Genomic DNA, 57,671 nt, shown 5'->3' with positions numbered 1-57,671 from the left:
GCCAGCCCTGCGCGGAGCTGCTCCGCTCGCTGGCCGGCCGGGGTTTTTCCGGGTCGGTCGCGGTGGAGGTGACCACCCGGGGCGCGAAGAGCCGAGCGGTCCGCGAGGCCGACCTCCGCGAGGCGCTGGAGTTCGCCCGCGCCAACCTGACCGCCCCGTCCCCGGTCGACGCCTGACCCGTCAAGGGGCTCGCGGCGGATCCGGGCCGGATGCCAACGCGAACCTCTTGATCAACCGCGGTTTCAGCTGACCGGGGTGAGGGGTTCGGGCTGGGCGGGGACCGGGAGCTGGTCGACCGCCGCGCGCTTGCGGGCCCGGTGCGCGGCCACGTGCGAGCGGGTGGCGCAGCGCTCCGAGCAGAACCGGCGGCAGCAGTTCGAGGAGGTGTCCAGGTATACGTTGCCGCAGCGCTCGTCCGCGCAGACACCGAACCGGGCGCTGCCGTACTCGCAGAGCCAGACCGACAGGCCCCACACCGCGCCGGCCAGGTATTCGGAGCTGACCGAGGCGCCCCGGCTGGTCACGTGCATGTGCCAGTCGCTGGAGTCGTGGCCGGAGATGCGCGGCTGCACCGGGAACGTCTCGAGCAGCGCGTTCAGCTCCGCCACCGCCTCGGCGTCCCGGCCCGACGTGCCGTACTCGAAGACGTCGCGCAGGCGCTTCTGGGCCCGCCGGAAGATCGTCAGGTCTCGTTCCGCGACCTCGTCGTGCATCCACGCGTTGTCGTCGGGGAAGATGGCCCGGAGGTCGTCGAGGTCGTCCAGGCGGGCGTTGACGAGATCAACACCGGTCCGGGCGTACGCGTCGAAGTTCACGACACCAACCGTAGACGACTCAGCGTGCCCGTGGCGCGTCGATGTAGTGGGGCAGAAACCGCGCGTAGCCGTCCGTGATGAGGCTTTCGCTCTCCCGTACGCCGACACCCGCTGACTCACCGTCGACGGTCCAGCTCCCCAGAACCATGCGGTTCCCGGCGAAGTCGGGCAACGCCCGGAACTCCTGGTAACAGAATCCCTCGTCGCCGTAGATTCCCGGATTGGTGATCTCGGTCCCTTCGGTAATGATGCGTACCGATGCGCCCTCCCGGCCCAGCAGCGGCTTCGCGACGTATCCGGTCATCCCGCGCGGCGAGTCCAGGTACGCCGGCAGCAGGTATTCGTGCCCCGGGTACAGCTCCCAGAGCACCGCCAGCAGGGCCTTGTTCGACAGCAGCAGCTTCCACGCCGGCTCGATCCAGGTGGTCGGGGTGCCCGGTTCCAGTGCCGGCGGCCCGTACGGCTCGGCCAGCATCCACTCCCAGGGATAGAGCTTGAAACAGGTGGTGATCGGCCGGTCGTCCGCGTCGACGAAGCGCCGCCCGTCCCAGCCGATCCGCCGGATCGGCATGAGCGTGACGTCCAGCCCGGCCTGGCGGGCCGTCTCGGCCAGGTAGCCGGCGGTGATGAGGTCCTCGCCCGACTCCTCCTCGTCGGACCAGACCACGTGCACCCGCGCGTCGTGCAACCCCGCGCCGATCTTCGCCCACGCCCCGACCAGCCGCTCGTGCAGGCTGTTCCACTGGTCCGCGGCGGGACGGGTCTCCTCCAGCCAGTACCACTGCACGATGCTCGCCTCGACCAGCGCGGTCGGGGTGTCGGCGTTGTATTCCAGCAGCTTGGGCGGCCAGGTGCCGTCGTACCAGAGGTCGAAGCGGCCGTAGAGGGTCGGCGGGGACTCCCGCAGCGACCGGGCGACCGCCTCCGCCGCCCAGGCCGGGATGCCGAACTCCGCGTACCGGTTCCGGGCGACGATGTGCTCGGCGGCGGCCACCGACATCCGGTGCAGCTCCTCGGTCGCCTCCTCCAGTCGGAGCACCTCGTCCAGTTCGAAGGCGTACGCGGCGGTCTCGTCCCAGTACGACATGATTTCGCCGTCGGGCAGCTCGGTGTCGACGTATACCAGGCCCTGGGCGCGGATGGTGGCGTCCCAGTCGGGGCGCGGGGTGCTCGCCACGCGCCGCACGTCAGCCGCCGCAGGAGGCGAGGTGGGTGCCGAAGCCGCCCCGGTCGGGCAGCGCGGTGGCGGCTGGGGCGGGGGTGTCCCGGGCGACGGCCGGGCCGGGGACCCGTAGGGCCAGGGCCACCGTGTCGCCGCCACCCCCGGCCGGAGGGCCGAGGGCGCAGTCGTCATCGTCGTTGTTGCAACCGGAGAGGGTGAGCGCCAGCGCGGTCAGTGCGCCGAGATGCACGGTGGCCGACCGGAGCCGGCGTCGGGGGCGTCGTTCCACGGGTTTGTTTGTAGCCGACCCGGGCCACCGGCGCAGGCCCCCGGCCGGGCGTTACGCTCGGCTCATGCTCCGATCCGTCATCCTTGCCGCGGCCAGGTCATCCCAGGTCGAGCGGCTCGTCGCGACGGCCCCGTTCACCCGGGACGTCGTCCGCCGGTTCGTCGCCGGCGCCGGCACCGACGACGCGCTGCGCGTGACCCGCGCGCTCGTCGCCGACGGCCTCGCGGTCACCCTCGACAACCTTGGTGAGGACACCGTCACCCCGGAGCAGGCGAACGCCACCCGGGACGAATACCTCAAGCTGCTGCGGCTGCTCGCCGCCGCCGAGCTGACCCCGGCCGCCGAGGTCAGCGTGAAGCTCTCCGCGCTCGGGCAGATGTTCGACGAACAGCTCGCGTACGACAACGCGCGGGCGATCTGCGCGGCGGCCGATGCGGCGGGCACCACGGTCACCCTGGACATGGAGGACCACACCACCACCGACTCGACGCTGGACATCCTGGCCAAGCTGCGCAAGGACTACCCGTCGACCGGTGCGGTGCTCCAGGCGTACCTGCGGCGTACCGAGTCGGACTGCCGGGAGCTCTCCGGCGCCGGGTCCCGGGTGCGGCTCTGCAAGGGCGCGTACAAGGAGCCGGAGTCGGTGGCCTACCAGTCGGCCCGTGAGGTGGACAAGTCGTACGTGCGCTGCATGAATGTGCTGATGGCCGGCGACGGTCACCCGATGCTCGCCACCCACGATCCGCGCCTGATCGCCATCGGTGAGGACCGGGCCCGCTGGTTCGACCGCGGTCCGGACCGCTTCGAGTTCCAGATGCTGTTCGGCATCCGTCCCGAGGAGCAGAAGCGGTTGATCGGCGAGGGCTACACGGTGCGCACCTACGTCCCCTACGGCGACCAGTGGTACGGCTATTTGATGCGTCGCCTGGCCGAGCGCCCGGCCAACCTGATGTTCTTCGGTCGCGCGCTGGTCAGCAAGAAGTGATTCAACCGTTCGACCAGGCCCGGGTGTTCAGCACCAGGCGGTAGCTGTCCGGGTCGGCGAACGTCACCCCCCATCGGTCCCAGTACGGGCCGGCGAGACCCCTGGTCCCGCCGGCCCGTTCGAGTCTCCTGGCCGGATCGCGTCTTCTGGCCGGATCGCGGCCGCCGGCCGTACCCGCGTACCTGTCCGGGCGTCCCGCCGACGCGCGGTGGGCCTTGGCCCGATCGCCCGACTGGTCGTACCCTTCGCCGGTGACCCACGGTGACGAGCAGCCGGGCGACCACGTCGAAAGCGTCGGTGCCCGGCCGGCCGCCCCGACCGCTGCGGCCGAGTCGCCCACCCGCCTGGTGCCGGCCGGCGGCGCGCCGCCCGGCGCACCGGCCTTGGCGAGCGGCGGCCGGCCCGATACGCCGTCCGTAACGAGCGGCCCGGCCCGACGGTCCCGCCGGCGGTGGCCGCTGTGGACGGCGCTCGCGCTGGTGCTCGTGCTGCTGGCGTGCGGCGTGCCCGGCGCACTCCTGCTCGGCCTGGTGCCGGGCGTGGCGGGGCGACCGGCGGCGGGATCGAGCGACGACCCGGTGGCGCGTCGCCTCGCGGAGCGGATGACCACACAGCTCGACCGACAGGCCGCCGCACTGCTCGCCGGCGACCAGGCCGGCTTCCTCGCCGCCGCCGAGCCGGCCGCCCGCCCCGCCCTCACCCGCCGGTACGCCGCCCTGCGCGCGCTGCGCGTCACGGTCTGGCGGCCGGAGGTGGACGGCGTGCCGGCGAAGGTCGACGGGCGGCCGGGGGAGTGGCAGCTGACGGTGACGGTCGGTTACTGCTTCGTGGCGCCGGACTGCACCCCGAGCAGGGTGGCGATCGGCACCCGGTGGCGGATCGTCGGGGAGGAGCCCCGGCTGCTCACCGTCGAGGAGTCCCGGGCGGAGCCGGCCGGCGCCCGGCCCTGGGAGGTCAGCGACCTGGCCGTGGCGGTGGGGAAACGGACCCTGGTGGCCACCACGCCCGCGCTGCGGGCCAAGCTTCCCGGGCTGCTCGCCCAGGCCGAGGCCGCCGCCGAGGTCGCCGACCGGTACGCGGTCGCCGGTACCCCGCCGGACCGCTACCTGGTCTTCTACGCCGGCCGCACCGAGTGGCAGCGCTGGTACGGCGGTGGCCGACCGAAGTGGACGGCGGGGTACGCGGTCGGCGTCGGCGGCGGACACCACGATGTGGTGCTGAACGCGCCGATCATCACGCCGAACGGGATCGACGACCTGCTCCGCCACGAACTGACGCACGCCGCGTCGCTGCCCGACCGGGGCTACTCCGACCGGTCCACCTGGTGGCTGGTGGAAGGGCTGGCCGAGTACGCGGGCGCGGACGGCCGGCCGGTGGCCCGCTACGACGGCCTCGCCGAGGTGCGGAAGCTGGTCCGGGGCGGATGGAACGGCCGGCTCGACTCGCTGGCACCCGCCGACGACGCGGCCGACGAGCGGGTCGGTGGCGCCTACGGTGTCGGCTACCTGGCCGTACGCCACCTGGTCGACCGGTACGGCGAGCAGCGGATGCTCGACTTCTTCCGGGCGGTGGTGCACGAGCGCCGGTCCCTGGACGAGGCCGCGGAGCAGGTGTTCGGCGACCCCTGGTCCGCCCTGCACGACGACTGCGTCGCCTACCTCCGCAGCGTCGCCGGAGGCTGACCCGCTGTCGTGGTGACCTTTTCCCGCCCTCGTACGATCGACGGGTGCGCCGCACCCATTCGCCGCGGTTGCCCGCGGCCACCCGCCCCCGCCTGCTCACCGCCCTCCTCGCCGTCGTCGCCCTGACCGGCACCACCGCCGCCTCCTGCGGCGACGACAAGTCCGGCGTCACCGTGGCCCAGGTGGGCCACTCCGAGGTCACCGAGGTGATCGACGCGCCGGCCACGGTGACCGCCCGGGCCGCCGCCACCCTCACCGCGCCCGCCGACGGCACCATGGCCAGCCTGCGGGTCCAGCCAGGGCAGCGGGTCGCCCGCGGCCAGGTGCTCGCCGTGATCGACTCGCCGTCCGCGCAGGAGCGGCTGAAGCAGTCCCGCGAGGCGCTGCGCGCGGCCCGGCGGGCCGGCCGGGGCGTCGGCGTCGGCGACCTGGGCGGGCGCCGGCGCGGCACCGACAAGGCCGCCGCCGAGGCGTTCGACGCCGCGCGCCAGGCCGCCGGGAAGATCGGCGACCCGCAGTTGCGCTCCGCGCTGCTGCTCCAGGTCGATTCCGCGCAGCAGCAGTACGAGTCGGCCGCCCGCGCCGCCGACCAGGCGGTCGCCGCCGTGCAGCGCGGGGTGGCCGGGCTGAACAACGCCGTCGGCGCGCTGTCCGCCGCGCAGCGCCTCCAGGCCCAGCAGGCGTACGACCTGGCGAAGGCGACCGTCGACGCGCTGACCCTGCGCGCCCCCATCGCCGGGGTGGTGCAGCCGGGCGGCACCCGGGCCGCCACCCCGACCGACCTCACCAGCCTCTTCGGTGCCGGCGGCGGTACGGCGGGACTCGACCCGTCGGCCCTGGGAGCCGGCGCGCAGGGCGGCCCCCCGCCCGGGGTGGACGACGCGGTGCCACCGGGCGGCCGGGTCACCGCCGGCACCCCCGTGCTCACCATCGTGGACACCGGCGACCTCGGCCTGCTCGCCGAGGTGGACGAGACCGACGTGCTGCTGGTCCGGGCCGGCCTGTCCGCCTCGGTGGAGTTGGATGCGGTGACCGGCGCGTCGTACGACGCCACGGTCCGCTCGGTTGACGTGCTGCCCACCAGCTCCGCTCGCGGCGGCGTCACCTACCGGGTCCGCCTCGGCCTCGGCGCTGGGCGGCTCGGGGAGGGGGAGCCCGCTCCGACCCCCCGCCCCGGCATGAACGCCGTGGTCCACCTCCGGGTACGTGAGGCGGCCGACGCGGTGGCCGTACCCGCCTCGGCGGTCTTCTCCGCCGACGGGCGGGACACGGTCTGGGTGCTGCGGGACGGCAAGGCCGACCGGGTGCCGGTGACCGTCGGCGTGCAGGGGCAGGACCTGGTGCAGATCGTCAGCGGGGTGCAGGCCGGCGACCGGATCGTGGTGCGCGGCACCGACCGGGTCCAGGACGGCCAGGAACTGAAGTGAGCGCCGGGGTCCCGACCCGGGTGCGCGGCCTGCCCGCCGGGGTGCCGGCGATCGAGGCGGTCGACGTGTCCCGGACGTACCAGCTGGATGGGGTGTCCGTGCCTGCGCTGCGCGGGGTGTCGCTCACCATCGCCCCCGGCGAGTACGTGGCGGTGATCGGGCCGTCCGGCTCCGGCAAGTCCACCCTGATGCACCTGCTCGGCGGGCTGGACCGGCCGACCGGCGGCCGGCTGGTGATCGGGGGCCGGGACGTGGCCAGCCTCGGCGCGCCCGAGCTGGCGGCGTTGCGCAACGAGACCATCGGCTTCGTCTTCCAGGCGTTCCATCTGCTGCCCCGGACGTCGGCGGTGGACAACGTCGCGCTGCCGCTGGTCTATCGCGGGGTCGGGGCGCGGCAGCGGCGGGAACGCGCGGCGGCGGTGCTCGGCCGGGTCGGGCTCGGGCACCGGCTGGAGCACCGGCCCAACCAGCTCTCCGGCGGCGAGCAGCAGCGGGTGGCCATCGCCCGGGCCCTGGTCACCGACCCGGCGGTGCTGCTCGCCGACGAGCCCACCGGCAACCTGGACACCGCCACCGGCGAGGCGGTGCTGGAGCTGCTGGAACGGCTGAACACCGAGTCCGGCGTGGCCCTGGTGATGGTGACGCACGACCAGGAGGTGGCCGCCCGGGCCCGCCGGCGGATCGCCGTACGTGATGGTCGGATCCGGTCCGACACGGTTCATGATCGACCGCTGTCCGGCGGTCCCGGTGGACCTGCGACACTGGACGGCGCTCCCAGCGCGGAGCCCCGGTCCGCGTCCGGAAGCGGCCCGGGGCATCCGTCCGGTGGCTCCAGTGGTACCGCCACCGGAGCCACCGGACGTCTTCCGCGCCGGACGGTGCCCGGGGGTGCCGCGTGAGGATCACCGAGGCCTGGCGGGTGGCGCTGGACGCGCTGCGGGCGAACCGGCTGCGCAGCGCGCTGACCATGCTCGGGGTGATCATCGGGGTCGCCTCGGTGGTGCTGCTGGTGGCCATCGGCACCGGCACCAAGCAGAAGGTCGAGCAGCAGGTGGAGGGGCTCGGTTCCAACCTGCTGCTGGTGGTTCCCGGCCGGATCGAGGTCGGCAACGCCCCGGTGGTCTCGCCGCTGGATCTCAAGGACGTGGACGCGGTCTCCCGGGTGGTGGGCGACCCGGGACGGGTGGCCGTCACCATCGCCTCCGGTGCGACCGTCCGGGCCGGCACCCGCTCCGACTTCGCCACCGTGCAGGGCGTCCTGGAAACCACCCCGGCGGTCTTCACCCGCTCGCTGGCCCGGGGCCGCTACCTCACCGGCGCCGACGTGGACACCAGCCGGCGGGTCGCGGTGCTCGGGGCGTCGGTGGCCCGGGCGCTCTTCCCCGACCGGGACCCGCTCGGCCAGCAGCTCGCGCTGGCCGGGGTCCGGTTCCGGGTGATCGGCGTCTTCGCCCCGCTCGGCCAGAGCCTCGGGGTGGACCGGGACGACGAGGTGCACATCCCGGTGACCGCCGCGCAGCGGCTCTGGGGCACCCAGCGGATCGACGGCATCGCGGTCAAGGCCCCGGACCGGGAGCAGATCGGCGAACTCGGCGACCGGATCGTCGCGGAGTTGTCCCGCCGGCACCCGGACACCGAGTTCAGCGCCGTCACGCAGCAGCAGATCCTCGGTGTGCTCGGCGACATCCTCGGGGTGCTCACCGGCGTACTGGCCGCGATCGCCGGCATCTCGCTGCTGGTCGGCGGAGTGGGGGTCTCCAACATCATGCTCGTCTCGGTACGCGAGCGGACCCGCGAGATCGGCCTGCGCAAGGCGGTCGGCGCCCGGCCCCGGGACATCGGGGTGCAGTTCCTGCTGGAGGCGGTGCTGCTCACCTCGATCGGCGGGTTGACCGGGATGGCGCTGGGCGTGGGCACCGCGCTGCTGGTCGACGCGGTCTCGCCGATCCCGGCGGCGATCACCTGGTGGTCGCTGGCGCTCGCCTTCGGCGTCTCGGCCGCGGTCGGCATCGTCTTCGGCGTGGTTCCGGCCCAGCGGGCCGGTCGGCTCGACCCGGTGGTGGCGCTGCGAGCCGAGTGACGGCCCACCGGGAGCGGGGAGCCGACCCGACCGCACGGCGCGGACCCGCTCACCGGACCGGACGTGGTGCACTTCCGGGTGGAAAACGGCAGGTCAGAAGCGAGGAAGCGGCGAGCGTTCCATGATCAATCGCAGGAAGGGATCGCGCCGGTCACAGCCGTCCCGCTACCGTACTGGTAACACGCGCGTCGCTCGTCGTGGCGGAAGCAACCCGCCCCGGCGGCACGCGCCGGGCATGGGAATGGGTCGGTGAGCCATGGCCGGGTCGCAGTCCGACGCTCGACTGTCGGATGTCAGGTTCCTGACCGTCGCCGAGGTGGCGACGGTCATGCGGGTGTCCAAGATGACGGTCTATCGTCTCGTGCACAGCGGTGAGCTGACCGCGGTCCGGGTCGGTCGATCGTTCCGGGTGCCCGAGCACGCCGTGCACGAGTACCTTCGGGGTGCGTTTCAGGAGACCGCCTGACGCGCCGCCGGCCAGGCCGTCGAGTGCGACGTAACGGGCATCGACGGGGGCGCGTTGGTCCTGCTGACACGCTCCGGCTACCCTGGACCCCGATCGTGACCGCATGCCGGTGCACCCTGCCCACCACGCTGGTCCGGTCCGTTGTCCGCAAGCGGTCACCGACGCCACCCGTGGTGGTGTCGCCCGGTCCGCCCCGCATGTTGCATCGAAAGGCTGTCGTATGGGCTCGGTGGTCAAGAAGCGCCGCAAGCGCATGGCTAAGAAGAAGCACCGCAAGCTGCTGCGCAAGACCCGCGTCCAGCGTCGCCGTCTCGGCAAGTGACCGGGGCCGGGCTGCGGCCCGGCACCCGGCAACACTTGCCAACAGTCGACCGTCGGAGGCTCAGGTGATCAGGCCGTGGATGTCCCGGCTCGATCCCGCCTGCCGGGCAAGGCGCGCGACATGACCCCCGGTGGCACCCCCGGTGCTCCGGGGGTCGTCGTCGTGACCGGGGTCGGACGCTACCTCGGCGCGCACGTCGCCGCTCGGCTCGCCGCCGACCCGCGCATCGAACGCGTCATCGGGGTCGACCCCGCGGCCCCCGTCGCCGAACTCACCGACCTGCTGGACGGGGTCGAGCGGATCCGCCTCGACCTCGACTCGCTCAGCGCCCTGCTCATCGACCTCGACGTCGACGCGGTGGTGCACCTGGCGCTGGTCAGCGCGCCCGATCCGCAGCACGGCGGCCGGTCGGCGATGAAGGAACAGAACGTCATCGGCACCATGCAGCTGCTCGCCGCCTGCCAACGGGCGCCACGGCTGCGCAAGCTGGTGGTCCGGTCCTCGACCGCCGCGTACGGGGTCTCGTTCCGCGACCCCGCCGTATTCACCGAGGAGACCGAGCCGCGCGAGGTGCCGCGCGGCGGATTCGGCCGCGACATCCTCGACATCGAGGGGTACGTCCGCGGGTTCCGGCGCCGCCGTCCCGACGTCACCGCGACTGTGCTGCGCTTCGCGCCGTTCATCGGCTCGACCGCGGACACCACGCTCACCCGCTACTTCTCCCAGCCGGTGGTGCCCACCGTCTTCGGCCGGGATCCCCGCCTCCAGTTCGTCCACTTCGACGACGCCCTGGAGGTGCTGCACCGTTCGGTCGCCGAGGACCACCCGGGGACGTACAACGTCGCCGGGCCGGGCGTGCTCTCCCTGTCGCAGGCGATCCGCCGGGCGGGCCGGGTGGCCGTACCGGTGCTGGAGCCGGGGATGTCCGGGGCCGCCGCGATCGCCCGCACCCTGGGCTTCGGCCGGTACGGGCTGGACCAGGTCGACCTCTTCGTGCACGGCCGGGTGGTGGACACCACGAGGCTGGAACGCGAGTTCGGCTTCACGCCCCGCTCGACCGCCGCCGCCTTCGAGGACTTCATCCGGGCGCACCACGGCGGCGTGGTGGTGACCCGGGACCAGCTCGCCGCGGCCGAGGCGCTGGTGCTGGAGGGCATCCGGCAGGCCCGGGCCGCCGTCCGGGAGCGGCCGTGAGCGGGGCGGAGGAGCGGGGCGAGGCCCGCTACGACGTACCGCTGACCGTGCGCGGACCGGACGCGGAGCCGGCGCGGCGCAACGGTCACCGGCGCACGACGGCGCCCGTCGCCGACCCGGCGCCGGCCGGCAGCCCGTCGCCGACCGGCGAGCCGGACACCTCGCTTGACGAGCCGGACACGTCCGCCGACGGGCCGGCGGTGGTGGTGGAAGGCGAGTCGTCGGCCGGCGTCCCGGTCGCGCCGCCCGGGCCGGCGGTGGCGGATCGGCCCGGCGACCACTGGGACCGCAAGGTCGCCAACGGTCTCACCTTTCTGCGGCGGCGGCTCTCCGGCGACTACGAGGTGGACGAGTTCGGCTTCGACCCGGAGCTGACCGACGCGGTCTTCCACCCGCTGGTCCGGCTGCTCTACCGGGACTGGTTCCGCACCGAGGTCAGCGGCGTGGAGCACGTGCCGGAGTCCGGGCCCGGCCTGGTGGTCGGCAACCACGCCGGCACGGTGGCACTGGACGCGCTGGTGCTCGGCACCGCACTGCACGACCAGCACCCGACGCACCGCTACCTGCGGCTGCTCGGTGCCGACCTGGTCTTCCGGATGCCGGTGGTCTCCGAGATCGCCCGCAAGACCGGCGGGACGGTGGCCTGCAACCCGGACGCGGAACGGCTGCTCGGCAACGGTGAGCTGGTCGGCGTCTTCCCGGAGGGGTTCAAGGGGGTCGGCAAGCTCTACGCCGATCGTTACAAGCTCCAGCGGTTCGGCCGGGGTGGCTTCGTCTCGGCGGCGCTGCGTACCGGCACGCCGATCGTGCCGGTGGCGATCGTCGGCGGCGAGGAGACCTATCCGATGCTCGCCGACATCAAGCCGCTCGCCCGGCTGCTCAAGCTGCCCTACTTCCCGATCACGCCGACGTTCCCCTGGCTGGGGCCGCTGGGCATGTTGCCGCTCCCGAGCAAGTGGCTGATCGAGTTCTGTCCACCGATCCCCACCGCGCACCTGCGCGACTCGGCGGACGACCCGCTGGTCGTGTTCAACCTCGCCGACCAGGTGCGGGAGACAATCCAGCAGACGCTGCACAAGCTGCTCGAACGCCGCCCCGACCCGTTCGGCCCCTGACCACCCCGACCCGGACGGGCCGGCCCTGCCCGGGCGTGTCAAGATCCGCGCGGCTTCGCCGAAGTTGCTGCCTGCCCAGCGGCGGGAGGTGGCGGTTCCCCCGAAGTCGCCGGCCTGTGGTCAGGTGCGGGGGCAGGATCAGTCAGCGCGGTGGCGGCGGCGGTGCAACGCCAGGCCGGCGGTGACCGCGCCGGCGAGCAGCCCGGCGGCGGCCGTCGACGGCACCGCGATCTTGACCGCCCGGCGTCCGGTGCGGAAGTCCCGCACGTCCCAGCCGCGCCGGCGGGCCTGCAGCAACAGCGCCGGATCGGGGTTGATCGCCACCGGGTGACCCACGACCGAGAGCATCGGCAGGTCGTTGACGGAGTCGCTGTAGGCCGCGCAGTGCTCCAGGTCCAGCCCCTCGAGCGCGGCGAGCCGGGTCACCGCCTCGGCCTTGGCCGGCCCGTGCATGAGATCGCCGACCAGCCGGCCGGTGTACGTCCCGTCGACCACCTCGGCGACGGTGCCGATCGCCCCGGTCAGCCCGAGCCGGACCGCGATGACCCGGCCGATCTCGACCGGGGCGGCGCTGACCAGCCACACCCGCTGCCCCGCGTCCAGGTGCCGCTGCGCCAGCCGGCGGGTGCCGGCCCAGATTCGCGGCGCCATCAGCTCGTCGAAGATCTCCTCCGCGAGCCGTTCCACGTCGTCGACCCGCCAGCCGTGGATGAAGGCGAGCGCGGCCTCCTTGGCCTGCGACACGTCCCCGGCGCGCTCGGTGGCGAACAGCCGGAACCTCGCCTGCTGCCAGGCGAACCTGGCCAGGTCGCCAGTGGTGAAGTATTTCCGGGCGGCCAGCCCGCGGGCGAACCAGTAGATCGACGCACCCTGCATCATCGTGTTGTCCACGTCGAAGAAGGCCGCGGCGGTGGTGGGGTCGGTCGGCGGGGCCGCCAAGGGCGCCTCCGGAGCCTCCGGCGAGGCACCGGTGTGGCCCTGGGCGGCGGTGCCGGCCGTTGCCTTCCGGGTCCGGGCCATCGCGACCTCCTCCCCTCGACGTCCCCGCTGTCGAGCCTATCCGGGGGGTGCGACGGGCGGATGGCCACGGCCGACGGTGTGGCGTGGACGGCAGGACTCCCGTGCGGACCGGGGCCCGGCGGGCGGTCAGCGGTCGGCGGGACAGATGTCCGGAGCCGGGCCGAGCGCGTCGCTGGCCACCGGTGCCGGCAGCCCGCAGGCGAGCGCGGCGCGGATCCCGTCGGCGCGGCGGCCGACGTCGTCGAGCAGGTCCAGCGACCGGTGCGTACGGTCCCGCTCGACGTGGTCCACCCGGTCCAGCAACCCGGTGACCGCGCGCCGCTGGCCGGTGACGAACGCGTCGATCGCGTTCAGCCCCGTCACGTCGGCCCGCTGCACGGCCACTGTGGTCAGCAGGCGTACGCCCTGCCGGGTGTCGGCGTCCATGTCGTCCAGGACGGTGCTGAACCCGACCCGGTCGGCACGGACCGTGGCCGCCTCGTCGAGCCGGGTCCGGGCGAAGTCGAGGAAGAGCTGGCCGCGACTCACGTCCGAGCTGGCCAGGGCGAGCTGGGCCCGTTCGGTGGAGCGCTTCATGCCGTAGAGGGCATCGCCGGGCAGCGCGTTCTCGCTGGCGGCGGAGATGCCGGAGAGGGCGATCGCGCCGGCGGCCACCCCGACCAGGATCGCACCCCGGGCGCGGACCCGTCGGCCGGTCGCGGCCGGCAGCAACGACCCGCGTGTGCCGGTGCCCGCCTGGGCGGTCGCCGGTTGCGCCGGGGCTCCGGCCCCCTCCCGCTCGGCGGTGGCGACCAACATCGCGCGCAGGCCGGTGCGGAATTCCGTGTCGACCTCGACGGCCGGTGGGTCGGCCGAGAGCCGCCGGCTCACCGCGACGAGCGCGGCGAGTTCGTCGTCGGACCGGGAACGGACATGGTGCCGTCGGCCGCCGTTAGCCTCGTCGAGGAGCTGTGCGAAGCGCTCGGCACGCCGACGGGAGAAGAGGTCTCTGTCCACCGCAGGCACCCCCTCTCGCTGGTCACGGCCTCCTCGGCCGTCGTCGTCACCAGCGACCGGTGGCAGCATGACGCCGACGGCCGACCGGAACGATCGACCGTGCCCGCCGGACCGGGTGGCCCGGGGGACGCCGGGACAACCACTGGTCGCACCCGGAGAAACGGGCCGCGCCGGTCGGCGGTTACGGGGGCGGCGACCGCTAATCACAAAGAGTGATCGCCGTCACTACTGTGGAGGGGCGCGCACGGTCCACACCCGACGGACCGCCGGGCGGGTGCCGATGAGTTGGGGATCAGGGCTGGAAACCGTCGGGCAGCAACCGGGCCAGGGCCCGGACCGCCCGGTACTGCAACGCCTTGATGGCGCCCTCGTTCTTGCCCATCGCGCGGGCCGTCTCGGCGACCGAGAAGCCCTGCAGGAAGCGGAGCACGATGCACTCGTGCTGCTCCGGGTTGAGCTGCTTGACCGCGGTGAGCAGCGCGACGTTGGTGATGTGCTCGACCACCGCCGCCTCCGGGCTGCCCTCGGGCCCCCGGTCCTCCCGATCGGCGTCGAGCACGTCGCCGGTGGTGACCTCCAGCCGGTACCGCCCCGACTTGAAGTGGTCGGCGACCAGGTTGCGGGCGATGGTCACCAGCCAGGCGCCCAGGTCCCGCCCCTGCCAGGTGAAGCTGCCGATCCGCTTGAGCGCCCGGAGGAAGGTGTCGGAGGTGAGGTCCTCGGCGAGCTGCCGGTTGCCGACCCGGAAGTAGACGAAGCGGAAGACCGTGTCGACGTACCGGTCGTAGATCAGGCCGAACGCCTCGGCCTCGCCGGCCTGCGCCCGCTCGACCAGCGCCCACACCTCGGTCGCCGGGTCGGACGGATCGGGGCGGCTCGGGTAGCCGGTGGCCGGGGCCGCGGCGGCGGGCACCACCGGCAGGATCGCGGTGTCGGCGGCCGGCGAGACGGCTGGCAGTACGGCGGTCTCGGCGGCCGACGGGTCGGCGGTCATCGTGCCGTCGGCCACCCGCCTGCCCTGCGCCGGCATGACCGGCCGGGCCGGGGCGTTGAGCCGGTTGGTGGCGGGCTTCGCGTTGCCGCCGGGCACCGCGGGACGCGGCTGCGCCTCGTTGTGGTGCGAGCGGTTGCGGCCCCGTCGCGTCCCCTCGCCACCCCGGCCCGCGAGACCCCGCAGCTCCTCGGCGGAGGCGCGCGACTCCAGCCGCTCGTTCACCGGTGTCCGCTGGGTCGGGCTGGTCACCCCGGCCGGCCGTTCCGCGTAACCGAACGTGGTCACAGCGCCTCCCCGATCCACGCGGGGCACGGCCGTCCCGGTGTCGCGGCGGGACGGCGTAAGCCCCGGCCGGGCAGAGCCGTTCCGGGACGTGCCGACGGGCGGCAGATCCCCTTGAGGTGCTGGTCCAATGCGCTCACGGGCACGGGGGCCTCCTCGGGCTGAGGGGTGTCGACTCACGGCAAATGGGGTGAGCCGACCCGAGTGATGATAGGGCCAACGTCACCCACGCGTGGCAAGTCCGTTACACAGAGCGGAAGTATTTCTCGTCGTTTCGTGTCCATGGCGGACCGGTTGTCCGTCGTGTGCGGTTGACTTTCACGTCGGAGTTGGGTCTTGAGTGGAAACTCCTGGTCGGAGCGATTTGCGTAGCGCCTTCGGCGTGTCGCGATGCCTGCCCCGCGCGCCGGTGACGGTGGAGAGGTCGCTCGGGTGCTGTGCGCGTAACCTGGCCCGGGTCAGGCCGCCGACCCGGATCCGCACGGAGGTACCCGATGTCCAGTGACCCCCGACTCATCCTGATCACCCGGCCCGGCTGCCACCTGTGCGAGGACGCGAAGGCGGCGCTCGACCGGGTGGTGGCCGTCACCGGTGACCGCTGGATCGAGAAGGACGTCACCGACGACATCGAGCTGGAGCGCGAGTACGGCGACCGGTTGCCGGTGGTGCTGCTCGACGGCAAGGAGCACGGCTACTGGCGGGTGGAGGAGCAGCGGCTGCTGCGGGACCTGACCACGCCGCAGCTCTGACCGGCCCCTTACAGTGCAGCGATGACCACTGCGCGACGCCACCTGGTGTGGGACTGGAACGGCACCCTGCTCGACGACCTCGACCTGGTGGTCCAGGCCACCAACGTGGCCTTCGCCAGCGCCGGCGGTCCGGTGGTCAGCGCCGGCGAGCACCGGGTACGGTTCCGCCGGCCGATCGCCGACTACTACGCCGAGATGCTCGGCCGGGCGATCGACGAGGAGTCGTTCGGCCAGCTCGACCGGATCTTTCACGACGCGTACCGGGCCGGGCTGACCAGCTGTGCCCTGGCCGCCGACGCGACCGCCGCGATCGGCTCCTGGCCGGGCAGCCAGTCGCTGCTGTCCATGTGGTTCCACGACGAGCTGGTCCCGACCGTCCGCACGTACGGGCTGACCCCGCACTTCAGCCGGGTGGACGGGCTGCGGGCCGCGGTGGGCGGCGGGCACAAGGCCGAATGGCTGGCCAAGCACCTGGCCGAGCTGGGGCTCGGCGGCCACGAGGTGGTGCTGATCGGCGACTCGTTGGACGACGCCGACGCCGCCGGATCGGTCGGCGCCCCCTGCGTCCTCTACACCGGCGGGCTGTCCGACCCCACCCGCCTCCGCAACTCCGGCCACCCCGTCGCCGACACCCTCACCGCCGCCGTAACCCTCGCCCGCACCCTCCCCTGACACCGACGCGGTTGCCGCCCAGCTGTTGACCAAGAGATTTGCGTCGAGGATTCGCGTGAACCAGACGCAAACCTCTTGATCAACGCACTAGGACGGGGCGCGGAGGTGGGTCAGGACGGCCAGGACTCGGCGGTGGTGGGTCGTGGCGTCCTGGGGGAGGTCCAGCTTGGTGAAGATGTTGCGGACGTGTTTCTCGACGGCGCCGTCGCTGACCACCAGGGCTTTGGCGATGGCGGTGTTCGAGCGGCCCTCGGCCATCAGGGCCAGCACCTCGCGTTCGCGCGGGGTCAGGGCGACGAGCGGGTCGTCTCGGCGGCGGCGGACCAGCAGCTGGCTGATCACCTCCGGGTCGAGCACCGTGCCGCCGGCGGCCACCCGGTCCAGCGCGTCCAGGAACTCGTCGATCGCGGCCACCCGGTCCTTCAGCAGGTAGCCGATCCCGCCCCCGCCGGCCCCGCCGGTGGTGGCCAGCAGGTCGTCCGCGTACGACACCTCGACGTACTGGGAGAGCACCAGGACCGGCGTACGCGGCACCCGCCGGCGGGCCTCCACCGCGGCCCGCAGCCCCTCGTCGGTGTGCGAGGGCGGCATCCGGACGTCCACCACCGACACGTCCGGCCGGTGCGCCACCACCGCCTCGACCAGGGCGTCTCCGTCCCCGACGGCCGCCAGCACCTCGTGTCCCGACTCGGTCAGCAGCCGGACCAGCCCCTCCCGGAGCAGTACGGCGTCGTCCGCGATCACTACCCGCATGGCTCCGGTGTCTACCATGTCCCCGCCCTTTTCGGCCGGTCCGGCCCGACCGGCCAGGGGGAACCGGCCGTACGGAGGGCGTGCGCCGGTCGGCTCACCGGGGCAGCTCGGCGTGTACCACGGTGGGTCCGCCGGCCGGGCTGGTCACGTCCAGGGTGCCGCCGATGGCGTGTACCCGGTCGGCGATGCCGTTCAGGCCGTGCCCCTTGGCGAGGTGGGCCCCGCCGACCCCGTCGTCCCACACGGTGATGTCCAGCCGGCCGACCCGGGGGGCGACCAGCACCTGGCACGTCCCGGCCGCGCTGTGCTTGGCGACGTTCGTCAGCGCCTCGGCCACCACGAAGTACGCGGTGCTCTCCACCGCCGGGTCCAGCCGTCCGGTGGCCGTACCCAGGTCGTCGTCGACCTGCAGCTCGGTGGGGACCAGGGCGCGGGCGGCGAGGGCGGCCAGCGCGCTGGGCAGCCCCCGGTCGACCAGGATCGGCGGCGCGATGCCCCGGGACAGGGCGCGCAGTTCGTCGAGGGTCTCCCGGGTCTGGGTGACCGCCTCGTCCAGGGTCTGCCGGGCGGCCTCCGGGTCGGCGGCGAGCTGCTGGCGGGCCCGGCCGAGGTCCATGGCGAGGCGGACCAGACGCTGCTGCGGTCCGTCGTGGATGTCGCGCTCGAGCCGGCGCAGCGCGGACGCCTCGGCGGAGGCGGCGGCCCGCTTCTGCTCCTCCAGCGTGGTGATCCGCTGGCGCATCTCCGCCACCCCGGTCAGCAGCAGGCGGGCCAGGCCGGCCTGGAGCCGGGCACAGCCCCGGGCCACCAGCGGCAGGCTGAGCAGGCAGAACAGGCCGATCGCGGTGTTCAGGGCGATCCGTGCTCCGGCGCCGTCGCCCATCCCGAGGAGCTCGCTCAGGTCCTGGTCGCCCGGGCCACGCGGGATCGCCCAGTCGTAGGTGAAGTAGAGGGTGCCGGTGATCGCCAACGCCCACCAGACCAGCAGCACCACGAAGGTGGGCAGCGTCACCAACAGCTTGAGGAACGCGTGCAGCAGGTCGAGCCAGGACTGCGGGTCGCGCAGCGGCACCAGGAGGCGGCGCCAGTAGCCCGACCTCGGCCGGGGCGTCAGGTAGGTGGGTCGGACCCGGGGCTGGCGGAGCACGGCGGGCAGCCGGAACCGTTCGAGATCGGCGAGCAGGCGGGCCGCGTACAGGGTGCCGGCGAGGACGGGCAGGCCGAGCGTGGTGACCAGCAGCCCGGCGGTGAGTGAGATGCCGGTCACGGCCAGCACGAAGCCGACTATCGCCAGCGGCAGGCTGGCCAGCACGTAGCCGGAGTCGCGCATCAGCTGTCCGGCGAGGCCGGGGACCCGGGTGGTGGGAGGGGGCGAGGTGGCCAGCGGTGTGGCTGTCATGCCCCGAGGCTATGGCTCCGCGGCCTGCTCAACCCATCCCGCGGCCCGGCCTCTCCTGGGTGGGGTTCTCCCTACCCCGGGGCCGGACCTGCGCGCCGGCTTTCGTGACACGCCGCGTCCGGGCGCGCGCGATTGGTCAGAGAAGTCGGGATTGAGCAATAATGCCGATCGGCGCGGTTGGCGCGCGGTTTATCGATCTTGCGGGATGGAGGGGCAGGTGGCGGCGCGTCGCGGGCCAGCAAGATCGCGATTTGTGCACCTCTTCACAAGCGCCTACTCTGTAGTTCCGACGCGCCCTGCTAGCACAACCGCCAACCTCGGTTGCCAGCGGGAGTCCCGAAACGGCCGGCCTACGACGCTGGTCGAGGATCGCACCGCACGGAGTCTCATGAGTCAGCACCGTCACCCTGGCGCGCCCGGTCGCGCCGGTGCCGTACCGGCGCTACCGGACCTGCCCGAGGCGACCGTCGCGCGGCTCCCCGAATATCTCCGCGCCCTGCACGCCCTCGCCGACGGCGGTGATGAGACGGTCTCCAGCGAGGGGCTGGCCAACGCCGCCGGCGTCAACTCGGCGAAGCTCCGCAAGGACCTCTCCCACCTCGGCTCGTACGGGACCCGTGGTGTCGGCTACGACGTCGCCCTGCTGATCAACCAGATCGAGTCGGTGCTCGGGCTCACCCAGCGCCGGTCGGTCGCCCTGGTCGGCGTGGGTAACCTCGGTCACGCCCTGGCCGGCTACGACGGCTTCGCCAGCCGCGGCTTCCGGATCGCCGCGCTCTTCGACGCGGACCCGTCCCGGATCACCGAGGAGATCAACGGGCTGGTCGTCCGGCACATCGACGAGCTGCCCCGGGTGGCGGCCGACGAGTCGATCTCGATCGGCGTGATCGCCACCCCGGCCTCGGCCGCCCAGGCGGTGGCCGACCAGCTCGTCGCTGTCGGCGTGACGAGCATCCTCAACTTCGCTCCGTGCGTACTCTCGGTTCCGGAGGGGGTCGACGTGCGCAAGGTCGACCTCGCGATCGAGCTGCAGATCCTGTCCTTCCACGAGCACCGTAAGGCGTCGCTGACCGCGATCCCCGCCGCCGGCGGGTCCGCCCTCACCGCTCTGCCGGGCGGACTCGCGGCCACCGACACCCAGGAGGCGATCGGCACGTGAAACTGCTCGTCGTCGGCGCGTCCTACCGCACCGCCCCGGTTGCCACGCTGGAGCGCCTGGTCGTCCCGCCCGCAGACATCACCCGCACCCTGGACCGGCTGGTCGCCCAGCCCTACGTCGCCGAGGCCGTGCTCGTCTCCACCTGCAACCGGGTGGAGGTCTACGCCGCCGTGTCCGGTTTCCACGGCGGCCTCGGCGACATCTGCGCGGTCCTGGCCGAGCAGGCCGGCGCCCCGCCGACGGCGCTCGCCAACCACCTCTACGTGCACTACGACGCCGCCGCCGTCGACCACGCCTTCCGGGTCGCCACCGGGCTGGACTCGATGGTGGTCGGCGAGGCGCAGATCCTCGGTCAGCTCCGCGACGCCTACCACTCCGCCAGCGGCGCCGACTCCGCCGGCCGGCTGCTGCACGAGCTGATGCAGCAGGCGCTGCGGGTGGGCAAGCGCGCGCACGCCGAGACCAACATCGACCGGGCCGGTCAGAGCGTGGTCACCGCCGCCCTGGACCTGGCCGCCGATCTGCTCGACGGTGACCTGGCCGGTCGGCCCGCCATGGTGGTGGGCGCCGGCGCGATGGGCTCGCTCGGCGTGGCCACCCTCTCCCGGCTGGGCGCCGGGCCGCTCACCGTCACCAACCGCGGCGCGGACCGGGCCGTCCGGCTGGCCGAATCGTACGGCGCGAACGCCGTGCCGATGGCCGAGCTGGTCGACGCTCTCTCCACAGTGGACATCGTAGTGGCCGCCACCGCCGCCACGGAACCGGTCCTCACCCACGACGTGGTGGCCCGGGCGCTGGCCCGGCGGGACGCCGACCGGGGCCCGCTGGTCCTGCTCGACCTGGCCGTCCCGCGCGACGTCGAGACGGGGGTCGCCGAGCTGCCCGGCGTCGAGGTGATCGACATCGACCGGATGGCCGCGATCCTCGCCGACGGCTCCGCCGCCGCCGACGCCGCCGAGGTGACCCGGATCGTCGCCGGCGAGGTCGAGGCGTTCCTCAGCTGGCTGCGCGGCGCCGACGTGGCCCCCACCGTGGCCGCCCTGCGCGGGCGGGCCGACGACCTGGTCACCGCCGAGCTGCGCCGGCTCGCCCAGCGCCGCCCCGACTTCACCGACGACCAGCGCGCCGAGGTGGCCCGCACCGTGCACCGGGTGGTGCAGCGGCTGCTGCACCAGCCGACCGTACGGGTCCGCCAGCTCGCCGCCGAGCCCGGCGGCGACCAGTACGCGGCCCTGCTGCGGGAGCTGTTCGACCTGGAGGTGCCACAGACCTCCCCGGTCGGCACCGTGCCCGACGTGATGGAAGCGGAGATCATCGTGCCGGCTGACACCACCCCGCCCACCGGAGGTGTGCGATGACCGCCCCCCTGCGCCTCGGTACCCGAGGCAGCGCTCTGGCGATGGCCCAGTCCGGCCACGTCGCCGCGGCCCTCACCGCGGCCACCGGCCGCGAGGTCGAGCTGGTCGAGGTGCTGACCGCCGGGGACCGTTCGGCGGCCCCGGTGCACCGGCTCGGCGTCGGCGTCTTCGTCTCCGCGCTGCGGGACGAGCTGACCGCCGGCACCATCGACTTCGCCGTGCACTCGTACAAGGACCTGCCCACGGGAGACGCCCACGGCCTGCACGTGGCAGCGGTGCCGACCCGGCAGGACCCGCGCGACGCGCTGGTCACCCGGGACGGCCGTACGCTCGCCGAGCTGCCGCCCGGCGCCCGGGTCGGCACCGGCGCGCTGCGCCGCATCGCCCAGCTGCACGCGCTCGGGATGCAGCTGGAGGTCACCCCGATCCGGGGCAACGTGGACACCCGCCTCGGCCGGGTGCTCGGCCCGGACGCCGACCTCGACGCCGTCGTCCTGGCCCGGGCCGGTCTCGCCCGGCTCGACCGGACCGAGGTGATCACCGAGACGCTCGATCCGATGCTCATGCTGCCCGCGCCCGCCCAGGGTGCGCTGGCGGTGGAGTGCCGGATCGACGATCAGGACCTGGTCGAGCTGCTCGCGGTGCTCGACCACGCACCGTCCCGCGCCGCGATCACCGCGGAGCGGGCACTGCTGGCCACCCTGGAGGCCGGCTGCAGCGCGCCCGTCGCCGCCTACGGCGTCATCGCCGAAGGCGAGCCGACCGGCGAGGGCGATGTTGTCCAGGAGATCTACCTGCGCGGGGCGGTGATCAGCCCGGACGGTACCCGCGACCTCCGGCTGTCCCGCACCGGAACGCCCGCCGACGCGGCGGAGATCGGTAAGGCACTCGCCGCCGAACTCCTCGAACTCGGCGCCGACTCGATCCTCGGCCAAGAAGGACACGCCGGCCCGGGGACCCAGCAATTTGGGAGCACAGAATGACCCGCACCCGTAAGCCCGTAGGCCGTATCGCGTTCGTCGGGGCCGGTCCCGGCGACCCGGGCCTGCTGACCCGCCGGGCGCATGACGCCCTGGTCGACGCCGACCAGGTGGTGTACGACCGGGGAATCCCCGAGTCGCTGCTCGACCACGTGCGCGCGCAGGCCAAGTCCGACACCCAGTTCAGCCCGGCCGAGGGCGTGCCGGGGGACGTGGCGAAGGTGCTGATCTCCGCGGCCCGCTCCGGGCTGAACGCGGTGCACCTGGTCGCCGGTGACCCGTTCGGCCACGACTCGGTGGTCAAGGAGGTGCAGGCGGTGGCGCGTACCGCCGCGCACTTCGAGGTGGTCCCGGGCGTCGGCCAGGCCGAGGGGGTGGCCACCTACGCGGGTGTGCCGCTGCCGGGGGTGCGGACCGCCGCCGACGTCGAGGACGTCACCACGCTGGACTTCGAAGCGCTGGCCGCGGCCATCAACCGGGGCTCCCTGGCCCTGGCCGTGGACGCCGGCGACCTGGCCGCGATCCGGGACGGCCTGCTGTCCGCCGGGATGGACGGCACCACCGCTGTCGGGGTGACCGGCGACGGCACCGGCGAGACGCAGTACACCACCACGTCGACCGTGGACTCCTTCGTCGCGGCGGCGCTCGGCTTCACCGGCCGGGTCGTGCTCACCATCGGTGCGGGCGTCTCCGAACGCGACAAGCTGAGCTGGTGGGAGAACCGGCCGCTGTACGGCTGGAAGGTGCTCGTGCCCCGCACCAAGGAGCAGGCCGGCGTGATGAGTGCCCGGCTCCGGGCGTACGGGGCGATCCCGTGCGAGGTGCCGACCATCGCGGTCGAGCCGCCGCGTACCCCAGCCCAGATGGAGCGGGCGATCAAGGGCCTGGTCGACGGCCGGTACGCCTGGGTGGTCTTCACCTCGGTGAACGCGGTGCGGGCCGTCTGGGAGAAGTTCGCCGAGCACGGCCTCGACGCCCGCCACTTCGGCGGCGTGAAGATCGCCTGCATCGGCGAGGCCACCGCGGACGCGGTCCGGGCGTTCGGCATCCAGCCGGAGCTGGTGCCCTCCGGCGAGCAGACGTCGGAGGGCCTGCTGGCCGAGTTCTCGCCGCACGACGAGATCCTCGACCCGGTCGGCCGGGTGCTGCTGCCGCGTGCCGACATCGCCACCGAGACCCTGGCCGCCGGGCTCACCGAGCGGGGCTGGGAGGTCGACGACGTGACCGCGTACCGGACCGTGCGGGCCGCCCCGCCACCGGCCGAGATCCGCGACGCCATCAAGTCGGGCGGGTTCGACGCGGTGCTCTTCACCTCGTCCTCCACGGTCCGGAACCTGGTCGGTATCGCCGGGAAGCCGCACGCGCGTACCGTTGTTGCCGTCATCGGGCCCAAGACGGCGGAGACGGCGACGGAGTTCGGCCTGCGGGTCGACGTGCAGCCGCCGCACGCCTCGGTGCCCGACCTGGTGGAGGCGCTCGCCGCCTACGCCGTCGAGCTGCGCGAGAAGCTGGCCGCCATGCCGGCCAAGCAGCGCCGCGGCTCGAAGGTGCAGGGGCCGACCGCGTTGAGGTTCCGGTAGTCGTAGGGAGATTCCCATGCCGTACCCCGAGATCCGGCCCCGTCGCCTGCGCCGCAACGCGGCCATGCGGCGGCTGGTCTCCGAGACCCGCGTCGACCCGGCCGAGCTGGTCCTGCCGATGTTCGTCAAGGAGGGGCTGACCGAGCCGCGGGCCGTCGCGTCGCTGCCGGGGGTGCTCCAGCACTCCCGGGACTCGCTGCGCAAGGCCGCCGTCGAAGCGGTCCAGGCCGGGGTCGGCGGGATCATGCTGTTCGGGGTACCGGCGTCGCGCGACGAGTCCGGGTCGGGTGGCCTCGACCCGGACGGCATCCTCAACGTCGCGATCCGGGACGTCGTCGCCGAAGTGGGCGACGCCTCCGTGGTGATGAGCGACCTCTGCCTGGACGAATTCACCTCGCACGGGCACTGCGGGCTGCTCACCCCGGACGGCACGGTGGACAACGACGCCACGCTGGAGGCGTACGGCCGGATGGCGGTCGCCCAGGCCGACGCCGGGGTTCACGTGGTCGGGCCGTCCGGGATGATGGACGGCCAGGTCGGCGTGACCCGCCGGGCTCTGGACGCGGCCGGCCACCAGGACGTGGCGGTGCTCGCGTACGCGGTCAAGTACGCCTCCGCCTTCTTCGGCCCGTTCCGGGACGCCGTCGAGTCGGCGCTGGAGGGTGACCGGCGCACCTACCAGCAGGACCCGGCGAACCTGCGAGAGTCGCTGCGCGAGGTCGAGCTGGACGTGGCCGAGGGCGCCGACATGGTGATGGTCAAGCCGGCCCTGCCGTACCTCGACGTGGTGTCGGCGGTCCGGGCCGCGGTGAACGTCCCGGTCGCCGCCTACCAGGTCTCCGGGGAGTACGCGATGGTCGAGGCGGCCGCCGCGAACGGCTGGATCGACCGGGAACGGGTGATCCTGGAGGCGCTCACCTCGATCCGCCGGGCCGGCGCGCAGATCATCCTCACCTACTGGGCGGTCGAGGCCGCCCAGTTGCTTCGCCAGCGTTACTGACCGGCGGCCCAACGGATCCCCGGGCGCCTGGCCGGTGTCCTGACAGTGGACACCCACGATCCCGTGGGCGGACCCTGGTCAGGGAGGCGCGAGATGGGTGCATGGCGGAGGCTGGCGCTCGGGTCGGCGGTGGTCCTGGCGGCGGGGTGCACGACGACGCCCTCCGCGACGCCGGACACCCCCACCGGCGCGAGCGCGGCGACCGGGTGCGGGTCGCGGATCGAGACGGAGGCCCTGCCCGACTGGGCGGACGCCGGGTTCAGCGGGGACACCCGGGTCCCGCACGTCTTCGGCGCGAAGGGCGAGATCGTCGCGGTGCTGTTCGGCCATCCGCTGACGGCGGACCGGCAGGACGGCGCCAACAACAAGATCCTCTGGGTTGCCCGGCGCGCCTCGACGCCGGCCGATCCGGCGGCGTCGGCCGATCTGGTGATCACCGCGTTCCTGGACGGCACCGACACCCGGGTGAGCCGGGAGGTCACCGGCGGACCGGGCCCGTCGATCATCGACCTGCCGCGGTCCGGCTGCTGGCATCTCGACCTGCGCTGGTCCGGGCGCACCGACACGATGGATCTCGTCTATGCCGACGGCCGGGCCACGGCGAGCGGCACCTGAACCGGGGGCATCGGCGGTGGAGCCGGCCGCGCCCGTGCGGACCGGGCGTCAGGCCAGGCCCAGCCAGCCGAGGCTGACCAGACCGGCGACCAGGCAGTAGACGCTGAACGGCGTGAGGGTGCGGGTCTCGAAGTAGCGGGTCAGGAACTTGACCGCGGCGTACGCGGAGAGGCCGGCCGCGACGCTGCCGGCCAGCACCTGCCCGCGGATGCCGGCGCCAAGGTCCCCGAACAGGTCGGGCAGCTTGAGCACCCCGGCGGCCAGGATCACCGGGGTGGCCAGCAGGAAGGAGAACCGGGCCGCGTCCTCGTGGGTCAGCCCACGCAGCAGGCCGGCGGCCATCGTCACGCCGGAGCGGCTGATCCCGGGCAGCAGGGCGAGGATCTGGGCGCTGCCGACCAGCACCGCCCCGCGGATGCTGCCGGCCGCCAGCCGGTGGTCCGACGCCAGGTCGACGGCGGCCTGCGACCCGGCGGGTCCGCCGACCGCCGCCGAGGCGTACGTGGTGGCGTCACCGTCGGGGCCCACCAGCACCGGCACCGGGTCCCCGGCCCGGGCACCCGCCGGCTCCGCCCGGGCGGCCCGCCGGCGCAGCTGTTCGGCGCCGAACAGCAACAGCCCGTTGATGGTCAGGAACGCCGCGGCGGGCATCGGCCGGCCGAGCACCGTACGGAAGGTGTGCTCCAGCGCCAGTCCGGCCAACCCGACCGGGATCGTCGCCAAGATGATCATCCAGGCCAACCGTTCGTCCGGACCGGCGACCCTGCGGTGGCGCACGGAGGTGACGAAACCGCGGATGATCCGTACCCAGTCGCGCCAGAAGAAGACCAGCAGGGCCAGGGCCGTCGCCACGTGCAGCCCGACGACGAACGCCAGGTACGGCGACTCGGGGGTGGACACGTCCAGGTCGCGTGCCCAGCGGCCACCGATCAGCGCCGGCAGGATGACGCTGTGCCCGAGGCTGGACACCGGGAACAGCTCGGTCACCCCCTGCAGGGCGCCGATGACGAGCGCCTCCGGATAGGTCAGGCCGTGCGACATGGTCTCTCCTCGGGCGCGTACGGGCCGTGATCGTCGGGCCGGTCCGGGACGCGGTGCCCCGGGCCGGCACAGGGAACAACGAGTTCGGCCGCGGGAGGCCACCGTCGCGCGCTTCAGCCTGCTCTCAGCAAGTGGGTGGAAGTTTGCCGCGTATGACGCTGAACACACAAAGCGACCCACCGCGACTGCGGCAGATGATGAACAAGGTTCCGGAGGTAACCGTCTATTTCTGGATCATCAAGGTCCTCTCGACCACCGTAGGTGAGACCGCGGCGGACTTCCTCAATGTCAACCTCCACCTCGGCCTGACCGGCACCACCCTGATCATGGCGGTCGCGCTGGCCGCCGTACTCGTCTGGCAGTTCCGGACGGACCGGTACGTGGCGGGGATCTACTGGCTGGCGGTCGTGTTGATCAGCATCGTCGGCACGCTGATCACGGACAACCTGACCGACAGCCTCGGTGTGCCGCTTCCGGTGAGCACCGTGGTGTTCGCCGTGCTGCTCGTCGCGACCTTCGTCGTCTGGTACCGCAGCGAGGGCACGCTCTCGATCCACTCGATCGTCACCTCGCGGCGGGAGGGTTACTACTGGGCGGCGATCCTGTTCACCTTCGCCCTCGGCACCGCCGCCGGCGACCTGCTGGCGGAGGGTCTCGATCTGGGGTATTGGCGCTCGGGGCTGATCTTCGCCGCGCTGATCGGCGTGGTGGCGTCCGCGTACGCCCGGTCGTGGATGAATCCGATCCTGGCCTTCTGGATCGCGTACGTGCTGACCCGCCCGCTCGGCGCGTCGCTCGGCGACTATCTGTCCCAGGCCCGTGACGACGGCGGTCTCGGCCTCGGCACGGTGATCACGAGCGGAGCGTTCCTGGCGGCGATCGTGGTCCTGATCGTCTACCTCGGTGTGACGAAGCGGGACGCCCCGGTGCCGGTAGCCACGCCGCACCGGAACGCCGTCGCGCGACGGCGGTGAACGCCCGCCGACCACGACGCCCGGACCGGTGTCACCAGGTCAGGTCCGGAGGGATGATCGGAGGCGACGTCGCGGCCCGCCGCGAATGGTGCGGAACCCGGGCGATACGGCGCGAGAGGAGCGGAACCGGTGCGGGTGCTCGTTGTCGAGGATGAAACGGCGCTGGCGGAGGTGATCCGCGCCGGCCTGGTCGAGGAGGGCTTCGCCGTCGACGTGCAGCACACCGGCCCGGACGGGCTGTGGGCGGCCAGCGAGCACGCCTACGACGTCGTCGTGCTCGACATCATGCTGCCCGGCCTCAGCGGCTACGAGGTGTGCCGGCGGCTGCGGTCGCGGGGGATCTGGACGCCGGTGCTGATGCTCACCGCCAAGGAGGGCGAGTACGACCAGGCCGACGCCCTCGACCTCGGCGCCGACGACTACCTGACCAAGCCGTTCTCGTTCGTGGTGCTGGTGGCCCGGCTGCGGGCGCTGGTCCGCCGGGGCGCTCCCGCCCGACCGGTGGTGATGACCGCGGGCGACCTGGCGGTGGATCCCGCGCGGCGGCTGGTCACCCGGGCCGGGCAGCCGGTCCGGGTGACCGCTCGCGAGTTCGCGCTGCTGGAGTTCCTCATCCGGCACCGCGGCGACGTGTTGTCCAAGACGCAGATCATCGAGAACGTCTGGGACGTCCACTTCGACGGCGATCCGAACATCGTCGAGGTGTACATCGGCTACCTGCGCCGCAAGATCGACCAGCCGTTCGGCCGGTCCGCGATCCAGACCGAGCGCGGCATGGGATACCGGCTGGCCGCCGACGGTGGCTGACCGCCCGACCGGGGAGGGCCCGCCGCCGGTCGTCTCAGAACTCTCTCAGCGGCGGCGCGCCTACGCTGCCGTCATGGCGGACACGCGCGGGTTCCTCCGGGGACTGGTCCGACGGGCGCGCCGGCGGCTGGGGGTACGGCTACGTTCGGCGCTGGCCGCCGCGCTGGCGGTGGCGTTCGCCTTCGCCGTCGGGGCGGCGGCGTTCGTCTACCTGGCCCGCGCGGACCTGACCGGAAACGTGGACGCGACGGCGAGGCAGCGGGCCGCCGAGGTGGCCTCGGCGGTCGCTGCCGGCGACCAGGGCGCGCTCGCCCGGACGTTGAAGCCCAGCCCGGCCGAGCAGACCCTGGTGCAGGTGCTCGACCCGTCCGGACGGGTGGAGGCCGCCTCGGCCGTGCTCGCCGGCAGCGCGCCGCTGTCCCCGCTGCGCCCCGAGCCCGGCCAGGTGCTGCTGGAGCAGCGGTTGCTGCCGTTCGCCGACGAGGACCCGTACCGGGTGGTCGCCGAGGGGGTCGCCACCGGCACCGGCACCCGGACGGTGCTGGTGGCGCAGTCGCTGCGACCGATCAACGAGAGCACGGAGGCCGTCGCCGCGGTGCTGGCCGTCGGACTGCCGCCGATGCTGCTGGTGGTCGGCGCGGCGGTGTTCCTGTTCGTCGGCCGGTCGCTGCACGCGGTCGAGGCGATCCGCCGCCGGGTCGCCGGCATCACCGCCCGTGACCGGCACGCCCGGGTGCCGGTGCCCGAGGCGTACGACGAGGTGCGGGCGCTGGCCGAGACGATGAACGGCATGCTCGACCGCCTGGAGACGGCGGCGGCGAGCCAGCGGCGGTTCGTCGCCGACGCCAGCCACGAACTGCGCAGCCCGCTCGCCACCGTGCAGGCGGGCCTGGACCGCCTGGCGGCTGCGCCGCTGCCCGGCGCCACCACCGAACTCGTCGGGCTGCTGCGTCAGGAGTCCGAGCGGCTCGGCCGCCTCGTCGCGGATCTCCTCCTGCTGGCGCGGATCGACGAGCGCGGCCCCGCCCATCGCCACGACGACGTCGACCTGGACGACCTCGCCTACACGGAGCGGGAGCGTATCGCCGCCCGTCGGCCGGACCTGACCGTCCGCGCCCAACTCGCCCCCGTACGGGTCAGCGGTGACGCGCACGACCTCGGCCGGGCGCTGCGCAACCTGGTCGACAACGCCGCCCGGCACGCCCGCTCCGAGGTGGTCCTGCGGGTGGCCGTCCGCGACGGGTGGGGTTGCGTCGACGTCACCGACGATGGTCCGGGGGTTCCGGAGGAGCAGCGTCAGCGAATCTTCGACCGTTTTGTTCGGCTCGATGACAGTCGGGCCCGCGCCGACGGGGGCAGCGGCCTGGGCCTGCCGATCACCAAGGAGATCGTCGCCGCGCACGGTGGCAGCGTGCGGGTGCTGCCCGGTCCGGGCATGACCGTCCGGATCATCCTGCCGCTCGGTGGTGCCCGGCCCGACTGACCGGCCCGGGGTCCGCCGGGCGTTTCAGGCTCCTCTCAGGCCCCGCGCGGCAGGCTGAAAACAGCCGGCCGGGTGGGGGAGCCGGGTACCGCCGTGGAGCCGAAGACGCGATGAACTATCACCTGTTCGAGCTCATCAACGCCGCAGCGGGGCAGAACGACCAGGTCGACGACGTCTTCGAATGGGCGGCCGTCTGGCTGATCTACGTGCTCGGCCTCGCCGCGGCGGTGCCCCTGCTGGCCGGCCTGCGGCGAACGCCCGCGGCGGTGGTCCGGGTCGCGGCGGTGCTCGGCGTGGCTTTCGTGGCCGGGCAGTTGGTGGCGGCCGTCAGCCGCGAGGTGCGACCGTTCCAGACCCATTCCGTGCACCAGTTGATCCCGCACGACCCGGGGCCCTCGCTGCCCAGCGATCACGCCACGGCGGCGTTCGCGGTGGCCTTCGCGGTCGGGGCGTTCCTGTCCTGGCGTTGGGGGGTGGCGCTGTCGATGCTCGCCGTCGTCATCGGATTCGCCCGCGTCTGGGCGGGGGTGCACTACCCGGCGGACGTGCTGGTCGGCGCGCTCGTCGCCGCCGGCGCGGTCAGCGTCGTGGACGCCGGCGGGCGGGCGTACGACCGGTGGGCGCGGCGCCGCCCCCCGAGCGCCGCCGCCGGCCACTGAACCACACCACTCACCCCGGGTGGCAGGGCGCACCGGGAAACCGAGCCGTCAGTCGTCGTTGCGGATGGTGCCCACGGCGACCGGGTCGTCGATCCGGAGCCCCGGGCTGCCCGACACGTACAGCTTGAGCTGCGCGTCCGCCTCGGCCTGCCGGTCACCGCGCACGGTCACCGGGAAGGCGAGCGACGTCCGGCCGGCGGCCAGCGTCCGGCAGCCCACGTACGGGTCGTAGTCCCGGCCCGCCCGGGCGGTGGTGCCGTAGGTGCTGGCGCAGATCAGGGCCGACTCGGAGAGCGGCCGGGACACGCTGGCCGTGAACGTCAGGGTGCCGCCGCCCCGGTCGCCCTCGACCGCCGAGGTGTCCGGCACGCTCACCGACGCGCGGGAGCGGAACCGGGCCACCTGCGGGTCGTGGTCGCCGGCCCCCCGGTCGCCGAGCCCCCGGGTGCCGGACGGGTAGTCGGCGTTGATGTGCACCGCCCGGGCCTGCACCAGATCGCCGCGCAGCCTGTCGTTGACGAAGAGGTGGTCCAGGGTCTCCGCCTGCCCACCGGAGGTGTACGAGTAGGCCGCGGCCGGCGCCTCCCGTACCAGGTCGTCCCAGAGGTTGCGCATCCCGGCCCGGTACAGCGGCCCGAGCTGGTCGGACGGGGTCCGGTCCGCCGCGGCAGCGATCGGGTCGTCCGGGCGCGGGAAGACGTTCAGGTCACCGCCGTAGACGAGCCGGGCATCGGGGGCGGCGGCCTGGATCGCCCGCACCAGGGCGGCCCCGTACGCCGCCTGCTCCCGCCGCTGCCCGATCCGGGTTTCCGGGCCGGAGGAGTAGTGGTTGCCGACCGCCCAGAGGGTGAAGTGCTCGGACGAGCCCGGCGTCGCCGCCACGGTGAAGCGGGCCACCTGCGCGGCCCGGGAATAGACCCTGCCGCCGTCCACCCCGGTGGAACGGTCCAGGTCGGCCGGCAGCGCCGCGTTGAACGCCTTCGGGTTCCGCACCCTGGCGTTGGACGGCAGCCCGGCCGAGCGGTACGCCACGGTCGGAGCGGTGCCCAGCAACGGGTCGGTGGCGGTCGCCGCGGCCAGCGTCAGCCGGTCGACGCGGTAGAGAAACGCCGAGGTGATGCCCCGGGCGTCCGAGCCGGCCCGGTCGTACGCCGCCGCGTAGGCCGGGCCGCCGTTGGCCGCGATGGCCAGCGCCAACTCCTGGACGGTGTCCGGCGCGCCGTCGGCGTCGTCGGTGTCCCCGCAGATCAGCCGGCCGCCGGCCACCGAGCAGATGTCCTGGTCCTCGACCGCCTGCAGCAGTACCAGGTCCGGGCTGTGCAGGCTGTCGACGATCTGCCGGGCCGCGACGCCGAGCCGGTCGGTGTACGCCGACTCGCTGTCCGGCAGGTGGTCGGACGGCGGGCTGCCCCCGGGGCAGCCCGGGTCGCCGACGAAGTCGCAGCCGTCGAACGGGTCGTCCCGGTAGTCGTAGAGGTTCTCGAGGTTGTAGGTGGCGACCGCGACCTCGTTGGCGCGGTCGGCCGGCTGGGGCGGGTGGTTCGCGGCCGGGTCGGCGCCGGCGGTGAGGGTGAGCTGCTCCGGTTGCACGCTGTACCTGCCGTTCGCGTACGAGACGGCACCGTAGGCGTCCTCGGTGAGCGTGTCGTAGGTGCGCGCCTCGGGCAGCAGCGCGGTGGAGTCTCCGGCGGTCGCCTTCACACCGTCCGCGCCGAGCAGGATCCGCTGGCCGTTGCCGTTGTCGAAGCGGGTGCGCGGGATGTCGTCCAGCGGATGCGCGTCCCGGTACACCCGGCGGGCGTACGGGTCGGCCCGCTTCATGATCGGGTCCTCGCGGTCCACCAGGTAGATCTCGGAGTCGGCGGTGGCGGCGTGGACGTGCCGTGGGGCGGAGACCCCGCTGCCCGAGCGGAGCCGCATCCGGGCGCCCTCGTGCCGCTCCCAGAACAGGTCGGCGGCGCTCGCGTCGGCCGGTGGCACGGCGTCGTCGACGGCTACGGCGGTGTCGACGTCCAGCCCGGAGTCGAGCTTGCGCAGCAGCGACGCGTCGGAGAGCTGGGTCTGGCCGAAGCGTTCCTGGACCCGGGCGCGCAGCACCACCTCGTCGCCGACCGTGGGGGTGTAGCCGCCGGCCAGCGTGGTGGACGAGCCCGCGGAGACGAAGACGCCGTCCGAGGTGAGCGGGTCGCCGTCCTCGGTGCCCTTGCGGCTCTGCAGATAGAAGCCGTGCTGCTGGGCGCCGGCGGAGTTGCGGGTGAGCGACAGTTGGGTGATCACGCCACGCACGTCGTACAGGGCGGAGCTGGCGCTGTTGCCGTCGGGCGGGGCGAGCGGCGACCGGCTGCTGCGGGCGTCCTCGTCGTCGCCGGTGCGGCCCTGCACCTCGCCCACTGAGAGCAGGCCGACGGCTCGTACGGTGAGGCTGCAGGTCTCGGTGTCGCCGTCGGCGTCCGTCGCGGTCACGGTGACCTCGTACGAGCCGGCCGGAAGGCCCGTCGCGGTCAGCGTCGCGGTGGCCGCGCCGCCCTCCCCGGCGTCCGGGTCGACCTCGGTACGGCTGATCGAGCCGCTTGCCGGTGCCGGGCTGACCCCGGTCACCGCGAGGTCGGTGACGTCGGCGTCGGTGACGGTGACCCGGTGGGTCGCGGAGCCGCCCGCCTCGACGGTCAGCGTGTCGCCGCAGTTCAGCGCGGCGGGCTGCGCGGAGGTGAGCCGGTTGGCGGGTGCGGCGCCGGCCGCGGGCGGCACGATGCCGACGGCCGCCACCGAGACGGCGGTGGTGGCCGCGAACGCGGCGAACGTGCGACGGCTGATCGAGCGCGACCGCGAGACGGCGCGTGGACGCATCAGGCCTCCACGATCGGTGGACAGGAACCAGGGCGTGTCTCCGGGAGGCACGCCCTAGCGCACGTTAAGGGTCGGGCCGGTCCGCCGTCCACCCCCCGCGCCGTCGGTAGGCGGTGCTCTGTCATCGGTGGGCGTCGAGGCGGTGCACCAGCTCGGCGACGTCGACGCTGTATTCGCACCACTCCCGGTCGGGGCGGTAACCCAGCTCCGCGTTGACCTTCAGCATCGCCTCGTTGGCCTGCGCGTTCCAGGTCTGCACCTCGGCCAGCTCCGGCTCGGCCGAGCGCAGCTCCAGCAGCATCCGCGACTTGATTGCCCGGTCGATGCCGTAGCCGCGGTGGTCGCGTACGACGATGGTGTCGTACTGGTCGGCGCGGGTCGGGTGCTGTGCCGGCACCACCACCTCGGTCAGCCCGGCCACCTCACCGGTCTGCTCGTGCAGGGCCAGCACGATGTACGGCTTCATCCCCCGCCGGTGCAGCGTGTCCAGGCTGGCCCGCAGCCGTTCGGGATCGTAGGAACTGGGTCGCAGCTCGCCGTCGTCGACGTCGCGTACCTCGGCCTTGGCCCGCGCGTACGCCTCGATCAGGTCGTCCGGCGGGCCGCCGGGGCAGAACTCCAGGTGGTAGCCGGCGCTGACGCCGGTGGCCATCTCGGCCAGCGCCGACCAGCCCACCGCGTTGAGGTCGAGCACGCTGCGTGTCTCGACGTACTCGCGGGCGAAGCCGAGCGACTCGTAGAAGCCGACGGCCGGGGTGTCGCCGACCACCTCCACGCCGATCGACTGGAAGCCCTCGTCCCAGACCCGGCGGGCGGCCACCCGGACCAGCTCGCGGCCGAGGCCGGTACGCCGGGCCGCCGGGTGCACCAGCACCTCCAGCACCCCGATCCCGCCGAGGAGGAGCACGTTGACGTGCCCCATGATCGGCCCCGAGGCGTCGTCCGTGGCCGGCTCGGCCTCCGCGATCCAGGAGATCCGCCGCTCACCGGGCATAACCTCGGAGAGGTACTCCCGCAGCGAGATCTCCCGCCAGGGCGGATCCTGCGGCAGGTCGGCTGCCAGCACGGCGTTCAGCGCGTCCAGCATCGACGTGATCTCGTCGGACGACGCGTTACGAGGGTTCCACTCGCGCACCATCACCCGTCTAGCTTGCCGGGAACGGCTGCCGGGGGGAAGGGTTCAGCGCTTGAATGTGCGCGTCCGGTCACGTCACGTACCACTCAGCCGCCCGTACTCGTCCGCCTTGTTGAAGACATCCTGGGCGTACCGGCGCACGTCGTTGTACGAGAGGATGGCACCCCACCAGTCGCCCGGAATAGTCATGTTCCGGCCGTTCTTGCAGAGGTACTGCCCGGCGGCCAGGGCCGCGTCGTTGATGTTGTGGGGATTCTTGGCCCCGTCGTTGTCGGCGTCCGCGCCGATCTCCTGCCAGGTGCTCGGGATGAACTGCATCGGTCCGATCGCCCGGTCGTAGACGGTGTCGCCGTCGAGCTGCCCCTTGTCGGTGTCGAGGATCTTGGAACGGCCGCCCTGCCCGTCCAGCGGGTCGCCGCGGATCTCCGGCGAGGCGACACCGTCCGGCCGCAGGGTGGCGCCGTTGGCCGACCCGTGCCGGGACTCGACGTAACCGATCGCGGCCAGCGTGGTCCAGCTGAGCTGGCAGCTCCGGTGTGTATCGCGGAGCACCAGCTCGGCGTAGCCGTACGCCTGCACGGCGACGATCGGAATGCCGGTCTTGAGGCTGACCCCCGTCGCCCATCCGGCCAGCGCATCGGCCGGGCGGCCGATCGGCCCCACCACCGGCCCGGTCGTCTGCCCGGCATCCGGCGGCGGCGTCGTGGGCCACAGGTCGGTCGCCCCCGGCACTCCGGTGGGGGTCGTCCCGGGCATCGCGCCGTCCGCGGGCACGCCGCCGGAGGGCCCGGTCGCGGTGGCGTCGCCGGCCGACTGCCGGGGCTTGCCGACGGTCGCCGGCACCACCAGCGCGCCGGCCACCACGGTGGCCGCGACCAGGGCGAGCAGGAAGAGCCCGCCGAGGGTGGTCCGCCCGCTGGGACGGCGGGACCACGCCCGGGTGGCCCGCGCCGAGGCGACGGCGAGCTGCCGGGGCGACGGCATCCGGAACGCGTGCGCGAACGGCACCCGTCGCCGCCGACCGGCTGTCGACTCGCCCTCCTTCGGCTCGGCCACAGCGGCGGCCTGCGCCGGCTCCCCGCCAGCGCCAGCGTCCTTCGATTCCGGGGTGGCGGTGGCATCCTTCGGCGCCGTGCCGGGGGTGGTCGCCTCCGGGTCTGCCCCGGTGGCGACTTCCCTCGGCCCCGAGGGCGCCGCGGCCTTCACCGGCCTCTCGGCACTTGCGGCCGTGGCTGATTCCGAAGTGGTCGCGACCGGCTCGGAAGCGGTCGCGGCACCGCCGGCCGCGGTGCGCTCGCGGGCCGACCGGGGCCGGGGCACCGGGACGGCAACGCCGTCGGGTGGCACAGCCCGTCGCAGGGGCCGAATCATGGATCGCTCCTCGCCGTCCGCCACCCGTCGAGTATCACCCATGCCTGTCGTGGCGTCCGGCCCGGCCGTACGCTTGTGGCATGCCCCGGTACGAGTTCCGCTGCCGCGCCTGCGGCGACACCTTCGAGGTCAACCGGCCGATGGCCGAGGCCGGCCAGCCGGCGTCCTGCCCACAGGGGCACGCCGACACCGTGAAGCTGCTCTCCACCGTCGCGGTCACCGGCCGGAGTGGCGCCGGTCCGACCGGCTCGGCGTCCGCTCCGGCCGGCGGCTGCTGCGGCGGCGCCTGCGGCTGCTGACCTCCGACGGTCTCATTTCCCCGGTCGTCCGGGCTTGCCGCAGGTGTGGTCCTTTGCCGCCTTGAGTCGGAATCTGCCCGGCCGTTCTCACGATGCGTGACGGCGCGACCATAGGGCAGTATGTAGCCGACGTCAGGGCGGAGGTTCCACGCATGTCGCCACGGATCCACCTCCCTAGCGGGTGGGTGACCTTCGTCTTCACCGACATCGAGGGCTCCACGCGGCTGGCCCAGCTGCTCGGTCCGGGATACCGCCCGGTGTTGCGGGAGCACCGCCGCCTGCTTCGCGACACGCTGGCCGACACGGACGGCGCGGAGCTGCTGACCGAGGGCGACTCGTTCTTCCTGGCGTTCCCCGATGCCGCCGCGGCGGTCGCCGCCTGTCTGACCGCTCAACGCGCGCTGTCCAACCACGACTGGCCCACGCTGGAGGCCACCCCCCGGGTCCGGATGGGCCTGCACACCGGCTACGCCGAACCCCGCGACGGCGAGTACGCCAGCCCCGAGGTGCACAGGGCGGCCCGGGTGGCCGCCGCCGCCCACGGCGGGCAGGTGCTCTGCTCGGCGGCGACCGCCCGGCACGCCGACCCGCTGCCGGAGGGCGCGTCCCTGTTGGATCTGGGGTTGCACCGGCTGCGCGGCTTCGACGACCGGGAACGGCTGTTCCAGTTGCTGGCCCCCGGCCTGGAGCGGCACTTCCCGCGTCCCCGTACCGCCGACGCGGTGGCGCACAACCTGCCCACCCAGGTCACCTCGTTCGTCGGACGGGAGGTGGAACGGGCCGAGCTGAGGGGGCTGATCGAGACATACCGCCTGGTGACCGTGCTGGGCGCGGGCGGCGCCGGCAAGACGCGGCTGGCGGTGGAGCTGGCTGCCGGGATCGTCGAGGCGTACCCGGACGGGGTGTGGTTCGTCGACATCGCGGCGGTGACCGACCCGGGCCTGGTCGCGTTCGAGATCGCCGCGGTGCTCGGGCTCCGTCCGGAGCCCAGCCGACCGATGACGGACACCCTGGTCGAGTACGCGGCGGCCCGTCGCATGCTGATCGTGCTGGACACCTGCGACGCCCAGCCGGCCGCCTCGGCCGGGGTGATCTCCCGGCTGCTGGCCGGCGCCCGTGGCGTCCGGGTGATCGCCACCAGCCGTGAGTCGTTCGGCCTGCCCGGCGAGGTGGTGTGGCGGATCCCGCCGCTCTCCGACGACCCCCGGCCGGACGGCGGGGAGAGCGACGCGGTGGCGCTGCTGCTGGAGCGGACCACGGCGGCCCGGGGCGGCCGGGCACCGAACCCCGCCGAGCAGGCCGACCTGCGCCGGTTGGTGCGCCGGTTGGACGGCCTGCCGCTCGCCATCGAGCTGGCCGCGGCCCGGCTGCGGGTGCTCTCGGCCGGGCAACTCGCCGAGCGGCTCGACGACATGCTGGGCGCGCTGGACGCCGGGTGGGAGGAACCCGGGCCGCCTCCGACGGACGCCCGGTGGAGCGGCAACCAGGAGGACACCGTCGACCTGGTGGCCGCCGCGACCGGGGCCAGCCCGCGTCCGGCGGCGACCCGCGCGGTGCACCGGTCGGCCCACGAGCGCCACCTGACCATGCAGGCCACGGTCACCTGGTCGTACCGGACGCTCGGGCCGCGCTCGGCCCGGCTGCTGCGTTGGCTGGCGGTCTTCGCCGGGCCGGTGGACCTGCCGACGGTGCAGTGGCTGCTCGACGACGATCCGCTCAATCCGCTCTCCGTGCTGGTGGACAAGTCCATGGTGCTGGCCGAGCCGCACGCCTCCGGCAGCACCTACCGGATGCTCGACCCGATCCGGGCGTACGCGGCCCGCCGGCTGATCGAGGCCGGCGAGGAGCGGGTCGCCCGGGACCGGCACGTCGCCTGGTCCCGGCACGCCCTGGACCGCGCCCATCTGGGCCCGGACGGCCACCCGGTCACCCTGTCCCTGTACGCGCTCGACCCGCTTGCCGGGGAGCTGCGTGCCGCCCTGCGCTGGTGCGCGACCGGCGGCAGCGCCGCCTCGGGGCTGCGCCTGGCCGGCGGGCTGGACCAGTGGTGGCGGGAGCGGGGGCTGGCCCGGGAGGGGCGGCTCTGGCTGTTCCGGCTGTACGGCCGGATCGCCGAGACCGGCGAGACGATCCCGGAGGCGGAGCTGGCGGCGGCGTACCACCTGCACTCGTTGCACGCCGGCGCGGACGGCGAGTTCGCCGAGGAGCTGCGCTACTCGCAGCGGGCCGAGGCGGCAGCTCGGCAGGCCGGGGACCGGGGACTGCTCGCCCGGGTGCTGGCCGGTCGGGCCGCGCCGCTGGTCGACATGGGACAGTTCGCGGAGGCGGAACGGGTCTGCCGCGAGGTGATCGACTGGGCGTACGCGGAGGACGTGGCCTGCGACGCGTTGCTGGCCGTGTACAAGCTGGCCGAGCTGCTCTGGCGCCGGGGAGCCCTGGACGAGGCGGCCGAGCTGCTCGGCACGGCCCGCCCGGTCGAGGCGGCCCGGCCGGTCGAGCGGGGCCGCCGCTCGGTGGACATGCTGCTCGGCATGGTGGCGCTGGCCCGGGGTGACCTGGTGGCCGCGCACGAGCATCTGCTGGTGGCGCTGCGCTCCCGGATGAACCACGGCTACCTGGGCCGGGCCTGCGACACGGTGAACGCGATCGCGGTCCGTTGCGCGCTCGGCGGGGACGGGGTGACCGCGGCTCGGCTGTTCGGCGCGGCGCAGGCCACCCGGGCGAGCCTGCGGGCGACCCCTGGCATCTACGGCCCGTACTGGCAGGAGCGGCAGGCGGAGCTGCGGCGGGTGCTGGGCGACGCGGCGTTCGACGCCGGGTACGGCGAGGGCGGGGAGCTGGCCCTGGAGGAGGCGGCGGCGCTGGCCCTGGGCGTCGAGCACCCGGACCTGGCCGTCGACTCGCCGCGCTTCACCAGCCCCGGTCCCCGCCGGTCCGGCGCTGGTTGAGCCGGGAGGCCCACGCGGACGTGGACCTCCCGCTCGATCGAGGGGTCAGGAGCGCGCGGCGGCGGTGCGTTCGGCGTCGGCCTTGATCTGGGCGGCGCGGTTGAGGTCGGCCTGCTGGACCGCGGCGACGGAGCCGAAGATGCTGACCGCCTGGTAGTACGTCCAGGCCAGGCTGGTGCAGGCGGGCCGGACCACCGCGTTGTACGTGGCGCAGACCCGCTTCAGGTCCTCGTAGAAGGCGCTGTCCAGCCGGGACTTGTTCGCGGAGAACTGGCCCATCGCCTTGTAGTTGCGGTAGCCGAAGTCGTGCCGGTAGCAGGAGAGGCTGAAGTTGAAGCCGAGCGGGTTGTCCGGGCTGGACGAGCAGTAGTCGGTCGACCAGTCGAACGCGTACTCGGACCAGGCGGCCCGGTTCAGCCGGCCGGCGTTCCAGGCGTTGTAGCTCGCGGCACTGGTCTGGGTCCAACTGGAGAGGACCGAGAGCTTCTGGGCGGTGCTCACCGCGGCGGCTGCGGGAGTGGCCATTCCTACGGCGGTGAGCAGCGCGAGCGTGCCAGAGGCGAGCAGCGTGGCCAGACGACGGGACAAGGGGTACCTCCCCGGTTGCGGGTCGAAGACGTCGATCATTCTCGATCAATGGGGGGACTTCGGCCGATGCGGGGAGCGAACAGATCATGACAGGCGTTGAAACAGACGAATGTGACGTCCGCTCCCTGGCGGGTGGTGGCACGCGGGTCATATGCTCGCGTACGAGTAATCGGACGCGAGGAGGACGGCGGTGGCCAAGCGACGCCGGGTCGGCAACCTGCTCGCCCTCGCCGTGCTCTCGGCGGTCGTGCAGCGGCCCATGCATCCGTACGAGATGGCCGCCGTGCTGCGGGAACGCGGCAAGGACCAGGACATGCCGATCAAGTGGGGTTCGCTCTACACGGTGGTGGCGAACCTGACCCGGCACGGCCTGCTGGCGGCGGTGGAGAGCGGCCGGCAGGGGCGACGGCCGGAACGGACCGTCTATCGGATCACCGACGCGGGCCTGGAAGAGCTGGCGGACTGGACCCGCGAGCTGATCGGGGTCCCGGAGCGGGAACACCCCCGGTTCGAGGCCGGCCTGTCGGTGCTGGGAGTGCTCCGGCCCGACGAGGCGACGGAGCTGCTGCGGCAGCGCCTCGACCGGCTGGAGGACCAGCTCGCCGGGCAACGCGCCGAGCTGGCGCGGGTCGCCCGCGAGGTGCCCCGGATCTTCCTCATCGAGGCCGAGTACGACCTGGCCGTCCGGGCGGCCGAGGCGGACTGGATCCGTGGCCTGCTCGACGAGCTGATCACCGGCTCGCTGCCCGGCCTGGCCCAGTGGCGGGCCTGGCACGAGACCGGTGCGGTGCCGCCCGAGTGGGCGGAGCTGGCGGAAAGGGGGACCGAGCAGTAGTGACGACGGACCCCGGCGGGGTGCGGGAACACCACCGCCGGGGCCCTGACCTCGAACCGAGACCGCGGGAACGGGACCCGGCCGCAAGGTGGCAACCGCAACGATAGCTGGGCTCCCGGTCCCGGGCAGGTTCGTGCAACCGATCCGAGACTGGAGGAGAGACGTGACAACGAAGGACCTGAAAGCGCCCAAGCGCAAACTGGTGCCCGAGATGGAGGGGACGACCGCTCGCTGGTACGCCCGCAACCGCGGCTCGGCCAACCAACTGGCCGAGTACCGTCGCCAGGCCGCCCGGCTGGCCGAGGGGCTGCCCGCCGGGGCGGCGGTGCTGGAGGTGGCACCCGGCCCGGGCTACCTGGCCATCGAACTGGCCCGGCTCGGGGCGTACCGGATCACCGGGCTGGACGTCAGCCACACGTTCGTCGAGCTGGCGGGCGAGGCGGCCCGGCAGGCCGGCGTGGCGGTGACCTTCCGCCAGGGTGACGTGCACGAGCTGCCGTTCGAGGCGGACTCGTTCGACCTGGTGGTCTGCCAGGCGGCGTTCAAGAACTTCACCCGCCCGGTCCGGGCGCTGGACGAGATGCACCGGGTGCTCCGCCCCGGTGGCCGGGCCGTGATCCACGACCTGCGCGCCGACGCCTCGGTGGCGGACATCGAGCGGGAGGTGGCCCGGATGGGAATCCGTGGCCTGGACGCCTTCTGGACCCGGTCGGCGCTGCGGTGGCTGCGCGGCCGGGCGGTCACCGCCGGCGTGTTCGCCCGGCTCGCCGCCGAGAGCGCCTTCGGCGGCGCCGAGGTCGGTCCGGAGGGCCTGGTCGGGCTGGAGGTGCGGCTCACCAGGGCCGGGGCCGCCTGAACGACCGCGGTGCCCGGAGCTCGTGGTGAGCCCCGGGCGCCGCGGCCCGCATCCGGATCAGCGTACGAAGCGCGCCGGGCTGGCCGGGCTCTCGTTCCAGACCCGGTCGAGGGCGGTCACGTGGTAGGTGTACGCCTGCCCGGCCTGGGCGTCGGTGTCCACCCAGGACTGGGTGGCACCCTCGGTGCCGCGCACGGTGGCGACCAGGTGGGACCCGTCGGCGAGGGCGCACCCGTCGACGTGGCCCGCGCCGTCGAACCGGTAGATCGCGTACGAGGTGGCGGTGCCGAACGGGCCCTTGCCGTTGGCCGGCTGGTGCCAGGTCAGCTGTACGCCCTCGGCCTGCCGGTCGACGCCGGTCACCACCGGGGCGAGCAGTCGCCGCGACGGGAGCTGCGACATGGTCGGCACCAGCGCCGGGCGGGAGTAGTGCTCGGCGGCGTAGATGTCGGTGGCGCCGAGCCGGTTCGCCCGCACCTGGACGGCGGAGAAGTGCACGTTGCCGAGCACCTCCGGGTAGGACCGGTTGAGCGTCAGGTGGTCCGTCAGCTCGCGCGGGTCCATCCAGTCCGTCCCGTACGCCGGGTCACCGCTCTTGTAGTCGGCCTGGCCGATGTAGAGCTGGACGTCGGTGCCGCGCACCTGCTCGGCCCACCAGGGCACCAGCCGGGCGTAGTCGGCCGCCGGGTACTGGCCGATGTACCAGTAGAGCTGCGGCACCACGTAGTCGATCCACCCCTCCTTGATCCACTTGCGGGTGTCGGCGGAGATGATGTCGTACGACTGCGAGCCGGTGGTGTCCGAGCCGGCCGGGTCGGCCGACTTGTTACGCCAGATGCCGAACGGGCTGGCCCCGAACTTCACCCACGGCTTGGCCGCCTTGATCTTGGTGTTCATCTCCTGCATCAACAGGTTGATGTTGTCCCGCCGCCAGTCGGCCCGGTCGGTGAAGCCCCGGTTGTACTGGGCGAACGTGGCGTCGTCCGGCACCTGGTAGGTGCCGCTGGGGTACGGGTAGAAGTAGTCGTCGAAGTGCACGCCGTCGATGTCGTACCGCTTGACCGCGTCCATCATCGCGGTCTCGACGAACTCGCGGACCTCCGGAACGCCGGGGTTGTAGTAGAGCCGGCTGCCGGCCACCCCGGCCGGCGGGTACGCGAACACCCAGTCCGGGTGCTGCCGGGCCGGGTGGTTGGGCGCGAGCTTCGACAGGTCCGCACCGGCGCCCGGGGCCGGCATCGAGACCCGGTACGGGTTGAGCCAGGCGTGGAACTCCAGGTTCCGCTTGTGCGACTCCTCGACGAGGAAGGCGAGCGGGTCCCAGCCCGGGTCCTGGCCGCGTACCCCGGTCAGGTATTCCGACCACGGCTCGTACGGCGACGGCCAGAAGGCGTCGGCGGTCGGGCGGACCTGGACCACGACGGCGTTGTGGTTGAGCCGCTGGGCCAGGTCGAGCCAGCCGAGGTACTCGGCCTTCTGCTTGGCGATCCGGTCCGGCGCGGTCTGGGACGCCGCGCTGGGCCAGTCGATGTTGGTCACCGACGCGATCCACATGGCCCGGAACTGCCGCTTGGGGGTGGCCGGGTCGGTGGTGCAGGTGGTCGACGATCCGGTGGTGGTGTCGGTTTCCGCGGCGCGCGCGGGGGTGCCGGCGGCGAGTGCGCCGAGCAGCGCCACGGCCAGCCCGGCGGCGCTGAGCCGAGTTGCCTTCATGGGGTGCGGTCCCTTCGTTGGGCTCCCGGGGGTGGCGGCGGACACCCCGGCGCATCCGGCAAGATTCGCCGTGGAATATCCGCCGACGGTAGGAAACTTTCATCAATCCCCGGGGCGCGCAAGACCTTCGGGCAGATCGATGCGCAGGCCGGACCGAACGCCCGACGGTGTACCGCAGATCGTGACCTTCCCAACACGCCCCGCTCTGATGGCCATGAAGTCGTCGCCATCGACATCGGCGTGTCGGGGCAGCAACCTCATGGGTGGGCGGGCGGTGGCGGTGGGGTGGGGTCAGTCGAAGAAGCGGGCCAGGTGGGTGGGGGGCGGGGGCGGGGCGTCCGGCGGCAGTGGGGTGAGATCGGCGAAGATCGAGGCACCGTCGCAGCCGGCGTGCAGCGGATACCAGCGCGGGGTGCCGGGCGGGCGCTGAGCGCAGATGCCCTTGAACGTCTGCACGTCCAGCAGCCGTACGTGGGTCGGGTCGGCCACCGCGTTCACGTGGTGCCACCAGGGGCTCATCACGTGCAGGACACCGCCCGGCCGCAGCGCCCGGTGGCACTCGTCGAGCAGGGGCAGGAAGTCGATCAGGTGCTCCAGGATGTGCACCGCGAAGAACACGTCCACCGAGTCGTCGGCGAGCGGCAGCGAACCGGACAGGTCGGCCACCGCGTTCACCCCGGGCGCCGGATAGATGTCCAGCCCCAGGTTGCCCGGCCACTGCTTGGTGGCCCCGCAACCCAGGTCCACCACCACCGGCGTCCGGCCGGCGACGGCCACCCGGCACCAGACGCCGAGCACCCCGGCGAGGCGGCCCACCAGGTCCCGGACCAGCCGCAGTTCGTTCGGCTCGGCGACCTCACCGCTCAGGTGGGCGACCCCCCGGTCGAAGCGCACCTCCACGGCCAGCGGGCGCAGCCGCTCGTCATGCCGGGCCAGGTCGGCCCACGCCTCGGCGAGGAACCCGTCGGCCGCCCGCAGCCGCTCGGCCGAGGGCGCGGACTGCGTCATCACGACCATCTCGCACCTCCGGGCCGCGCGATACCCAGATCCTCGCCCGATATGCCTGTTACCCGGCGATCAGTCCTCGGCGATCCGTCCGGCGTCCACCCGCAGCCGCCGGTTGACGCTCACCGCCTCCAGCATCCGCCGGTCGTGGGTGACCAGCAGCAGCGTGCCCTGGTACGTGGCCAGGGCCGACTCCAACTGCTCGATCGCCGGCAGGTCCAGATGGTTGGTCGGCTCGTCCAGCACCAGCAGGTTCACCCCGCGCCCCTGGAGCAGGGCCAGCGCGGCCCGGGTCCGCTCGCCGGGGGAGAGGGTCGCCGCCGGCCGCAGCACATGGTCGGCACGCAGGCCGAACTTGGCCAGCAGCGTCCGCACGTCCGCCGGGTTCAGCTCCGGTACGGCGGCGCCGAAGGCGTCCAGCAGGGGCTGGTCGCCGAGGAAGAGCCCCCGGGCCTGGTCGACCTCGCCCACCACCACCCCCGGGCCGAGCGCGGCGTGGCCCTCGTCCAGCGGCAGCCGGCCCAGCAGCGCGGCGAGCAGGGTGCTCTTGCCGGAGCCGTTCGCCCCGGTGATCGCCACCCGGTCGGCCCAGTCGATCTGGAGGTTCACCGGGCCGAGCGCGAAGCCGCCCCGGCGTACCACGGCGCCCCGCAGCGAGGCCACCACGGCGCCGGCGCGGGGCGCGGCGGCGATCTCCATCCGCAGCTCCCACTCCTTGCGCGGCTCCTCGACGACATCCAGCCGCTCGATCAGCCGCGCGGTCTGCTTGGCCTTCGCCGCCTGCTTCTCGGTGGACTCGGTCCGGAACTTGCGGCCGATCTTGTCGTTGTCGGTGGCCTTGCGCCGGGCGTTCTTCACGCCCTTCTCCATCCAGGAGCGCTGCATCCGGGCCCGCGCCTCCAGGTCGGCCCGGGTCTCGGCGTACTCCTCGTACTCCTCGCGGGCGTGCCGGCGGGCCACCTCCCGCTCCTCCAGGTAGGCCGCGTAGCCGCCGCCGTAGTGCTTGACCTGCCGCTGGTGCAGGTCCAGCTCCAGCACCCGGGTCACGGTGCGGGTGAGGAACTCCCGGTCGTGGCTGACCAGCACGGTCCCGGCGCGCAGCCCGGTGACGAACCGCTCCAGCCGGTCCAGCCCGGCCAGGTCCAGGTCGTTGGTGGGCTCGTCGAGCAGGAAGACGTCGTACCGGCTGAGCAGCAGCGACGCCAGCCCGGCCCGGGCCGCCTGCCCGCCCGAGAGCCCGGTCATCGGGTGGTCCAGGTCGACGCCCAGGCCCAACTCCGTGGCCACCTGCTCGGCGCGCTCGTCCAGATCCGCGCCGCCCAGGTCGAGCCAGCGCTCCAGCGCGACGGCGTACGCGTCGTCGGCGCCCGCCGCCCCGGCGGTCAGCGCCTCGGTGGCCGCGTCCAGCGCCGCCTGCGCCGCCACCACCCCGGTCCGCCGGGCCAGGAAGTCCCGGACCGACTCGCCCGGCCGGCGCTCCGGCTCCTGGGGCAGGTATCCGACGGTGGCGGCGGGCGGGTTCAAAGCCACCGAGCCCTGCTCCCGCGGCTGCAGTCCGGCGAGCGTACGCAGCAGCGTCGACTTGCCGGCGCCGTTCACCCCGACCAACCCGATTACGTCGCCGGGGGCGACGACCAGGTCCAGGTCGGCGAAGAGCAGCCGGTCACCGTGGCCGGCGGTCAGGTCCTTGACGATCAACGTGGCGCTCATGAGGTGACCGAGCCTACCGTCGGGCCGGCCGGTACCGATCGGATTACCGGCGCGCTGGACAGTACGGCGCTGAGGGACACTCACTGCCGTGGCGACCACACTGGCGATCGACTGTGGCGGCGGCGGGATCAAGGCCTCCGTGCTGGACGCCGCGGGCACGATGCGGGCCCGGCCGCTGCGGGTGCCCACGCCGTACCCGCTGCCGCCCGCGCTCCTCGTCAAGACGCTGCTGGACCTGGCCGGCCAGCTGCCGGCGGCGGACCGGCTCACGGTCGGGATGCCCGGGATGATCCGACACGGTGTGGTGGTGGCCACCCCGCACTACGTCACCCGGTCCGGGCCGCGCAGCAAAATCGACCCGGAGCTGGTCGCCGAGTGGTCCGGGTACGACGCGCGCAGCGCGCTCGCCGAGGCGTTCGGCATCCCCGCGCTGGTGCTCAACGACGCCGAGGTGCACGGCGCGGGCGTGGTCGCCGGGACCGGGTGCGAGCTGGTGCTGACCCTCGGCACCGGGCTGGGCAGCGCGCTCTTCGACGGCGGGGTGCTCGCCCCGCACCTGGAGCTGTCGCACGCGCCGGTCCGCTGGAACACCACCTACGACACGTACATCGGGGAGCCGGAACGCCGTCGCCTCGGCGACGCGTTCTGGTCCCGGCGGATCCGGCAGGTGGTGGAGGGGCTGCGGCCGGTCTTCCGCTGGGACCGGCTCTATCTGGGTGGGGGCAATTCCCGGCTGATCCGGCCGGAACAGCTGGCCCGGATGGGCGACGACGTGGTGGTCGTTCCGAACACCGCCGGGATCGTCGGCGGGGTCCGGGCCTGGGACCTGATGGGCGACCGGTACGACCCGACCGCCTGAGTGCAAGTTCCGGCGCAGGAACACTCGCGGTACGGCCGGTGTTGTGCCAGCGTCGGACAAAGGCCTGGGGCGACATGGGGAGGTGGGTCGAGTGGATCTTCTGGCGGAATACCGGCGGGCGACCATGTTCTTCGAAGCGGGTGACCCGACCGGAGCGGCGCGGCTGCTCGAACCGATCGTCGAGGCGGAACCCGGCAACTCCTCGGTCCGGCAGCTGCTGGCCCGCGCGTACTTCCAGTCGGCCCAGCTCAGCCAGGCCGAGGAGCAGCTGCGCGAACTGGTCGACCGGGACCCGAGCGACCACTACGCGCACCACGTGCTCGGCCGTACGCTGGAGCGGCTGAACCGGCCGGCCGACGCGCTGCGCCACCTGCGTATCGCGGCGGCCATGCACTCGACCAACGCCGACTACGCGGCGGCGCTGCGCCGGGTGGAGAGCCGGGTCAGCGGCGCTCGCTGACCGCTTCGTCAGCACCGGACGGAAAGGGCAGCCCCTGGTGGGCTGCCCTTCGCCGTCCCCCGGGTCCGGCGCCTTCGGCCGGGGTCCGGCGGCCGGACGTGCCTACGATGGTCTGGTGAAGCTCAAGCTCGATCTCCACGACATCTTCAACAAGGGCCACGACATCGACCGTGCCCTGCGCGGGATCATGGACGAGGCGGTGGCGAAGAAGGCCACCCTCGTGGAGATCATCCCCGGCAAGGGCTCCGGCCAGCTCAAGAAGCGGGTGCTGCGCTTCCTCGACCAGAAGGACGTCAAGCAGCTCTACCACCGGGTCGAGAAGGACTCCAAGAACTTCGGCCGCCTCTTCGTCCACTTCCGCTGGAAGTAGCGACGGCAGGCCGTGACCACGTTCCCGCTGGTTCCGTCAGATCGGTTCGACGGGCAGCCACAGCTCGCAGGTCGCGGTGCTGAAGTCGTCCGCGCGGTCGAGGACCGCGACGATCGAGGGCCCTGGCCGCAGGCGCCACGGGTTTGCGGGGAACCACTCGGTCGCGGTCGCGGCCCAGGTGTTCTGCAGGGCCTGCGGATGAGGTCCGGCGATGTGGAAGACCGCCCACCTGCCGGCCGGCACCTCGATGGCGTCGAGGTCGTCGGGGGCCGGCGTGTCCCGGGAGACGGCGACCCCGTGCAGGTAGGTCAGTTCGCTGCCCTCGGTGCCATCGGGGTCGACGCCGTCGCAGACCTGCAGCAGGCCCGCCGGCTCGGTGTCGCTGAGGCCCTTCAGCCGGAGATGCGCCTCCTGCGGCAGTGCGGTGATGTGCCGCTGGATGTGCGGGTTGATGCCCCGGTGGATCAGCGGAACCCGGGCTGCGTGTCCGACGAGCCGGAACGCGGGGCGGTCGACGATGCGGGTGTCCATGGGGATGCTCCCTTCGACGGTCAGGCGGAACCTGAGCTGCGGTTGTGTGCGAAGGGGGCCTCCGTCGCGGCGAACATCACCGGGGCCGGCACCGTGAACCGCCCGGAACGCACGCCCGAACGCCTCGGTTGAGCCGTACCCGTGCCGGACGGCGATGCTCAGCAGATCGCCCTCGCTGCGGACGACGTCGGCGGCGGCGACGGTCATGCGGCGCCGGCGTACGTACTCCGACAGGGGCATGCCGGCCAACGACGAGAACATCCGGCGTAGGTGGTATTCGGTCGTGCCGGCCGCCCTGGCCAGTCCGGCGACGTCGAACTCCTCGTTCAGGTGCTCTTCGACAAAGTCGACAAGCCGGTTGAGTGCCGAGATCATGAGGCCTCCTTTCGACATCAAGCCTGGCCGAAGGTGCCCGGCCGCTGCCCGACCGCTGCGGTCCGATCCGATCATGCCCCGTGATCGGCCGGCCGAGCGATTGCCCGATCGATGGCCGACCGGATCGCAAGCAATGACTAGTTTGTGGTGCAGCAACATTGGTTTTCTTGCGGCTTGGGACCAGAACGCACCGGGTCCCGGTGAGAAATTGTCGGCGGTGGTTGAAGCCTCGCTCGGCAGCCTTTGAAGGGACCGTAAGCGAAGCGCGGCATTCTCCCGCTACCAGTGCTCGCGAAGGAGGCCGAGCAAGTTCGCGCTATGGCATCGACACGTCGCGCGACCAGCCTCCGAGGTGCGGGAACTGACGTAGATCGCGCTCGGATCTCTGGGGGAAGTCGCCCGGTTCATGCTCTAGTCGATTCACCGCGACAAAGTGGCGCGGATCCGTGTGACCGGATTGCAGCATCCGGATACGTTTGTCGATGAACTTTGCGCCTCCAAAGGTCGGCGACGGCAAGCGCCATGACCGTCGCCACGATGTCCATGGAGGTTGGTCACGCCGTTAAGAACCAGCTCGTGTCCCTCAGATTCCACACGTCACCGCGCAGGATTCCACTGGAAGTGACGGGCGGCGAGCAAGCCCTCAGCCTCCTAGACTCGCCCGCGCGGCGGCTCCTCACCGGTGGGACCGCCTGCCGTCCGCGGGCCACCGGTGGTGGAGGGACCATGAAGCACCGTCGCGCGAAGTGGATCGCGGGTGGCTGCCTGTTCGCTGCGCTGGCTGTCGGTATGATATTCATCGCGATCGACAATCGTGGCGAGCCCCGGGCTCGCCAGTACGGCTCATTCACCAGCTGCCTGCTGACCGACCAGGATGGCATCGGGGGGGTCGTCGCCGCCCCGGTCTGGAGCGGCATGCAGGATGCCTCGCTCGCTACTCTGACCAAGATCCAGTACCTGTCCGTGATTGGCGCGCAGACGACGGACAATGCCGGAACCTTTGTCGCCAGCCTGGTCCAGTCGCAGTGCGACCTGGTGATACTCGCCGGCGAGGTGCCCGTTTCGGCTGCCGGCGCCTCCTCTGGTCGATTTCCAGAGCAGCGTTTCGTAGCCGTGGGTGATCAACCCGGCGAGACGCGGTCCAACCTCACCTGGCTCACCGGGTCCCCGGAAACCCTCCGCGGCAAGGTCGATGACGTTGTTCGGGGCGTAGCCCGCGAAGGGCGGCGCTGACTGCCGCTATAGCAGATCTCCCATGGGTGTGCGTGCCGCCAAGTGGGCAGCTTTGTCCGACGTTTCGGCTCTGCCCGTCGCCCGCGAGCACGGCGACGATTCCCTTTCGTCGATGTGACTTTACGGGGAGGTCCGGCGATGCTGCGGAGCGTGTTCATGGGTCGTCGGACCCAGATCAATGCCAGTCGTTCCTTGCGGTCGCCGGTTCGGCGGGTGGGGATCGTGCTCGTCCTCGCACTCGCGCTCCTGGTGGCGGTTCCACCTGGCGCGGTGCCCCAAAATGGAACGTTCCCGATGTCCTGGCTCTGGTCCTGGCTGCCGCAGCGTGCGGCCTGGTCCGCGCCCGCGCCCGATGGTCCCGCCCAGAGGTCAGCCGGGGGAGCGGCCGGGCGGGAGCACTACGCCTCGTCCGCCGCGACGAGGGCCGACGGTGGCAGCGGTCGCGCGCCCGGACACAGTCCGGCCGCCAATGACGTGGCACAACTCCGCGAACCGGACGTCAAGCCGGTGACGACACCACCGATCGCCGGCAGCCGGGGCTTCGACCCGGCAAAGAGCCGGCGGGTAGCCGACAAGGCCGAAGCGAACGCCGATTTCTACGAGAACCCTGACGGCACGGTCACCCGCAAGCTGCACGAGCTGCCGATCAACTATCGCGCCGCCGACGGTTCGTGGCGGCCCATCGACCGCACGTTGGTCAGCGCGGGTGGAAGGCTGAAGCAGAAGGCAAGTCCGCTCGCTGTCGACTTCGCGCCTCGTGCCGATGACTCTCGTCTCGCCACCTTCCGCTTCGACGCGGATCGGTCAATTTCCTATGGCCTGCAGGGTGCGGCCCCGGTCGCTCCGGTCTCCACCGGCTCATCCGCCCTCTATCGCGCGGTCCTGCCGGAGACGGATCTGCGGCTGACCGTGGGCCCGCGCGGGCTGAAGGAAGAGCTCGTGCTGCACTCGGCGGCCGCGGCCAATTCGTGGATCTTTCCGCTGACGCTCATCGGGCTTGAAGCGACGCTCGAGACAGACGGGTCGGTCGCGCTACGGAACGCCTCGGGCAAGGTCGTCGGAGCGATCCCCGTCGGCTCCATGCACGACTCCCACCTGGAGCCCGGAGCGGGCGAATTTACCACCTCGAGGGCCATTTCATACGAGCTGATCAGCTTTGACGGCGGCCAGGCGCTGCGGATGACGGCGAGCCGGGAATGGCTGCAGGACCCGGCCCGGGTCTTCCCAGTCACGGTTGATCCTTCGGTCACCAGCGGGTACGACACGACGGCCGACACGTACATGCAGTACGGCGACGACATCAACCACTCTGCGGACGACAACCTCGCGGTCGGCACCTGGGACAGCGGTACCCACCGGTCCATATCGCTGCTCGCATTCCAGAACTTCGGCTCGACCTTCAGCTACAAGAACCTCAGCGCGGTCAAGCTCAAGCTCTACCTGACCTGGCAGTGGAACTGCACAGCACAGGAGTTCTGGGTGCAGACCCTCACCCAGTCATGGAGCGCCTCCACCGCCCGTTACGGCGGCATTCCCTACGCCGGTCCCGGCCTTGGGACCACGCTGGCCAAGATGTCGCCGAACTCGGCCAAGGCCTGCGGCAACTCAAAGGCCGATCGGTCGGTGGGCGAGTGGATCACGGTCGACCTGCCCGTGTCCACGTTTCAGAGCTGGGCGAACGGGGGCGTCAACTATGGCCTCGCGCTGAACACCAACCAGACCAACAGCCCGCAGTTCAAGCGGTTTACCTCCCGTGACGGGCCGAACCCGATCTTTACGCCCTACCTCGAGTTGACCTACACCGACAACATCGCGCCACAGGTCAACTCGCAGTACCCCCCGCACGGGCACACCGTCAACACGCTTACGCCCGAACTGCTGGCCAACGCCGTGGATCCGGACGCCTTCCCGTCCGCGCTGAGCTTCGACTTCATGGTGTATGACCGCAGCGCGACCAAGATTGCGGAGTCCGGCTGGCAGCCGTACATGACCTGGGTGGTTCCGTCCGGCAAACTGAAGTGGAACGAGGGTTACACCTGGACCGTCATTGTCAAAGACGGCAACCTGGCCAGCACCTCCCAACAGTTGCAGTCCTTTGCCACCGCCGTGCCACCGCCGTTAGCGGCCGGAGGTATGGCGCAGAACGGCGATCGCGGGTTCGACCCCAGCGCTGGCAACTACACCTTCTCCGTCACGGACGCGTCGGTGCCGACTGCCGGGCCGCCGCTGGCCATCGCCCGCTCCTACAACACCCTATCCACGCGGCGTGGCTCCTTCGGTGAGGGCTGGTCGACCGTGCTCGACATGCGAATCGTCGACCCATGGTCGTCCATCAAGTACCCGCCACCGCACGTCATCGTCACCTACCCGACCGGTGAAGAGGTTGCGTTCGGCCGCAACAGCGACGGCTCCTTCACCCCGCCCCCCGGGCGGTTCACCACTCTGACGGCGCTGCCGGACAGCGGCTATGAGCTTGTCGACAAGGACGGCACCACCTACACCTTCCGGACCGGCTTAACCGTGCCCGGCCAGTACGACATCACAGCCATCACCGACAGCAACGGCCGGACCCTGAAATTTCAGTGGACCTATGTGGGTGTGGAAGGGCGGCCGACGACCGTCACCGCCGCAAACGGGCGGTCGCTGAATCTGAGGTGGTCAACGGCAGCTGGCGCCTACCGGGTGCTGTCAGTCACTACGGACCCGGCCGTGCCGAACGACCCCGCCACGGCGTCGGTCTGGAACTACGAGTACACCGGCGGGCTGCTCACCAAGGTGTGCCCCCCAACCTCGACGGTCAAGTGCACGGCCTACACGTACACCACGAGCAACCGCTATCCGGCCACCCTGCTGCGCGCCAACCCGCGTGCGTACTGGCGCCTCGGGGAGTCCTCAGGGACCACCGCGGCCAACTCCGTTCTGGAGGCGGCCGGCGCGGAAAGCGGCACGTATAACTCCGTGACGCTGGGCCAGCCCGGCGCACTGCCCAGTTCCACCGCGACGGCGGCCCTCTTCAACGGCACCTCTTCCTACGTCAGCCTGCCGGTGACCGACGTCGACCCCGCCGGCTACAAGTCGGTGAGCCTTTGGTTCAAGATGAACGCCGGTTCCACCGCCGGTGGCACGCTCTTTGCCTACCAGACGGCATCGATCACCTCCGGCCCGACATCGAACTTCACCCCGGCGCTCTACGTCGGCACGGACGGCAAGCTGCGCGGTGAATTCTGGACCGGAGCGGTGGAACCCATCACCTCCTATGGTGTGGTGAACGACGGGAAATGGCACCAGGCCACGCTCGTCGGCGACAAGACCAACCAGACCCTCTACCTCGACGGCTATCCCGAGGGAACGCTGAACAAGCCGCTGGTGCCGCAGGCATATCCGGCGAAGTACGTCTACGTCGGCGCCGGTGAGAGCAACACCTGGCCGTCCCGCCCCACGAACAGCAAAGGCTTCTTCCCCGGCTCCATTGCCGAGGTGGCGCTCTTCGACCGGCCGCTGAGCCGGTTCGAGGTGAACGACCTCAACCGGGCCAACAGCACTGCGTCGCCGATCAGCTCCGTCGTGCGGGCCTCCGGCAACCGGCAGACCGCCGTCCAGTACGACGGGAAGACCGGACAGGTCACCCAGGTCACCGACGAGAACGGTGGGGTGTGGAAGATCGGTGCCGGCACGGCGGCCGGATCGTACCGCGTTCACGCCGGCGTCGTGCTCGGCGCCAATCCGGCCGACTACTGGCGACTGGCCGAGAGCGGCACCACCGAGGCCGTCAACGAGGTCAACGGCGGTTCCGCCCGCTACAACTCGGTGACCCTGGGAACTGCGGGCGGGCCGTTTGACGACCCCGCCCGCAACGACGACAACACCGCCGTGGCGAGCTTCAACGGAACCTCCTCCTACCTGAAGATGCCGGCCAACGATGTTCCCGGCGTGGGGCCGCAGTCGATCGCGATGTGGTTCAAGACGCCGGCCGGGTATGCCAGCGGTGGCGTCCTCTTCGGGTCGCAGGTCAGCCCCATCGACGGCACGCCCCAGAATGGCTGGACCCCCAACCTCTACGTCGGCACCGACGGCAAGCTCCGTGGCAAATTCTGGAACGGCAACAGCACGGCGATCACGTCGACGACGGTGGTCAATGACGGAAAGTGGCACCACGCGCTGCTCGCCGCCTCGGACATCAGCCAGACCCTCTACCTCGACGGCGTGGCCGTCGGGACCATCGCCGGTTCGCTGGTGTCGAACGGTGCGGTCAACGCCTACGTCGGCGCCGGACGGGCGGTGAACTGGGCCGCCGCCCCGACCAACCCTGGCGGCTACTACAAGGGCGAGATAGCCGAGGTCTCCTACTACCGCAGCCAGCTCAGCGCCGCTGACGCCGGTGCTCAGTTCGCGGCTCGGTCGAAGTCGTCGGGTGCGTTGACCAAGACGTACCGGGTTACCGACCCGGGCGACAAGCAACTCGTCTACGTGCACGATCTGGCGGACCGAAAGATCGAGGAGACGGACGCCCTCGGCCAGACCACCCGCTTCGGGTACGACGTCGCGGGCTTTCTGCGCACGACCACCGACCCGAACGGCAACGTCACCACCACCGAGCACGATCCGCGTGGCAACGTCGTCACCTCGACGACCTGCCAGAACCGGTCCGAGAACAAGTGCTCGACGGCCTACTACACGTACTCCGTCAACGTGACGCCGCCGGCGATGTGGAAGGACGCCTCACTGATCTTCTCGCCGGGCGACTTCGACGGTGACGGCACCAGCGACATCATCTACCGCAACACCAGTGATCAGAGCCTCTATCTGATGCGCGGCAACGGCAGGGGTGGTTGGCTCACCAGCGTTCCCGCGAAGCTGGGCGGCGGCTGGGGCGGCCCGGACCAGATTTTCTCCGTGGGTGATTTCGACGGTGACGGCAACCCCGACGTCATGTACCACCTACCGGGTGAGAACAACTTCCACCTCAAGCGGGGCAACGGCAAGGGCTGGTGGGCCTCCGACGCCGACAAGGTGATCCCGTCGACCTTCGGCTCGACCGCCCAGATGGTCTTCTCGCCGGGTGACTTCGACGGTGACGGCAAGCCGGACGTGCTCTACCGCAAGTCGACCGACAACAACCTCTACCTGGTCAAGGGGAACGGCGCCGGCGGCTGGCTCACAGGCACACCGATCCAGATCGGCACCGGATGGGGATCGGCTCAGATGGTCTTCTCGCCGGGCGACTTCGACGGTGACGGCAAGCCGGACGTGCTCTATCGCAAGTCGACCGACAACAGCCTCTATATCGTCAAGGGCAACGGGACGGGTGGCTGGGTGACCGGGACCTCGGTCCTGGTCAGCGCGGGCTGGGGCGACGTCGACGCGCTTCTGTCCTCCGGTGACTTCACTGGCGATCGCAAGGCGGACGTGCTCCGGCGTGGCAGCACCGACCGCGACCTCTACCTCATGCGGGGCAACGGGACCGGCGGTTGGTCCACGGGAACTCCCGAGAAACTCGGCGCCGGCGGGCCCGACCCGCGCAATGACGCCATGCTGACCATGCGGGACGGCCGCTCGACCTCCGGCGTTTCCGACAACCGTTACCTGACCACCTACAGTTACGACGAACAGGGCAACCGGACCACCGTGACAGACCCGCTCGGCCGGGTCACCAAAACGGTGTACACCGACGGTTCGACCCCGGCGGAGGACGGCGGCATGGCGCCACCCGGCCTCCCGTCCACGGTGACCTCGCCCGCCGGCACCCGCCAGCAACTGTTCTACTTCCCCAACGGCGACCTGGCCCGGACGGTGGACGCCGCTGGTAAGGAGACCCGCTACACGTACGACGGACTTGGCCGGGTGACGACGACGAAGGAGATCACCGAGACCTTCCCGTCGGGTGTGACGACTACCTACGAGTACGACAAACTGGGCCGTACCGTGGCCCGCACGGATCCGGCCACCACCAACCGAGTTACCGGCGCCGTGCACACGCCCGTGACCACCACTGTCTATGACGACGACGGCCTCATGCTCTCGGAGACCGTCACCGACACCACGGGCGGCGACGCGCCACGTACCGAGTCGGCCACCTACAACGCGTTCGGGCAGCAGGAGACCTCGACCGACGCCTCCGGGCGGACGACTCGGTTGGAGTATGACTCCTACGGCCGCGCCGTGATGGAGATCGGCTCGGACGGCGGAAAGATCCTCACCACCTACGACGCGGCCGGGCAGCAGCTCAAGACGACGCTACTCGGGTGGACCGGCGACCCGAACGCGCCCGCACCGGCCAAGGATCTCGTCCTCTCCTCGAAGGAGTATGACCCGGCGGGCCGGCTCGCCACCGAGACCGACGCGATGGGCTGGCAGACCCGGTACACGTACACGGACAACGGGCTGACCGCGAGCATCACCCGGAAGGATCCGAGCATCGGGGCGACCTTCCTGGTGAAGAAGACCGAGTACGACGCCGCCGGCAACCCGGTCACCGTGACCACCAACGGCGGGGCCACCACCACCGTCGACACCGTTGACGCCGCCAACCGCGTGCTGCGCAGCGTCGTGGACCCGGATGGCCTCAAGCGCTACACCGACTTCGAGTACTCCCTGGCCGACCAGGTGGTGAGCGAGGTCCGGGGGGACGCGGAGGCGACCCGGGAACGACACCAGACGACGTACGACCTGATGGGTCGCCCGTTGAGCGAGACCACGTACCTCGACCCGAACTCGCCGGTCGGTCGGTGGGCCTTCGACGGTGACGCCACCGCCCGGCTCTCCGACGCCATCGGCAACAGCCCGCTCACGTCCACCGGCCCGGTCAACTGGGGTACGGACCGGGGCGGCTCGGCCGACCTCGGGGGTGCGGCCACGCTGGCGGGCACGTCCCCGGTGGTCGATCCGTCGCGGAGCTTCACCGTCGCGGCATGGGTCAGGGCGTCCGACACGGTTGGTACGAAGACCGCGGTGTCCGGGCCGGGCCTGGCTCGGTCCGCCTTCGAGCTGGGGCTCGATGGAGGTCGATGGAAGTTCAGCCTCCGATCGGCCGACGCGGCGGATGGCAACGTCGTAGCCGCGACGTCCACCAGCACCCCGCGCGCCGAAACGTGGACCCATCTCGTCGGCACCTACGACGCGACATCCAGGAGCATCCGACTCTATGTCGATGGTGTGCTGGAAGGCGCGGGCGCCGGAGCCACCTCCTTCCCCACCCGGCGGGCGCTCCAGCTCGGCGCCGGCGCTGCGTCCAGCACTCCCACCAGCTTCTGGTCGGGGCAGCTCGACGATGTGCAGATGTACCAGCGGGCACTCCCGGACGCCGAGGTGGCTCAGGTGGCCGCGGGCACTGCCCCGGCGTCCACCATGTCCGTCGTCCGGACGACCTATGACGTCGACAACGGTGGCCTGGTGCGGGCGACCACCGATCCGACCGGTGCCACCACCGACACTCAGTACGACGAGGCGGGCCGGCCCGTGGTGACGGTGGGACCCGCCGTCTCCACGGAGGCCGGTGGTGCGACGCCGGTGGATGCGCGGCCGGTCTCCTACGTCGGGTACGACACCTTCGGCGGCGTGGCGGAGACCAAGGATCCGAACGGCAACGTCACGGTCAACGACTCCGATGCCGCCGGCCGTATCGTGGCCACGCACCTGCCCAGCTACACGGCACCCGGATCGAGTACCCCCGTGCAGCCGGTCACCCGGCGCAGTTACGACGAGTTGGGCCAGCTCAAGTCCCAGACCGATGCCCAAAACAAGACGACCAGTTACGTCTACGACCAGCTCGGCCAGCTTGCCAGTGTCTCCGCACCAGACGGCGGGGTGACCCGCCTCACTCACAGCCTCGCCGGCGACCAGCTCTCGGCGACCGATCCCACCGGGGCGCGTACGGAGGCGACGTACGACTTCCTCGGCCGCCAGGTCACGTCGACCGAGGTCGTCCGGCAGTCCGGTACCAGTCACACCACTAACTACGCATACGGGCCGGGGGGTTGGCTGTCCTCGGTGACCTCGCCGGCGGGGGTGGTCACGTCGACCACGTACAACACGGCCGGCGAGCCGCTCACCCGTACCGACGGCGCGGGGAACGTAACGCGGTACGACTACGACGGGCTCAGCCGGCTGACCCGCACCACGATGCCCGACGGGACGTACGACACCCTCAGCTACGACATGGCGAGCCGAACCGTGTCGGCCTCCTCCTACCGGGCCGACGGCACCCGGCTGCGTACCAAGTCGTGGGGCTACGACCGGGCGGGACGGGCGATCAGCTCGACCGATGCCCGCAACACCAGGACGACGCTCACCTACGACGCGATGGGACGGCTGGTGTCGCAGGTGGAGCCGATCTCCGCCAGCGACTCCATCACGACGTCCTTCGGGTACGACCCGGCAGGCAACCCGACGCGACTGACCGACGGACGCGGCAACCGTTTCATTACTACCTACAACACGTGGAACCTGCCGGAGTCCCGGATCGAGCCGGCCACGTCGACG

Annotated in this window: 47 protein-coding genes and 2 pseudogenes (2 of these 49 cut by a window edge); 31 read left to right on the top strand and 18 right to left on the bottom strand. The window is 72.3% G+C overall.

What is annotated here, in order from left to right:
- On the top strand, positions 1 to 176 hold the final stretch of the coding sequence (locus ACIRG9_RS18180) for a sugar phosphate isomerase/epimerase family protein (RefSeq protein ID WP_402856887.1). Its footprint begins 631 nt before the window's first position; only the last 176 of its 807 coding nucleotides appear in the window; its start codon lies off the left edge, out of view; the stop codon is at positions 174 to 176.
- A gap of 66 nt (positions 177 to 242) precedes the next feature.
- Here ACIRG9_RS18180 and ACIRG9_RS18175 read toward each other — a convergent pair whose 3' ends face one another.
- Genes ACIRG9_RS18175 through ACIRG9_RS18165 form a run of 3 tightly spaced genes read right to left on the bottom strand, consistent with a single transcriptional unit; the run spans position 243 to position 2,266 of the window.
- Positions 243 to 815, bottom strand: coding sequence for a CGNR zinc finger domain-containing protein (locus tag ACIRG9_RS18175; protein WP_402856885.1), 573 nt, complete (start codon positions 813 to 815; stop codon positions 243 to 245).
- A 19-nt stretch (positions 816 to 834) separates the two neighbouring features.
- Positions 835 to 2,001, bottom strand: coding sequence for a glutathionylspermidine synthase family protein (locus tag ACIRG9_RS18170; protein WP_402856883.1), 1,167 nt, complete (start codon positions 1,999 to 2,001; stop codon positions 835 to 837).
- Between the two features lies 1 nt (position 2,002).
- The gene (locus ACIRG9_RS18165) at positions 2,003 to 2,266 is read right to left on the bottom strand and encodes a hypothetical protein (protein WP_402856881.1); all 264 of its coding nucleotides are present in this window, start codon (positions 2,264 to 2,266) and stop codon (positions 2,003 to 2,005) included.
- A 64-nt stretch (positions 2,267 to 2,330) separates the two neighbouring features.
- Between ACIRG9_RS18165 and ACIRG9_RS18160 the strand changes: the two genes are divergently transcribed.
- Positions 2,331 to 3,251 (top strand): proline dehydrogenase family protein, encoded by a 921-nt coding sequence (locus ACIRG9_RS18160; RefSeq protein WP_402856880.1) that lies wholly within the window; start codon positions 2,331 to 2,333, stop codon positions 3,249 to 3,251.
- Between the two features lies 1 nt (position 3,252).
- On the opposite strand, the pseudogene ACIRG9_RS18155 reads toward ACIRG9_RS18160, so the two are convergent.
- Positions 3,253 to 3,375 (bottom strand): annotated as a pseudogene (locus ACIRG9_RS18155) (VOC family protein); the annotation flags it as partial.
- 127 nt (positions 3,376 to 3,502) lie between these two features.
- Here ACIRG9_RS18155 and ACIRG9_RS18150 point away from each other — a divergent pair.
- The 8 genes from ACIRG9_RS18150 to ACIRG9_RS18115 all read left to right on the top strand — a co-directional run bounded on the left by ACIRG9_RS18150 (position 3,503) and on the right by ACIRG9_RS18115 (position 11,537).
- Positions 3,503 to 4,933, top strand: coding sequence for a hypothetical protein (locus ACIRG9_RS18150; protein ID WP_402856878.1), 1,431 nt, complete (start codon positions 3,503 to 3,505; stop codon positions 4,931 to 4,933).
- A 44-nt stretch (positions 4,934 to 4,977) separates the two neighbouring features.
- On the top strand, positions 4,978 to 6,360 hold the full coding sequence (locus ACIRG9_RS18145; RefSeq protein ID WP_402856877.1) for an efflux RND transporter periplasmic adaptor subunit: 1,383 nt from the start codon (positions 4,978 to 4,980) through the stop codon (positions 6,358 to 6,360).
- Positions 6,361 to 6,401: 41 nt separating this feature from the next.
- Positions 6,402 to 7,259 carry an ABC transporter ATP-binding protein gene (locus ACIRG9_RS18140; protein WP_402857124.1) on the top strand — a complete coding sequence of 286 codons (858 nt, stop codon included), beginning with the start codon at positions 6,402 to 6,404 and terminating at the stop codon, positions 7,257 to 7,259.
- Complete coding sequence (locus ACIRG9_RS18135; protein WP_402856875.1) at positions 7,256 to 8,440, top strand: ABC transporter permease; 1,185 nt, start codon at positions 7,256 to 7,258, stop codon at positions 8,438 to 8,440. Before ACIRG9_RS18140 ends, ACIRG9_RS18135 begins: the two co-directional genes overlap by 4 nt.
- Before the next feature lie 256 nt (positions 8,441 to 8,696).
- Positions 8,697 to 8,906, top strand: a complete 210-nt coding sequence (locus ACIRG9_RS18130) for a helix-turn-helix domain-containing protein (protein ID WP_046564428.1) — start codon at positions 8,697 to 8,699, stop codon at positions 8,904 to 8,906.
- Positions 8,907 to 9,126: 220 nt separating this feature from the next.
- Entirely contained in the window at positions 9,127 to 9,228 is a 102-nt protein-coding gene (locus ACIRG9_RS18125; RefSeq protein ID WP_007465623.1) for a 30S ribosomal protein bS22, read from the top strand.
- Positions 9,229 to 9,348: 120 nt separating this feature from the next.
- On the top strand, positions 9,349 to 10,422 hold the full coding sequence (locus tag ACIRG9_RS18120) for an NAD-dependent epimerase/dehydratase family protein (RefSeq protein WP_402856872.1): 1,074 nt from the start codon (positions 9,349 to 9,351) through the stop codon (positions 10,420 to 10,422).
- 206 nt (positions 10,423 to 10,628) lie between these two features.
- Complete coding sequence (locus tag ACIRG9_RS18115) at positions 10,629 to 11,537, top strand: lysophospholipid acyltransferase family protein (RefSeq protein ID WP_402857122.1); 909 nt, start codon at positions 10,629 to 10,631, stop codon at positions 11,535 to 11,537.
- 138 nt (positions 11,538 to 11,675) lie between these two features.
- On the opposite strand, the gene ACIRG9_RS18110 is transcribed toward ACIRG9_RS18115, so the two are convergent.
- The 3 genes from ACIRG9_RS18110 to ACIRG9_RS18100 form a co-directional block, all read right to left on the bottom strand.
- Positions 11,676 to 12,557, bottom strand: coding sequence for an HAD family hydrolase (locus tag ACIRG9_RS18110; RefSeq protein WP_402856870.1), 882 nt, complete (start codon positions 12,555 to 12,557; stop codon positions 11,676 to 11,678).
- A gap of 126 nt (positions 12,558 to 12,683) precedes the next feature.
- The gene (locus ACIRG9_RS18105; protein ID WP_402856868.1) at positions 12,684 to 13,553 is read right to left on the bottom strand and encodes a DUF5667 domain-containing protein; all 870 of its coding nucleotides are present in this window, start codon (positions 13,551 to 13,553) and stop codon (positions 12,684 to 12,686) included.
- Between the two features lie 292 nt (positions 13,554 to 13,845).
- Positions 13,846 to 14,730 carry an ECF subfamily RNA polymerase sigma factor, BldN family gene (locus ACIRG9_RS18100; protein WP_402857120.1) on the bottom strand — a complete coding sequence of 295 codons (885 nt, stop codon included), beginning with the start codon at positions 14,728 to 14,730 and terminating at the stop codon, positions 13,846 to 13,848.
- 593 nt (positions 14,731 to 15,323) lie between these two features.
- On the opposite strand from ACIRG9_RS18100, the gene ACIRG9_RS18095 reads away from it, so the two are divergent.
- Positions 15,324 to 15,578, top strand: coding sequence for a glutaredoxin family protein (locus ACIRG9_RS18095; protein ID WP_402856866.1), 255 nt, complete (start codon positions 15,324 to 15,326; stop codon positions 15,576 to 15,578).
- A 21-nt stretch (positions 15,579 to 15,599) separates the two neighbouring features.
- Positions 15,600 to 16,250, top strand: coding sequence for an HAD family hydrolase (locus ACIRG9_RS18090; protein WP_402856864.1), 651 nt, complete (start codon positions 15,600 to 15,602; stop codon positions 16,248 to 16,250).
- Between the two features lie 87 nt (positions 16,251 to 16,337).
- Here ACIRG9_RS18090 and ACIRG9_RS18085 read toward each other — a convergent pair whose 3' ends face one another.
- Both ACIRG9_RS18085 and ACIRG9_RS18080 read right to left on the bottom strand, forming a co-directional pair.
- A complete protein-coding gene (locus ACIRG9_RS18085) occupies positions 16,338 to 17,003 on the bottom strand; it encodes a LuxR C-terminal-related transcriptional regulator (protein WP_402857118.1) in 666 nt (221 codons plus the stop codon).
- A 94-nt stretch (positions 17,004 to 17,097) separates the two neighbouring features.
- Positions 17,098 to 18,402, bottom strand: coding sequence for a sensor histidine kinase (locus ACIRG9_RS18080; RefSeq protein ID WP_402856862.1), 1,305 nt, complete (start codon positions 18,400 to 18,402; stop codon positions 17,098 to 17,100).
- 388 nt (positions 18,403 to 18,790) lie between these two features.
- On the opposite strand from ACIRG9_RS18080, the gene ACIRG9_RS18075 reads away from it, so the two are divergent.
- The 6 genes from ACIRG9_RS18075 (at position 18,791) to ACIRG9_RS18050 (ending at position 25,094) form a co-directional block, all read left to right on the top strand.
- Positions 18,791 to 19,561: a redox-sensing transcriptional repressor Rex gene (locus ACIRG9_RS18075; protein ID WP_402856860.1), complete on the top strand. Its 771-nt coding sequence runs from the start codon at positions 18,791 to 18,793 to the stop codon at positions 19,559 to 19,561.
- Positions 19,558 to 20,919: a glutamyl-tRNA reductase gene (locus tag ACIRG9_RS18070; RefSeq protein ID WP_402856858.1), complete on the top strand. Its 1,362-nt coding sequence runs from the start codon at positions 19,558 to 19,560 to the stop codon at positions 20,917 to 20,919. Before ACIRG9_RS18075 ends, ACIRG9_RS18070 begins: the two co-directional genes overlap by 4 nt.
- Positions 20,916 to 21,902 carry a hydroxymethylbilane synthase gene (gene hemC, locus ACIRG9_RS18065; protein WP_402856856.1) on the top strand — a complete coding sequence of 329 codons (987 nt, stop codon included), beginning with the start codon at positions 20,916 to 20,918 and terminating at the stop codon, positions 21,900 to 21,902. The genes ACIRG9_RS18070 and hemC overlap by 4 nt, the downstream gene beginning before the upstream one ends.
- Positions 21,899 to 23,479, top strand: a complete 1,581-nt coding sequence (locus ACIRG9_RS18060) for a uroporphyrinogen-III synthase (RefSeq protein WP_402856854.1) — start codon at positions 21,899 to 21,901, stop codon at positions 23,477 to 23,479. Before hemC ends, ACIRG9_RS18060 begins: the two co-directional genes overlap by 4 nt.
- Positions 23,480 to 23,495: 16 nt before the next feature.
- The gene (hemB, locus tag ACIRG9_RS18055) at positions 23,496 to 24,479 is read left to right on the top strand and encodes a porphobilinogen synthase (RefSeq protein ID WP_402856853.1); all 984 of its coding nucleotides are present in this window, start codon (positions 23,496 to 23,498) and stop codon (positions 24,477 to 24,479) included.
- Between the two features lie 93 nt (positions 24,480 to 24,572).
- Positions 24,573 to 25,094 (top strand): hypothetical protein, encoded by a 522-nt coding sequence (locus ACIRG9_RS18050; RefSeq protein WP_402856851.1) that lies wholly within the window; start codon positions 24,573 to 24,575, stop codon positions 25,092 to 25,094.
- A gap of 48 nt (positions 25,095 to 25,142) precedes the next feature.
- Here ACIRG9_RS18050 and ACIRG9_RS18045 read toward each other — a convergent pair whose 3' ends face one another.
- Complete coding sequence (locus tag ACIRG9_RS18045) at positions 25,143 to 26,135, bottom strand: undecaprenyl-diphosphate phosphatase (protein WP_402856849.1); 993 nt, start codon at positions 26,133 to 26,135, stop codon at positions 25,143 to 25,145.
- A 194-nt stretch (positions 26,136 to 26,329) separates the two neighbouring features.
- Here ACIRG9_RS18045 and ACIRG9_RS18040 point away from each other — a divergent pair, with 194 nt between their 5' ends.
- From ACIRG9_RS18040 to ACIRG9_RS18025, 4 genes are all read left to right on the top strand, one after another.
- Entirely contained in the window at positions 26,330 to 27,109 is a 780-nt protein-coding gene (locus ACIRG9_RS18040; protein ID WP_402856847.1) for a hypothetical protein, read from the top strand.
- A 129-nt stretch (positions 27,110 to 27,238) separates the two neighbouring features.
- A complete protein-coding gene (locus tag ACIRG9_RS18035) occupies positions 27,239 to 27,916 on the top strand; it encodes a response regulator transcription factor (RefSeq protein WP_402856845.1) in 678 nt (225 codons plus the stop codon).
- A 73-nt stretch (positions 27,917 to 27,989) separates the two neighbouring features.
- Positions 27,990 to 29,399: a sensor histidine kinase gene (locus tag ACIRG9_RS18030; RefSeq protein ID WP_402856843.1), complete on the top strand. Its 1,410-nt coding sequence runs from the start codon at positions 27,990 to 27,992 to the stop codon at positions 29,397 to 29,399.
- Positions 29,400 to 29,509: 110 nt separating this feature from the next.
- Positions 29,510 to 30,058: a phosphatase PAP2 family protein gene (locus tag ACIRG9_RS18025; RefSeq protein WP_402856841.1), complete on the top strand. Its 549-nt coding sequence runs from the start codon at positions 29,510 to 29,512 to the stop codon at positions 30,056 to 30,058.
- A gap of 48 nt (positions 30,059 to 30,106) precedes the next feature.
- Here ACIRG9_RS18025 and ACIRG9_RS18020 read toward each other — a convergent pair.
- From ACIRG9_RS18020 to ACIRG9_RS18010, 3 genes and pseudogenes are all read right to left on the bottom strand, one after another.
- Positions 30,107 to 32,755, bottom strand: a pseudogene (locus ACIRG9_RS18020) (endonuclease); the annotation flags it as partial.
- A 271-nt stretch (positions 32,756 to 33,026) separates the two neighbouring features.
- Positions 33,027 to 34,043, bottom strand: coding sequence for a GNAT family N-acetyltransferase (locus tag ACIRG9_RS18015; RefSeq protein ID WP_402857116.1), 1,017 nt, complete (start codon positions 34,041 to 34,043; stop codon positions 33,027 to 33,029).
- A 72-nt stretch (positions 34,044 to 34,115) separates the two neighbouring features.
- Positions 34,116 to 35,435, bottom strand: coding sequence for a lytic murein transglycosylase (locus ACIRG9_RS18010; protein ID WP_402856839.1), 1,320 nt, complete (start codon positions 35,433 to 35,435; stop codon positions 34,116 to 34,118).
- A 56-nt stretch (positions 35,436 to 35,491) separates the two neighbouring features.
- Here ACIRG9_RS18010 and ACIRG9_RS18005 point away from each other — a divergent pair, with 56 nt between their 5' ends.
- Entirely contained in the window at positions 35,492 to 35,710 is a 219-nt protein-coding gene (locus ACIRG9_RS18005; RefSeq protein ID WP_402856837.1) for a zinc ribbon domain-containing protein, read from the top strand.
- 152 nt (positions 35,711 to 35,862) lie between these two features.
- On the top strand, positions 35,863 to 38,658 hold the full coding sequence (locus ACIRG9_RS18000) for an ATP-binding protein (protein ID WP_402856835.1): 2,796 nt from the start codon (positions 35,863 to 35,865) through the stop codon (positions 38,656 to 38,658).
- A gap of 45 nt (positions 38,659 to 38,703) precedes the next feature.
- On the opposite strand, the gene ACIRG9_RS17995 is transcribed toward ACIRG9_RS18000, so the two are convergent.
- The gene (locus ACIRG9_RS17995) at positions 38,704 to 39,246 is read right to left on the bottom strand and encodes a phospholipase (protein WP_402856833.1); all 543 of its coding nucleotides are present in this window, start codon (positions 39,244 to 39,246) and stop codon (positions 38,704 to 38,706) included.
- Positions 39,247 to 39,436: 190 nt separating this feature from the next.
- On the opposite strand from ACIRG9_RS17995, the gene ACIRG9_RS17990 reads away from it, so the two are divergent.
- Positions 39,437 to 40,081, top strand: coding sequence for a PadR family transcriptional regulator (locus ACIRG9_RS17990; protein WP_402856831.1), 645 nt, complete (start codon positions 39,437 to 39,439; stop codon positions 40,079 to 40,081).
- A gap of 163 nt (positions 40,082 to 40,244) precedes the next feature.
- On the top strand, positions 40,245 to 40,937 hold the full coding sequence (locus ACIRG9_RS17985) for a class I SAM-dependent methyltransferase (RefSeq protein ID WP_402856829.1): 693 nt from the start codon (positions 40,245 to 40,247) through the stop codon (positions 40,935 to 40,937).
- Positions 40,938 to 40,994: 57 nt separating this feature from the next.
- Here the strand turns inward: ACIRG9_RS17985 and ACIRG9_RS17980 are convergent, their stop codons facing one another.
- The 3 genes from ACIRG9_RS17980 to ACIRG9_RS17970 form a co-directional block, all read right to left on the bottom strand.
- Entirely contained in the window at positions 40,995 to 42,650 is a 1,656-nt protein-coding gene (locus ACIRG9_RS17980; protein ID WP_402856827.1) for a family 10 glycosylhydrolase, read from the bottom strand.
- 291 nt (positions 42,651 to 42,941) lie between these two features.
- On the bottom strand, positions 42,942 to 43,667 hold the full coding sequence (locus ACIRG9_RS17975) for a methyltransferase domain-containing protein (RefSeq protein ID WP_402856825.1): 726 nt from the start codon (positions 43,665 to 43,667) through the stop codon (positions 42,942 to 42,944).
- A 60-nt stretch (positions 43,668 to 43,727) separates the two neighbouring features.
- A complete protein-coding gene (locus tag ACIRG9_RS17970; RefSeq protein ID WP_402856823.1) occupies positions 43,728 to 45,365 on the bottom strand; it encodes an ABC-F family ATP-binding cassette domain-containing protein in 1,638 nt (545 codons plus the stop codon).
- 88 nt (positions 45,366 to 45,453) lie between these two features.
- Here ACIRG9_RS17970 and ACIRG9_RS17965 point away from each other — a divergent pair, with 88 nt between their 5' ends.
- The 3 genes from ACIRG9_RS17965 (at position 45,454) to ACIRG9_RS17955 (ending at position 47,054) form a co-directional block, all read left to right on the top strand.
- A complete protein-coding gene (locus tag ACIRG9_RS17965) occupies positions 45,454 to 46,224 on the top strand; it encodes an ROK family protein (protein ID WP_402856821.1) in 771 nt (256 codons plus the stop codon).
- Positions 46,225 to 46,315: 91 nt separating this feature from the next.
- Complete coding sequence (locus ACIRG9_RS17960) at positions 46,316 to 46,684, top strand: tetratricopeptide repeat protein (protein ID WP_402856818.1); 369 nt, start codon at positions 46,316 to 46,318, stop codon at positions 46,682 to 46,684.
- Positions 46,685 to 46,799: 115 nt separating this feature from the next.
- Entirely contained in the window at positions 46,800 to 47,054 is a 255-nt protein-coding gene (locus ACIRG9_RS17955) for a Smr/MutS family protein (RefSeq protein WP_013736060.1), read from the top strand.
- 36 nt (positions 47,055 to 47,090) lie between these two features.
- Here the strand turns inward: ACIRG9_RS17955 and ACIRG9_RS17950 are convergent, their stop codons facing one another.
- A complete protein-coding gene (locus tag ACIRG9_RS17950) occupies positions 47,091 to 47,960 on the bottom strand; it encodes a GyrI-like domain-containing protein (RefSeq protein WP_402856810.1) in 870 nt (289 codons plus the stop codon).
- A gap of 726 nt (positions 47,961 to 48,686) precedes the next feature.
- On the opposite strand from ACIRG9_RS17950, the gene ACIRG9_RS17945 reads away from it, so the two are divergent.
- Both ACIRG9_RS17945 and ACIRG9_RS17940 read left to right on the top strand, forming a co-directional pair.
- Positions 48,687 to 49,193: a hypothetical protein gene (locus ACIRG9_RS17945; RefSeq protein WP_402856807.1), complete on the top strand. Its 507-nt coding sequence runs from the start codon at positions 48,687 to 48,689 to the stop codon at positions 49,191 to 49,193.
- 138 nt (positions 49,194 to 49,331) lie between these two features.
- Positions 49,332 to 57,671, top strand: the 5' portion of a protein-coding gene (locus tag ACIRG9_RS17940) for a LamG-like jellyroll fold domain-containing protein (protein ID WP_402856804.1). The gene runs 3,099 nt beyond the window's last position; the window shows 8,340 of its 11,439 coding nt (coding positions 1-8,340); the start codon lies at positions 49,332 to 49,334; its stop codon lies off the right edge, out of view.

The sequence above is a fragment of the Micromonospora sp. NPDC093277 genome, assembly GCF_044765245.1.
Lineage (GTDB): Bacteria > Actinomycetota > Actinomycetes > Mycobacteriales > Micromonosporaceae > Micromonospora.
Note: the sequence above shows the minus strand (reverse complement) of the source record. Positions and strands in the feature narration are given on the sequence as shown.

Coding starts and splice junctions, on each gene's coding strand:
- ACIRG9_RS18160 (WP_402856880.1), top strand. CDS start 2,331: ATGCTCCGATCCGTCATCCTTGCCGCGGCCAGGTCATCCCAGGTCGAG.
- ACIRG9_RS18130 (WP_046564428.1), top strand. CDS start 8,697: ATGGCCGGGTCGCAGTCCGACGCTCGACTGTCGGATGTCAGGTTCCTG.
- ACIRG9_RS18125 (WP_007465623.1), top strand. CDS start 9,127: ATGGGCTCGGTGGTCAAGAAGCGCCGCAAGCGCATGGCTAAGAAGAAG.
- ACIRG9_RS18120 (WP_402856872.1), top strand. CDS start 9,349: ATGACCCCCGGTGGCACCCCCGGTGCTCCGGGGGTCGTCGTCGTGACC.
- ACIRG9_RS18110 (WP_402856870.1), bottom strand. CDS start 12,557: ATGGCCCGGACCCGGAAGGCAACGGCCGGCACCGCCGCCCAGGGCCAC.
- ACIRG9_RS18095 (WP_402856866.1), top strand. CDS start 15,324: ATGTCCAGTGACCCCCGACTCATCCTGATCACCCGGCCCGGCTGCCAC.
- ACIRG9_RS18090 (WP_402856864.1), top strand. CDS start 15,600: ATGACCACTGCGCGACGCCACCTGGTGTGGGACTGGAACGGCACCCTG.
- ACIRG9_RS18085 (WP_402857118.1), bottom strand. CDS start 17,003: ATGCGGGTAGTGATCGCGGACGACGCCGTACTGCTCCGGGAGGGGCTG.
- ACIRG9_RS18080 (WP_402856862.1), bottom strand. CDS start 18,402: ATGACAGCCACACCGCTGGCCACCTCGCCCCCTCCCACCACCCGGGTC.
- ACIRG9_RS18075 (WP_402856860.1), top strand. CDS start 18,791: ATGAGTCAGCACCGTCACCCTGGCGCGCCCGGTCGCGCCGGTGCCGTA.
- hemC (WP_402856856.1), top strand. CDS start 20,916: ATGACCGCCCCCCTGCGCCTCGGTACCCGAGGCAGCGCTCTGGCGATG.
- ACIRG9_RS18060 (WP_402856854.1), top strand. CDS start 21,899: ATGACCCGCACCCGTAAGCCCGTAGGCCGTATCGCGTTCGTCGGGGCC.
- hemB (WP_402856853.1), top strand. CDS start 23,496: ATGCCGTACCCCGAGATCCGGCCCCGTCGCCTGCGCCGCAACGCGGCC.
- ACIRG9_RS18050 (WP_402856851.1), top strand. CDS start 24,573: ATGGGTGCATGGCGGAGGCTGGCGCTCGGGTCGGCGGTGGTCCTGGCG.
- ACIRG9_RS18045 (WP_402856849.1), bottom strand. CDS start 26,135: ATGTCGCACGGCCTGACCTATCCGGAGGCGCTCGTCATCGGCGCCCTG.
- ACIRG9_RS18040 (WP_402856847.1), top strand. CDS start 26,330: ATGATGAACAAGGTTCCGGAGGTAACCGTCTATTTCTGGATCATCAAG.
- ACIRG9_RS18030 (WP_402856843.1), top strand. CDS start 27,990: ATGGCGGACACGCGCGGGTTCCTCCGGGGACTGGTCCGACGGGCGCGC.
- ACIRG9_RS18025 (WP_402856841.1), top strand. CDS start 29,510: ATGAACTATCACCTGTTCGAGCTCATCAACGCCGCAGCGGGGCAGAAC.
- ACIRG9_RS18015 (WP_402857116.1), bottom strand. CDS start 34,043: ATGGTGCGCGAGTGGAACCCTCGTAACGCGTCGTCCGACGAGATCACG.
- ACIRG9_RS18005 (WP_402856837.1), top strand. CDS start 35,492: ATGCCCCGGTACGAGTTCCGCTGCCGCGCCTGCGGCGACACCTTCGAG.
- ACIRG9_RS18000 (WP_402856835.1), top strand. CDS start 35,863: ATGTCGCCACGGATCCACCTCCCTAGCGGGTGGGTGACCTTCGTCTTC.
- ACIRG9_RS17980 (WP_402856827.1), bottom strand. CDS start 42,650: ATGAAGGCAACTCGGCTCAGCGCCGCCGGGCTGGCCGTGGCGCTGCTC.
- ACIRG9_RS17975 (WP_402856825.1), bottom strand. CDS start 43,667: ATGGTCGTGATGACGCAGTCCGCGCCCTCGGCCGAGCGGCTGCGGGCG.
- ACIRG9_RS17970 (WP_402856823.1), bottom strand. CDS start 45,365: ATGAGCGCCACGTTGATCGTCAAGGACCTGACCGCCGGCCACGGTGAC.
- ACIRG9_RS17950 (WP_402856810.1), bottom strand. CDS start 47,960: ATGATCTCGGCACTCAACCGGCTTGTCGACTTTGTCGAAGAGCACCTG.
- ACIRG9_RS17945 (WP_402856807.1), top strand. CDS start 48,687: ATGAAGCACCGTCGCGCGAAGTGGATCGCGGGTGGCTGCCTGTTCGCT.